Below are 56664 nucleotides of genomic sequence, written 5' to 3' on the forward strand. Positions count from 1 at the left end.
CCTTGGCGTGACGGGCTATCGCCGCCCGAACCTTCGGGAAGGCTACATCCCCAAACGCAAATACGTTTATGACCCTGAACGTGATGCTTATCGCTGCCCCGAAGGTCAGCTTCTGTCTTATGCGACAACCGACCGAAATGGATACCGCCATTATCACAGCGACCCGGAAAAATGCCGCACCTGTCCTGTGCTGGCTTCCTGTACCGCCAATGCCCACCAGCGAAAAACTGTCACGCGCCATGTCTGGCAAGACGCCAGAGACCGGGCTGACGCCTATCGTCTGACAGAGTGGGGCAAGCGGGTTTACAAGCGCCGAAAAGAGACGGTCGAACGCTCTTTTGCAGATGCCAAACAGCTTCACGGTCATCGATATGCAAGGTTCCGGGGACTGATCAATGTCAAATGCCAATGTCTGCTGGCCGCCGCCGCCCAAAACATCAAGAAAATAGCCCTGGCTTTGGGCCCCAAGGGGCCAATCGCCGAGGCATAATCCCCTCGGCACACTCAAGCCAGCTTTCAAACACCTCTAAAAGAAAAACCCCGCCAAAATATGACGGGGTTTGTCAGCGGTCTGAAAGCCCCGGTCAATTTGCCGGGGCTTTTTTCGTTTACGGGTTTTGCTACAATGTCAGTTCCCGTGCCTCGCCCAGCAGCCAGTCACGAAACAGCTTCACCTGACCGCGCAGTTCCCGGTTTTTTGGATGCACCAGATAGTATCCCGAAGGAACGACCAGAACCTGTTCGGGGAACAGATGGACCAGCTTGCCTTCCATCACGTCTTCTTCGGCCAGCAATGGATTGGCCATTACCACACCCTGTCCGTGAATCGCGGCCTCGATTGCCATGGATGTCTGATCGATTTCAATGCGCTTGATTGCGGCAATCTCGCTTGGGTTCATCCTGGCAAACTGGCCAAGCCATTCTTCCCACCAGTCATGCAGAATGTCGTTTAACAAAGTCGCACGCGCCAGATCGGCTGGATGCTCAAACCCCATGCGGTCGCGATAGGCCGGCGAACAGAATGCCGCCGCCTGACCGCGATAGATCAGGACGGATTCAAGTTTGTCGTCATTGCCGTCAAAATACCGCACGGCAATATCGACCGGATCGCGATCAAAATCCGTAAATTGCACCGACGACCCGACATGAAGTGACGTTGACGGATAATCGATCAGGAACCGCGCCATCCGTTTGGAAAACCATTTCGCGGCAAAACTTGGCGGCATGACCACACGCACCGTATGTTCGCGCTGCCCGCGCAAATGCTGACTGGCATCGATGATCTGCAGCAAGGCGGGTGATATGCGCGCGGCATAATCAAGCCCGTCGGCTGTCGGTTTCACCTGCCGGACCGAGCGAACAAACAGTTCCACCCCTAGCCAGTCTTCAAGCTTTCTGATCTGCTGCCCGACGGCACCCGGCGTCACATTCAGCTCTTCCGCTGCACGAGAAAAACTATTCAATCGAATAGATGCCTCGAACGCACGCAAGGAATTGAGCGGCGGATATGAACTCATGATGCAAATTTTCTATTCCATAATCCAGATAACATGATTTGTACGCCGTTTGGACCGGACCTACAATCGCGACATGACCCCCACGAAAGTTCCGGCCATGAAGAACAACGCATACCTCGTCTTTGGCTTTCTTGCCCTGTGCTGGGGCATGACCTTTCTGTTCAACAAAACGGCAAGCAGCCTGATATCGCCAATGCAGGTCGTGACCGTGCGGGTCATCATGGGCTTTCTGCCGGTTCTGGCATTTGCGATGGTGTGCAAGGTACTGCATTGGCAACATCTGCGCCATATGCATCATTTCATCGTCATGTCACTTCTCGCGGCCACCGTCTATTACCTTGCCTTTGCCAAGGGCATCTCGCTTCTGCCATCCAGCGTTGCCGGGATGCTAAGCGGTGTGATCCCGATGTTTTCCTTTATCGCGGCGGCGATTTTCCTGCGCAGCGAACCGGTCAATATCCGATCCATCATCGGATTGCTGTTTGGCTTTGCTGGAGTTCTGATCATCGCAAAACCATGGGAATCCGGCGCGTTCGGTATTGATCTGATGGGGGGTGTTTATGTCGCCATCGGGTCGGGCTGTGTCGGGCTTTCATTTGTTTATGTTCGCAAATTCCTAAGCCCGCTTGGCATTTCGCCAATTGCACTTTGCACTTATCAGCTTGGTATTTCGGCGGTAACGCTTCTGCTGATTTGCGATTTTTCCGGTATGGATGCGATCTTTACCAACTGGAAAATCGCCACCGGCCTTTTCATCGGCCTTGGCATGTTTGGAACCGGCATTGCCTATATGTGTTATTACTTCCTGATCGGTAAACTGGGCGCTGTCAAAACCGCCGGGGTCACCTATATCCCGCCGGTCATCGGCCTTCTGACCGGCAGTCTGATTTTGGACGAACCGGTTTCCGCAACCGATATCGTTGCGACCGCAATGATCCTGTCGGGTGTCTTCATAATCCAGTCGGGCAGAACGCCGCCGTCATCTGCAAACACGACATCACCGAATGTCCGCGCACACAACCTGCCCGAACGTGCCTGAGACTCTTCGTCTCGTGGACGGCACCCCCGCGTTGATCACGGGGGTGCCCTTTTGAGTGGCTATTTTTCCGATGCAGCTTTGACAAAGGCCGTGATCAGCGGATGATTTTCACCGCGCAGGGCGGATCGTTCCGGCTGAAATGCCGTGCCGATAAAGAAACGATGATTGCGCAACTCCACCGCACGTGGATCACCATCTGCATCCCAGGCACTGATCTGCAATGCCTGCCCTGCCAGCAGCCCCGCATAATCACGATTAAACCCATAACTGCACCGATAGGTTTCAATCAGATGATCCGATCCGCAATAATCACGGATCAGGCTACCCACGGCCAGATCAATTCCGCCATCCTGATCAATCAATGCACAGGTTAGCGGCGCGATCAGCGGCAATTCCGCATCCGGATCAATTTCGGCATTCGCGGCATTGGAAAGCCCCAGAACATTACGCGCATATTCCAGAACCGCATGCTGATAGCCACCGCACGTGCCCAGAAAGGCAATATCGTTTTCACGCGCAAAGCGGATGGCGGCAAGGGCACCTTCAAGACTTTCATACGGACTGGCCGGAACACACCACATCCCGTCATAGCCAGACAGTATCTGCCCCGCACCACCATCAAAACACGGCGTTGCGATCCAGTCATATTCAACGGGAATACCGATTTCGGCAGCCGCGATTCCAATGGCCTTGGGGATAGCCTGATGGGCAGTAACGGCGGGATTATAATCCCCGACAAGGGCGATACGGATGGTCATTTTAGTTCCTCGTTTCAGGTGACATTACGAGGGGAGTAGCCCAAACCGCCAAAGAAAAACGGCCCGCGAAATCACGAGCCGGGTTTCGAGCGTCAGATAGCGCTGCCTTTGACAAGCTTACTACAAGTTTCCAGCGCGCGCCATATCTTCAAGTGCGATTTTTACCGCCTGTGCACGGTTGGACACATGCAGTTTGCGGTAAATGTTTTTCAGGTGATATTTCACCGTAATTTCGCGCAGATCAAGATGCCGCGCGATATCCTTGTTCGGCCGCCCTTCGGCCAAAAGCGCAAGAACTTCACGCTCCCGCGGTGTCAACCGGCTGAAATCGCCTTCGTTGCCAAATCCGCCAGCCATGCGCGGTTCGCCGTCGCTACCGCCGCCAAATCCGTCCCCCATGTCATTAAGGATAGAGGATGGCAGATATTTTTCGCCCGCCAGAACCAACTGGATCGCATTGGCAAGTGCCTGCCCGCGCAGTGTTTTGGGGATAAAGCCGTGTGCGCCATTTTCGATGGCATGACGTACATCTTCGCTGCGATAGGCACCGGAAAGCAAAACGACCGAGGTTGTTTTGGATGCCTTTTCAAGTGTGCGTTTAAGTCCCTCAAGCCCGTTCATGCCGGGCATGCGCAAATCCAGAAGCACCAGATCGAAATCATTCTGAGCTTCAATATGCTCCAGTGCCGGGTCAAGCGCCCCGGCTTCGACCACTTCACAACCTTCGAAATATTGCTGGAATAGCAGTGATAATGCTTCACGAACCAGATCGTGATCGTCTGCCAACAGGATACGCAAAGCCTTTACCCTTCTTTACCTGACCCACAACCATGCCCGAACATTAACAAGCAAAAAAACGCGTGGCTGCAACCAGAAATCTTTCTTGATCCGGGAACAGAATACGAAACCGGCTAATGGTTTGCAAATCCGAACTTTTTCTTATTTCGGGGAAACAACTATTCCTCGAGCACTTCGGCACGTGCGATTGGGCGTAACGCTTCGAGTTTACGGTTAAGTTCGCTGACCGTCATATCGATATTGTGCCGTCCGAAATCGGCCAGAATCACCGAAATCACCCCGTTTTCCTGAGGATTTGTAACAACATCGCCGATGACTTTTGCAGCATAGGCCTGACTTTCGGCCTCGGTCATACCCATTTTATCGCCGGCCCAAACGGCAAGCATTTTATAAAGGTGGGCCTCGATGCGGAAATTCTGTTCAAGATCAAAGCTGTATTTTGCCTCAAAACCGCGTTCGCGTTCGGTCAAATTCGTCATGTGCGCACTCCTCCATCTGATTTGTTTTTTGGCGGGACGTTTCCCCGTTGTCCTTTATTTATGGACTGTACCACGTCATGCCACCGTGGTGCTGTGATACTTTTGAATTTGACAAATGCCGGTCCATGTCGCTTTGATCTGGGTCATGTGTACATTTATCATTCTGCGCCGCCCCGACCATGAATGGCCGGTGATTATCGGCGCCAATCGCGACGAAATGAACAACCGCCCATGGAAGGCCCCTGCCCGCCATTGGGAGGATCGCCCCGATGTTATCGCCGGACTGGATGAAACCGGCGGCGGAACATGGCTTGGCATCAACGAAGATGGCGTGGTGGCAGCGGTCCTGAACCGGTTTGGCACACTTGGCCCCGCCGACGACAAGCGGTCCCGCGGGGAATTGCCGCTTGAAGCACTTGATCATGCCGATGCCATTGATGCCGCCCAGGCACTTGCCGAACTTGATGGCACAGCCTATCGACCGTTCAATATGGTGATTGCCGATAACCGCGATGCTTACTGGCTGGCCAATCGGGGGGATGGCAAAATTGAAATCACCGATATTCCCGAAGGATTGTCGATGATCACCGCCCATGACCTGAATGACAAGACCAACAGCGAACGCACCAAACGCAACCTTCCGCGTTTTTTAACGGCACCGCCCCCCAATCCCGAAGCCGATGACTGGTTTGCCTGGCAGGCGCTTCTGGCCGATACCGGCTTGATGGAACCCGATCCAGAACATCATGACATCCGTGCTGATGCCATGCTGGTGCGCAGCAATATCGGGTTCGAGACGATCTGTTCTTCCCTGATCGGCCTTCCGGCCATTCCGACTCAGAAAAACGAACTGCCGCGCCGACCGGTCTGGCTGTTCGCCAATGGCCAACCAGACAGGGTTCCGTTTCACCCGGTTGAGATTTAGGCACCCCACTAATTTCGCCTCGCAACGCCCGGATTTGGCGGGCCATTTGCGCTGCAACAACCTGTCAGACGGACAGTTGCAAAATCCTATTATCAAGTCTGCGTAAATAGACCTACACGGCAATTGAGTTTCTGCGTCAGCACTGCTATACGGGGGGCGCGATTTTCAGGGTGCTCGGGGACACTCCCCGCGAGCAAAGATGTGAAAGATCCCGCCAATGTCCAGAAAGCAGCCCATCTACGAGGGTAAAGCCAAGGTTTTGTACGAAGGTACCGAGCCCGGAACCATCATCCAGTATTTCAAGGACGATGCCACGGCGTTCAACGCACAGAAGCGCGGCACCATTGCCGGCAAAGGCGTCCTGAACAACATGATTACCGAATTCGTCATGACCCGTCTGGCGGAAATCGGTATCCCGACGCATTTCATTCGCCGCATCAACATGCGCGAACAGCTTTGCAAGAAATGCGAAATCGTTCCGATCGAAGTCGTGGTGCGCAATATTGTCGCCGGTTCGATGGCAAAACGTCTTGGCCTTGAAGAAGGCGAACGTCTGCCGCGCCCGATTGTCGAATTTTATTACAAAGACGACGCCCTTGGCGATCCGCTGGTTTCTGACGAGCATATCCTTGCCCTTGGCTGGGCAAGTGCCGAAGAGCTCGAAGAAATCGTTGGCATGACCCTTCGCGTCAATGATTACCTGTGCGGTCTTATGCGCGGCATCGGCATCAAACTGGTCGATTTCAAACTTGAATTTGGCCGGGTGTGGGAAGGCGACTTCATGCATCTGGTTCTCGCCGATGAATTCAGCCCGGACAACTGCCGCCTTTGGGACGCCGTCACCAACGAAAAGATGGACAAGGACCGGTTCCGCCGCGATCTTGGCGGGGTCGAAGAAGCCTATCAGGAAGTGGCGCGCCGTCTCGGCGTCCTGCCTGAGTCCGCAGATATAGAATCGCTGAACAAAGACAAATAATCCAAAGGCCGCGCTTGCGCGGCCTTTTCTTATCGACGCCGGAACCTTCGGAACCGGTACATTATTGTTTGCAAACAAGTATCGCCGTATGGCGAGTGCGCACTCAAAGGAGCTTCTCGTGAAAGCACGTGTCCACGTCACCCTGAAGAACGGTGTTCTTGACCCGCAGGGTAAAGCCGTTCACCACGCCCTTCAGGGTCTTGGTTTTGCCGGTGTCAATGATGTCCGTCAGGGCAAGTTCATCGAACTCGAACTGGATGGCAGCGACGTCGAAAAGGCACGCGCCGAGGTCAGGGAAATGTGCGAGAAGCTTCTCGCCAATACCGTGATCGAAGATTACAGCATCGAGCTGGCCTAACTGCCCGGGCGGGGCTTTGCCGTTGCAGGGCCTTTGTCTGTCGCGATCAAGTAACGGATATTAATCGAGAGACGGTATTTCATGAAATCCGCTGTCATCCTCTTCCCCGGCATTAACCGGGAGAATGACGCCATTGCAGCACTCGAACAGGCCACCGGCACCAAGCCAACCGTGGTTTGGCATGGCGAAACCGAACTGCCAAAGACCGACATCATCATGGTCCCGGGCGGTTTTTCCTATGGCGACTATCTGCGTTGTGGCGCCATGGCGGCCAAATCCCCGATCATGCGTGCGGTTGCCGAACGCGCCAAAGCCGGTGTGACCATCCTTGGCGTTTGTAACGGTTTCCAGATTCTGACAGAAGCAGGCCTGTTGCCCGGTGCGCTGATGCGCAATGCCAGCCTGAAATTCATCTGCAAGAACACGCATCTGAAGATCGAAAATACCAATACGCGCTTCACCAACCATTACAAAACCGGCGACGTTGTCGATTATCCGGTAGCCCATCATGACGGCAACTTCTTTGCCGATAGCGAAACGCTTGACCGCCTTGAAGGCGAAGGTCGCGTTGTTCTGCGCTATTGCGATGCCAATGGTGTTGTTGATCCGGCAACCAACCTGAACGGGTCGCAGCGCAATATTGCCGGCATCATCAACGAGGCGGGCAATGTCCTTGGCATGATGCCGCACCCGGAAAATGCGATTGATCCGCTCCATGGTGGCACCGATGGCCGCAATCTGTTCAAAAGCTTGGTGGAGGCAGCATCGTGAGTGCTAACGATTTCAACACCCCGATCACGCCGGAACTGGTCAAGGAACACGGGCTGAACGAGGAAGAGTACAAACTCGTCCTCGAAATCATGGGCCGCGAGCCCAATATCAACGAGCTTGGCATTTTTTCGGTAATGTGGTCGGAGCATTGCTCCTACAAATCATCGAAAAAATGGCTCAAAACCCTTCCGACCAAGGCAGACTGGGTCATTCAGGGGCCGGGCGAAAATGCCGGTGTTATTGACATTGGTGATGGTCAGGCCGCCGTTTTCAAGATGGAAAGCCATAACCACCCGTCCTTTATCGAACCCTATCAGGGTGCGGCAACCGGCGTTGGCGGCATCATGCGTGACGTATTCACCATGGGTGCCCGTCCGGTTGCAAATCTTAATGCGCTTCGCTTTGGCGAGCCGGATCACCCGAAAACCCGCCACCTGCTAAGCGGTGTGGTCGAAGGCATCGGCGGTTACGGCAATTGCATGGGTGTCCCGACCATCGGTGGGGAAACCAATTTCCATGCTTCCTATAACGGCAATATCCTGGTCAATGCGATGACCGTGGGTCTGGCCGATGCAGACAACATCTTCTATTCGGCAGCAGCCGGTATCGGAAACCCGGTTGTCTATGTCGGTTCGAAAACCGGCCGTGACGGTATCCATGGCGCGACCATGGCCTCGGCCGAGTTCGATGACGACAGCGATGAAAAGCGTCCTACCGTTCAGGTCGGCGATCCGTTCACCGAAAAGCTTCTGCTGGAAGCCTGCCTTGAACTGATGGCGACCGACATGATCGTCGCCATTCAGGATATGGGGGCGGCCGGTCTGACATCCTCCTCGTTCGAAATGGCGTCCAAGGGCGGCGTTGGTGTCGAACTGTGGCTCGATAAAGTCCCGATGCGCGAAGAAGGCATGACGCCCTACGAACTGATGCTTTCAGAATCGCAGGAACGCATGCTGATGGTCCTGAAACCCGGTTGCGAAGACGCCGCCAAGGCGATCTTTGACAAATGGGAACTCGACTTTGCCGTCATCGGTATCCTGACCGATACCAAACGCATGGTTCTGAAATGGCATGGCGAGGTTGCCGGTGATCTTCCGATCGATCCGCTGGCCGAAGCATCGCCGGAATATGACCGTCCGTGGGAACCGACCCCGAAGCAGGATCGTATCGATCCGGCCAGCATTTCGGGCAAGGTCAGCCATGTCGATGCGCTGAAAACCCTGATGGCGTCGCCGGATCTGGCATCGCGTCGCTGGATCTGGGAACAGTATGACCATCTGGTCATGGGCAACACGATTGTCCGTCCGGGGGGTGATGCCGGTGTCGTGCGCGTTTCAGGCACGAACAAGGGCATTGCAGCCACCACCGACTGCACCCCGCGCTATGTCATGGCCGATCCGGTCGAAGGCGGTAAACAGGCCGTTGCCGAAGCCTATCGCAATCTGGTTGCAACCGGTGCCAAACCGCTTGCGATCACGGACAATATGAATTTCGGCAACCCGGAACGCCCGCGCATCATGGGTCAGTTTGTTGGCGCATGTCAGGGAATTGCCGAGGCCTGCATCGCACTCGACTTCCCGGTCGTTTCGGGCAACGTGTCGCTGTATAACGAAACCAATGGCGTCGGTATCATGCCGACCCCGGCAATTGGCGGCGTCGGGGTGATTTCCGATCTGGGCCATCATGCCACCATCGCCATCAAACGCGATGACAGTGCATTGATCATGATCGGTGCCGCGACCGGTGAACTTGGCCAGTCACTGTATCTTAAAACCATTGAGGGCCGCGAAGAAGGCGCCCCGCCGCCGGTCGACCTGAATGCGGAAAAACGTGCCGGTACGCTGGTGCGCGAACTGATCGAGCTTGGTCTGGTACGTACCTGCCATGATATCGCCGATGGCGGTCTTCTGGTCGCGGTTGCCGAAATGTGCCTTGCCGGCAATATTGGTGCTGACCTGCACCTGCCCGAAGCCGGCAGCGAAGTCGCATGGCTGTTTGGCGAGGATCAGGGCCGTTACGTGATCGCTACCCGCGATCCGGACAAGGTCCTGAATGCCGCTAGCAGCGCCAATGTCGCCGCCGTCATCATCGGTCAGGCCGGTGGCGACGCGGTCACCATCGATGGTGGTGCCAAGGTATCCCTTGCCGAGCTGCGCGAACTGAACGAAGGCTGGATGCCGAACTTCATGGCAGAAGCCGTCCAGTAAGCCGTCTACACTACAAGCACAAAACCCCGTCAGAGAAATCTGGCGGGGTTTTGTGCTTTGGCCCGGTTCGGTTCAAATTAACGCAAATCGGCCGCCAGCCCCCGCAAAGTGGCCGCCGTTTGGGTGTCGGCTGGCAACAGGGTTTCGATGGCAAGTTCGGACAATGTGACTTCGACCGGAGTGCCAAAGACCGTGGTTGTGCTGACAAAACGCAATTCACCGGCGTCACTTTGCAAAACCAGCGGCACGACAAGGCCGGACAGATCCCCTGCCCCGTCAGCGGCACCGGGTTCGCCTGCATTTGCGGGCGCACGGTAACGGCTGACCTCGTCATAAAGGCCGCGCAGTTTCACATCGGCCGTCACTGCAATCTGGCGACGCAATCGATCCAGCAAATGGTTGCGCCATTCGACGTAATTCACGACCCGAGGTGCAAGCCCGTTTGGATGGAGGCTCAGCCGCAGGATATTGACCGGCAGCCTAAGAAATTCCGGGTCAACCCCGCCAATCAACAGGGGCACAATCCGGTTCGCCGCCACCATGTTCCAGTGCCGGTCCATTGCCAGCGCCGGATAGGGTTCATGTGCGGTAAGGATTCGATCCACCGCCGCCCGGATTGCAGCCGACTGTTCGGTGCCAAGATCATGTTCGGCATAGATGGGTGCAAATCCCCCGGCAATCAGCATTGCATTGCGTTCGCGCAGCGGCACATCAAGACATTCGGACAGATGCAAAACCATGTCGCGGCTGGGCCGGGCGCGACCGGTTTCAAGAAAGCTCAGATGCCGGGTCGATATGGCGGCCTCGCTTGCAAGGTCAAGCTGGCTCATACGACGCTGCTTGCGCCAGACCTTAAGCACATTGCCAAACAGATCGGGTTTTATCGCGCTCATCAGATCACCGTCATTATTGATGACGTAATCCTAACACCGATCAATTCGAACCAACATTACCTGTCAGGTAATCGTATTCTTTCCCACTTTTCGGCAAGGTTCGCGAACAACAATCAACCGAAAGGTCAAAAAGATGTCTATTGATGTGCCAAACAAAATGCTGAAAACCGTCCTGATGCTTGACGCGGTAGCCTGCCTTCTCTTCGGCCTGCTGCTGTGTATCGGCAATGCTTTCCTTGCGGGCCTGCTGGGCCTGCCTGCCAATTTGCTGTTTTATGCCGAGATCATCCTGTTTCCCTGTGCCATTTTGATGTTTGCCACCGGATGGCAAGCCCGTCCAAATGGCTTTTTTGTCCGGTTGATCGTTATGGGCAATCTGGGCTGGGTCCTTGCCAGTCTTGCGGTGCTGATTGCCCCTGTTGGCGTTCCTACAGCCATCGGATATGGCTTTGTCATCGTACAGGCACTGGGCGTTATGGGCATCGCGGCACTGGAATATCGCTTTGCAGCATCGCATTCCTTGTCGGCAGCATCCTGACGCCCCATGTCTTCTTTACGGTACAGAAGCATCATCAGGGGCCAGAATGACATTTCCGGCAAGATTATTTGCCCTATTGATACTCGTCGTCGGCATGGCCTTCGCGGTCCTGATGCCGGCGACGCAAAGCCATGCCGAAACCATTTATGTCGACGAAGCCAATCCGCCTTTTATGTATCGTGCCGGGAACGAAGCCGCGGGCATTTACCCGGCCCTGATCCGTGCGATTTTCAGACATGCCTGCATAAATGTCGATGTCGTTGCCGTCCCTTGGAAACGCGCCATTGAAAACCTTGATGCCAACAAGGGCGGTGTTGCCGGGATATACAAGAATCTTGAACGCCAGAAGAAATACGTCTTTTCCGAGCCGATCCATGTAGAACAGCTGATGCTGTATCAACGCCAGAGCACATTCAACAATCCAACCGATATTGATGCCCTGCGCGGCCAAACCGTTGGTGTCATTCGCGGATGGAGCTACGGGGATCAGATTGATGACGCGCGCAAACGCGGCGTGTTTAGCGCATCCGAAGCCACCGGGGACGAACAGAATTTTCAGATGCTGGCACTTGGCCGGGTCGATACCGTCATCGCGATTGGCGAGGCCGGGGATGTCTGGGTCAAACGGCTGGGACTAAGCGACAAGGTCGTCCGCAGCAAAACCCCGATCCGAGAAAACCCGACCTATATCGTATTCAACCGTGCATCATCGACAATATCGACGGTGACGATGATCAATCGATCCATCGAAGAACTGCGCGAAAACGGCACCCTGCAACGCATCGCTCAAGAAGTTTTGCAGGGTGCCAGCAATTATTAGGCGAAAGTCGGGCGACCTAACGGAAGCTGATTTTCGGGAACAGGCTTTTCTTCGGTGCGGTTTTCGGTCCGACGCGTTCGTCAATTGCCGCGGCGATCTTGTCGGCAATCGCGGCATAGGCCTTGGAATGTTCGCCGTCCGGATCGGTATGAATAATCGGTTTGCCCTCGTCCGCACCCAGACGGATTTTAAGGTCCAGCGGGATTTCGCCAAGGAATGGAACGCCCAGTTCATCGGCGGCCTTGCGTGCACCACCATGATCAAAGACATGATCGACATGGCCGCATTCCGGGCATTTGTAATAGCTCATATTCTCGATCAGGCCGAGCACCGGCACATTGACCTTACGGAACATATTAAGTCCCTTGCGCGCATCCAAAAGGGCAATGTCCTGCGGGGTGGAAACGATAACCGCCCCCGTGACCGGCACGCGCTGCGCCATCGAAAGCTGGATATCGCCGGTCCCCGGTGGCATGTCGACGACCAGAACATCGAGTTCGCCCCAATCGCTGTCGCGCAGAAGCTGTTCGAGCGCGCCCATCGCCATCGGTCCACGCCAGATCACCGGCTGTTCTTCATCGACCATAAACCCGATAGACATGATCCTGATGCCAAAGGCCGACGGCGGCACCATTTTGCCTTCCTTGTCGGAATGGGTTGGTTTGGCATCACGAAGGCCCATCATCCGTGGCAGGCTGGGGCCATAGATATCGGCATCGAGAAGACCGACCTTAAGCCCCTTGGCCGCCAGTGAAAGCGCCAGATTGACCGAAGTGGTGGATTTCCCCACCCCGCCCTTACCCGACGCAACCGTGACGATCGAGCGGACACCCGTCATTTCGAGCGGCTTTTGCCCTGCACCTTGCGGACGTTGCCCTGCTTGCGGTGCGCCCTGTTGCGCCCCATGTGTATGATCATGAGAATGGGGATGCGAATGACCACCTTGGGCCGGGGCAGAAGCCCCTTTGGGACGCTCTGCGGTAAGGGCCACACGAGCTGTTGTGACCCCGTTCACATTGGCAACGGCACGTTCGGCCGCAAGACGCAGATCTTCAAGAGAAGCCCCGCGTTGCGGGTCAACAGCGATTATGACGTTCACGGTTTCGTCATGAATATCAATGCCTTGTACCATACCCTTTTCAACGATAGTCTTGCCGTCAGCCGGATCGATAACACTTGAAAGGGCTTCAGTAATGCGTTCCCGGTTGGGCGAGGTCATATTGCAGTCTCCGAAAAATGGCTTAAGTCCGTGATCGTACAGAACCTGCAGGCGCGTATCGTTGTTTTGCAGGACAAGCTGTCATATAAGGCCTTAGGGCGTGGCCCCATTAATTACATGCAACTCTGCTTCGATAAAAGGATTGAGACGGTTCTTGATGCGCAAATAGGTCAGATGACCGCGATAAGCAAGTGAACAGGCATGTTATTGATGGGCTCATGTCCCAAGCTCGGTAAGCATAAATAAACACCGAACGGCAAGAAGAGGAAGACACTCGATGCCTTGGAATTCACAAGGGGGCGGCGGCCCCTGGGGTGGTGGCGGAAACAATGGCGGCGGCCGCAATCCTTGGGGACAGCGTCCTCAGGGTGGCGGCGGCGGTGGTAACACGCCCCCCGATTTTGATGAAATGATTCGTAAAGGCCAGGAACGCTTGAAGCGGCTGTTCCCCGGTGGTGGTGGCTATAAAGGCTTTGTCCTGATCGGTATTGCCATAATCGGGTTGTGGCTTTTGACAGGCTTCTATCGCGTCCAGCCGGGCGAACAGGGTGTTACACTTCTGTTTGGCAAATGGGTTGGCACGACCGGTCCGGGTCTGAATTATTTCCTGCCCGCCCCGATTGGCGAAGTCATCAAGCCGAACGTCGAACGCACCAACCAGATTGAAATCGGTTACCGTGGCAATGGCACCGGCACCGGTGGTGCCCGTGATGTCCCGGAAGAAAGCCTGATGCTGACCGGTGATCAGAACATTATCGACATTGATTATGTCGTTCAGTGGCGCATCAGCGATGCGGGTGCCTACTTGTTCAATGTTCGCGATCCGGAAAACACCATCAAGCTTGCAGCTGAAAGTTCGATCCGCGAAGTCATCGGCAAAACCAGTCTGGAAGAAGCCCTGACGGTTGGTCGTGTGCGCGTTGAAGAGCAGACACGCACCCTGCTGCAATCGATCATGGATGGCTATGCTTCGGGTATTTTCATTGCAGAAGTGAAAATGCAGAAGGTTGATCCGCCGCGTGACGTTATTGATGCGTTCAACGACGTGCAGCGTGCCCGTCAGGACCGTGATCGTTCCCAGAACGAAGCACTGGCATACCGTAACGACATCATCCCGCGTGCAAAAGGTGAAGCAGAACGTCTGGTTCTTGAAGCCCGCGCTTACAAGGATCAGGTTGTGAAGAATGCCCAGGGTGAAGCAGAACGCTTTATCTCGGTTTATAATTCCTACCTGACCGCGAAGGATGTCACCACGCGTCGTCTGTATCTTGAAACCATGCAGGATGTTCTGAAGAACTCCAACAAGGTCATTCTCGATCAGAAGGGTGAAGGTGCCAATGGCGTCGTTCCTTACCTGCCATTGCCCGAAATCCAGAAACGCTCGAACGCAGGAGGCAACAACTAATGGCAAGTCCTAAACTTATTGCCACCGGCGTCGTTGTCGTCATCGCGGCCGTGGTTGCATCCATGTGCATGTTTACCGTCCGTCAGGACCAGCAGGCACTGGTGCTTCAGTTCGGTAATCCGGTTCATGCGATTTCCGAACCGGGTCTGCATTTCAAACTGCCGATCCAGAATGTGGAATATTACGAACGCCGCATTCTTGAACTTGATCCGCCGGTGCAGCAGGTTCTTCTGTCGGACCAGAAACGTGTCAATGTCGACAGTTTTGCCCGCTGGAAAATCGTTGATCCGTTGCAGTTCCGTCAGCGCGCAACCAACTCGGCGAACTTTGTTCAGCTGTTTGGCCAGCGTCTGAACTCGGTCATTCGTGGCGAACTTGCACAAGCCCCGCTTGTCGCCCTGCTGTCGGACAACCGGTCACAGATCATGGAGAAAATCCAGGCGACCCTGATCGAACCGGCCAAGGAATTCGGTGTCGAACTGATCGATGTCCGTATCGGTCGTACCGACCTTCCGCAGGAAACGTCGCAGGCGGTGTATAACCGTATGCGTTCTTCGCGTATCGCCGAAGCCGCACAGCTTCGCGCCGAGGGTGAAGAGCTTAAGGCGAAAATTCAGGCCGAAGCAGATCGTGAACGGGTTGGCATTCTTGCCGAAGCCCGCCGTCAGGCCGAAGTCCTGCGCGGTGAAGGCGATGGCGAGCGAAACATCGTTCTGGGTGAAGCCTATGGCAAGGATGCCGGCTTCTTCGAGTTCTATCGTTCGCTTGAAGCCTACCGCGAGGCTCTTTCGGATGGCTCGACCATGGTGATTTCACCAGATTCCGAGTTCTTCCAGTACTTTAATAACTCCACGCCTGGCGCAACGCGCTAGACAAACGGGTGCTGGACAAAGCACTAGGGCGACCGGCATAGTGTGCCGGTCGCCCTTTTTTGTTTGAAAATAATGTCCTGTTGATAGTTATATCGCACACAGGTTCATAGAAACGCCGGAACGTCCACGCCCATGAAGGAACTCGCCACAGCTATTCTCCTGGCCATCGCGCTGGAGGGAATGTTTTATTCGCTGTTCCCGGGCGGGGCGAAACGTGTGATGGAGCTAATGCAGGAAATCCCCGAATCCCAGCTTCGGATCGGTGGCCTTGTTGCCGCGATTGCCGCCATTGCTGCGATCTGGGGTATGCGGGTCTGGCTTTGAGGGCAAAGTTTCAAGGCATTTCGCGCTTATTTGCGCCTTCTTGTGTGAAAACACAGAAAAACCCGAGCTCTTCCTTGATTTTTCTCAAGCCTGCCAAATTTCTGACAAACTCGGCGCTAACTTGGCTAGTTAAGCGGTGCATGAACTATCCAAAAGAACAGCATCGCGTGCTGCAAAAATTCAATACCGTGAACGCGGCAACGAACAGGATCAGACACATGCTAAAAGCATTATACAACCCGGCGCGAAGCAGATTTACGGCTGCGCTGGTGATTGTTCTTCTTGGCGTGACCAGCGTCTCGCAGATTGCGAACGCTCGCCCCGCTCCTGAAAGTTTCGCAGACCTGGCCGAAAAGCTTCTGCCCAGTGTGGTAAATATCTCGACCAGTCAGATGGTGGCCGAACGTCAGGGACCGGACTTCCAGTTCCCTCCCGGCTCGCCGTTTGAGGATCTTTTCAAGGACTTTATGGATCGCAACGGACAAGGCGGGCAAGGTCAGGGCCAGACTCCGCAACAGCGCCGTGCGACCGCACTTGGTTCGGGCTTTATCATTTCGGCTGACGGTTACATCGTGACCAACAACCATGTGATCGATGGTGCCGACGAAATCACGGTGCGCCTGCATGATGGCGATACCCTTCCGGCAAAACTGATTGGCCGCGACCCGAAAACGGATGTCGCACTTCTGAAAGTCGAACCGGAAGAAGACCTGCCCTTCGTCAATTGGGGAGACTCCGATCATTCCCGCATTGGTGACTGGGCCATGGCGATCGGTAACCCGTTTGGCCTTGGTGGCACGGTGACAGCCGGGATCATTTCCGCGCGCAACCGCGACATCAATCAGGGTCCGTATGATGATTTCATTCAGACGGATGCATCGATCAACCGTGGCAACTCGGGCGGGCCTTTGTTTAACCTTGATGGCGATGTTATAGGTATCAACAGTGCAATCTATTCGCCGTCGGGCGGTTCGGTTGGTATCGGCTTTGCCATTCCCTCGGCAATTGCACAGTCGGTTGTTGATCAGCTCAAGGAATATGGCCGGACCCGTCGTGGCTGGCTGGGTGTCCACATCCAGACCGTGACCGACGATATCGCAGACTCGGTCGGACTTGATAAATCGACCGGCGCAATGGTTGCCGGTGTATCCGATGATGGCCCGGCAAAAGCAGCTGGCATCAAACAGGGCGACGTCATCCTGTCGTTTGACGGCAAGGAAGTCGAAAGCATGCGCCGCCTGCCACGTATCGTTGCCGAAACCAAAATCGGCAAGGATGTCGATGTTGTGATATGGCGTGACGGAGAAAAGAAAACCGTTCAGGTTGAACTTGGCGAACTTGAAGAAGACGTTGTCGCAACATCTGCGGAACCGGGCGAAGAACAGGCACCGGTCGCAATTGCCGAAGCCGAAATCAAGCCGCTGGGCATGAAGATTGCCAATGTCGATGATGAACTGCGCCGCCGCTATAACCTGGCCGAAGGCACCGAGGGTGTCATCGTGACCGAAGTCAATGGTGATAGCTATGCCGCCGAAAAGGGTGTTCGCCCGGGCGACATCATTATCGAGGCATCGCACAGCTCGGTTTCCACGGTCGAGGAAGTTTCAGACGCGGTCAAAAAGGCAATGGATGATGACAAACGCACCATCCTGATGCTGATTGAAACCTCGGCGGGACCTCGTTATTTCGGCCTGACGCTGAATAAGGAAGATTAAGACCTTCGGGTTTTACTCTCCCAAAATCAAAGAGGGCGGCCTTTGCGGGTCGCCCTCTTTGCATTCCGGCTTATGATTGCCGCTATCAGCTCGAAAAATCGGATTTTGCATATCCTTGCAGATACAGCAATGCGGTCAGATCACCATGATTGATGCAGATGCGCGCCTGTTCCTGAACCGATGGTTTGGCATGAAACGCCACACCAGTCCCGGCCAGTGAAATCATCTGAAGATCATTGGCACCATCGCCAACCGCAATGGCGTCCTCAACCCCGACACCCTGCTGGGCGGACAGTTTTTCAAGCGCATCGACCTTTGCCTGACGGTCAAGCACCGGTTTCTGAACCTTGCCCGTCAATGTGCCGTCTTTGGTAATCAGCACATTGGCCTGATCAAAATCAAAACCCAGTTCACGACGCACGGCACCGGTAAAGAAATCAAACCCGCCCGACACAAGGGCAGCGTAGGCACCATTGGCCTTCATGGTCGCCACCAGCGTTTTGGCCCCGCCGGTATATTCAACGGTCTTCCATGCCTCAGCCAGCATGTCGGTCGACATGCCATCCAGCAACCCGACCCGTTCATCTAGGGCGGCCTCGAAATCCAGTTCACCATTCATCGCACGCGCGGTTATCGCCGCAACCCGGTCCTTGACCCCGGCAAAGGCCGCCAGCTCATCAAGCGTTTCACCGGTGACCATGGTGCTGTCCATATCGGCAATCAGCAATTTCTTGCGGCGCGTTTTGGCAGTCTGGGTCACCGCATCGACACCAAGAGCGGCATCGCGAAGAGCCGTATCGGCAATATCGAGGCTGAGCCCGCCAAAGCCGATATCGCAGGCCTCACCCGCCGCCAGCCACGAAACATCCCCGACACGCGCCCCAGCCCCGGCCAGAACGGTTTTGGCGCGCGCGACAATATCGTCACCTAGCGCGTTCGAATTGGGGGCAGCGATCAGGGTCAGGACCAGATCCATGGATTGCGGGCTCCTTGACGGGACACAGGTAAATCAGATTTTCGTCTTTATCCGTATTGCGGGACGCGATGACAAGAAAAGTTTGATACATAACCGTTACAGACCGATATTCTGTCAAGCCGGGTTTCAAACAAGGGAGGTTAAGGAATGTCAGAAAACACAACAAGCAACGAGCGTAAGAAGACAAAATCTGCTTCCGAAGCTACCTGCGATATTGTCGATCAGCTTGCCATGGCGGAGATTGCGAATATCTTGTTTGAGCCCCAGCAAATCAAATTTTTCATACGACCGGCAAACCTAGAAGAATGAATAACAAGACCTTCCAACCCGTCCTGATCGTTGCTGGACCGACCGCCAGCGGCAAGTCCGCCTTGGCACTTGATCTGGCGGATGCGTTTGACGGTGTGGTGATCAATGCCGACAGCATGCAGGTTTATAAAGAACTGCGTGTGTTGAGCGCGCGGCCCGATGACCGCGAGATCGCGCGCGCGCCGCATCGGCTTTATGGCGTGCTATCCGGGCGCGAAGCATGTTCGGCCGGAAAATGGCGCGATATGGCGATGGCGGAAATTGCCGAATGTCATGCAAGCGGCAAGCTTTCGATCATTACCGGGGGTACGGGCATGTATCTGAATGCCCTGACCGAGGGGATCGCGCCGATTCCCGATATTCCTGCCGGGATTCGTGCCCAAGTGACAGCCAAGCTTGAAAAAGACGGGCATCAGGCCTTTTTTGAAGCATTTGCCAAACGCGATCCCGACACCGCCGCCACCCTTGATCCGTCAAATACCCAGCGCCTGATTCGTGCGGCCGAAGTTCTGGCGGGCACGGGGCGCGGGGTGGCGGCATGGCACCGCGAACCAATGGTAACCCCGCCCGACAGAATGGTTTTCAAAAAGCTGTGTTACATGCCACCGCGCGACATTCTTTATGATCGCTGCAACCGGCGTTTCGATTTGATGATCGAACAGGGCGCGATTGAGGAAGTCAGGAGGCTTTTGGCTGAAAACCTGCCGGAAACAGCGCCCGTGATGAAGGCCGTCGGCGTGCGCGAGATTGCAGCCTACCTTGCCGGCGAGATCGATCTTGAGACCGCCAAAGAGAAATCACAGCGCGAAACCCGGCGTTATGCCAAGCGTCAATTAACGTGGTTTCGCCATCAGATGAGTGACAAGGAGATCATCGACACGCAATATTCGGAAAGTTTGGCAGACAAATTGCGTAATGATGTTCACCAATTTCTGTTGACCACGCCAAAGTGAGGCGATAGGTTGGCCCTACCGCCGTCGAAATGGCGGAAAACCGCCGTTTCGGCGGATTTTTCAACTCCAGTTCAAGGGTAATTGGATCATGTATCAACCACGCGGTTATCACGCGACACGTTGTTGTCGCTAAGGAAGAGGCTCGAAAAACATGGCAGAACGTATTTTAAGCGGTTCGGAAGTAGTGTTGCAGGCCCTGGTCGATCAGGGTGTGGAAGTCGTGTTCGGCTATCCCGGCGGCGCCGTCCTACCGCTATATGACGAGATATTTAAGCAAAACAGGATTCGTCATATCCTAGTACGCCATGAACAAGCAGCCGTGCATGCCGCCGAAGGTTACGCACGTTCGACCGGAAAGGTCGGCGTTGTTCTGGTAACCAGTGGTCCGGGTGCAACGAATGCCGTTACCGGCCTTACCGACGCGTTGATGGATTCGATTCCCATCGTCTGCCTGACCGGCCAGGTACCGACCCACCTGATCGGCAATGACGCCTTTCAGGAAGCCGACACCACCGGCATCACCCGCCCCTGCACCAAGCATAACTATCTGGTCAAGGATAGTGCGAAGCTTGCACGCACGATGCATGAAGCATTCCACGTTGCGTCAAGCGGCCGCCCGGGTCCGGTCGTGATCGACCTGCCGAAAGATATTCTGGTTGCCAAGGCACCGTATCTCGAACCGTCACAGGTTCAGCACCGCACCTATAACCCGGTTGTCAAAGGCGACCGTGGTCAGATCGAGGAAGCACTCGAACTGCTGGCATCGGCGAAAAAGCCGATCCTGTATTGCGGTGGTGGCGTCATCAATTCCGGCAGCCAGGCCTGCAAGGTCCTGACGGAATTCACCCGTCTGACCGGTATTCCGATCACGCTGACGCTGATGGGGCTTGGTGCCTATCCGGCTTCGGATAAACAGTATCTTGGCATGCTGGGCATGCATGGTACGTACGAAGCGAACATGGCCATGCACGATTGCGATGTGATGATTGCGGTTGGTGCACGATTTGATGACCGCGTGACCGGCAACCTTGATTTCTTCTCGCCGGGTTCGCAGAAAGTCCAGATCGATATTGATCAAAGCTCGATCAACAAAAACGTTCCGGTCGATATCGGGATTGTCGGCGATGTCGGTCATGTCCTTGAAGACATGATGAAAATCTGGAAAGCCAAACAGCACAAGATCGAAGCCAAGGCGCTTGATAGCTGGTGGGACGAGATCGAAGGCTGGCGGGGCAAGCATTGCCTGTCCTACAAGCAGCCCAAGGATATCATCAAGCCGCAGCATGTGATCCGTCGCGTTCATGCACTCACGCGTGATCGCAAGACATACATTACCACCGATGTCGGCCAGCACCAGATGTGGGCGGCCCAGCATTTCGGCTTTGAACATCCGCATGAATGGATGACGTCGGGCGGGCTTGGCACCATGGGTTATGGCATGCCAGCGGCCCTTGGCGTTCAGGTTGCCCACCCGGATGCCACCGTTGTCTGCTTTACCGGTGATGCATCGATCATGATGAATATTCAGGAATGCGCGACGCTGACCCAGTATCGCCTGCCGGTGAAAACCGTCATCCTGAACAACCGTTACATGGGCATGGTCCGCCAATGGCAGCAATTGCTGCACGGGTCGCGCTATTCGGAAAGTTACAGCGAATCCCTTCCGGATTTCGTGAAACTGTCCGAGGCATTCGGCTTTACCGGTCTTACCTGCAACAACCCGGCCGATCTGGACGATACGCTTAAGCAGATGCTTGAGATTGATGGTCCGGTGATCCTTGATGTGGCCGTGGATGACAAGGAAAACTGCTATCCGATGATTCCGTCGGGCAAGCCGCATAATGAAATGCTGCTTGGCGCGGAAACCACCGGTGACGAAGCCATTGATTCCGACGAAGGGATGGTTCTGGTCTGATCCGCGAAACCCGTTCGCGTCAAGACATCATCAAAACCAAAATCAAAGGCCGGGCCGGGCTGCACATTGAATGCGCCCGCCCGCGCCCTAGCGGAGCAAGACCCGTGAGAGAAACCGAAATTTCGAAACACACGATATCCGTTCTGGTGGATAACGAAGCAGGCGTTCTGGCCCGTGTCATCGGCCTGTTTTCGGGCCGTGGCTATAACATCGAAAGCCTGACCGTGGCAGAGGTTGACGCCAGTTCCCACCAGTCGCGCATCACTGTTGTCACCTCGGGTACGCCCATGGTGATCGAACAGATCAAGGCACAGCTTTCACGTCTGGTGCCGGTTCACAAGGTCAGTGATCTGACCCTTTCGGGACCGTGCGTTGAACGTGAACTTGCCCTGATCAAGGTGATTGCATCGGGTGAAAAGCGCGTCGAGTCCCTGCGTATTGCCGATATCTTCAAGGCCCGCGCAGTCGATGCGACCAACAGTTCCTTCGTCTTCGAAATCATCGGAAGCCCGGAAAAAATTGACGCTTTCATCAAATTGATGGAGCCGTTGGGGCTTTCGGAAACTTCGCGCACGGGTGTCGCAGCAATTTCGCGCGGCACGCTGACGATGTGAGTTCGCCTGGGGTGCCTTGGCAGTCCCGCTTTAACAATTTGATCCATCCGCCACGCAAAGAAAAATCGCGTGGTCCAACGTCCAGAGGTATCGAAAGATGCGTGTTTATTACGACCGCGATGCAGATGTTAATCTGATCAAGACCAAAAAAGTTGCCATCATCGGTTACGGTTCGCAGGGCCATGCCCATGCACTGAACCTTCATGATTCCGGTGTCAAAGACGTTGTTGTCGGCCTTCGTGAAGGTTCCAGCTCGCGCAAAAAGGCTGAAAATGCCGGCCTGAAAACCATGACCCCGGCCGAAGCCGCCGCATGGGCAGATGTTGTCATGATCCTGACCCCGGATGAACATCAGGCTGCGATCTATGCCAACGAACTGCGCGACAACCTGAAAGACGGTGCCGCCCTTCTGTTCGCACACGGCCTTAACGTTCATTTCGGCCTGATCGAGCCGCGTGCTGATCTTGACGTCATGATGATCGCACCTAAAGGCCCGGGCCACACGGTTCGTTCCGAATACAAACGTGGCGGTGGTGTGCCTTGCCTCGTTGCCATCGAACAGAACGCGTCGGGCAACGCGCTTGAACTCGCACTTTCCTATGCATCGGCAATCGGTGGCGGCCGTTCGGGCGTGATCGAAACCAGCTTCCGCGAAGAATGCGAAACCGACCTGTTCGGCGAACAGGCTGTTCTTTGTGGCGGCCTGACCCAGCTGATCAAATACGGTTTTGAGACTCTGACCGAAGCCGGTTATGCACCGGAAATGGCCTATTTCGAATGCCTGCACGAAGTGAAGCTGATCGTCGATCTGATGTATGAAGGCGGCATGGCTAACATGCGTTACTCGATCTCGAACACCGCGGAATACGGCGACTATGTCACCGGCCCGCGCGTGATCGACGCATCGGTCAAAGAACGCATGAAAGAAGTTCTTGCCGACATTCAGGAAGGCAAATTCGTTCGTGACTTCGTTCAGGAAATGCATTGCGGCCAGCCGATGTTCAAGGCAACCCGTCGCCTGAACGCCGAACACGAAATCGAAGAAGTCGGCACCAAACTGCGCGCGATGATGCCGTGGATTGCGGCCAACCAGCTCGTCGACAAAGAAAAGAACTAAGCTTTACGCTTTGTTTTGCAAAACGGCCGTCCCGATGGGCGGCCGTTTTTGTTTGTCCACACACAACAGTCATGATGTGTTTGGGGTGGATTTTACAGGCCGATCCGCGTAATCCTGACCTTTAAAACTTTAACTCAACCATGAGCATTCTGAATGTCGGACTTTATCGATATCGCCCCGGAAGTCGCCGAAGCCCTTGCGGTGGGCAAGCCGGTTGTAGCCCTTGAATCCACCATCATCTCGCACGGGATGCCCTATCCGCAGAACCTTGAAACCGCGCAAGCGGTTGAGCAGGATGTGCGTGATAATGGCGCGATCCCGGCCACCATCGCGGTGATTGGCGGGCGTTGCAAAATCGGCCTGTCGCCGTCGGAACTGGAATATTTTGCCAAGAGCACCGACATTCTGAAACTGTCGCGCCGTGATATTCCTTATTGCATCGCCAAAAAACGCGATGGTGCCACCACCGTTTCAGCAACCATGATTCTGGCGGAAAAGGCCGGTATCAAGGTCTTTGCCACCGGCGGCATTGGCGGGGTTCACCGCGAACTGGCGGCAAGTTTCGATATCTCGGCCGATCTGACCGAACTTGGCAAAACCAGCGTTGCCGTCGTCTGCGCCGGTGCCAAGGCGATCCTTGATATTCCGATGACGCTTGAACATCTTGAAACGCTGGGTGTGCCGGTGATTGCATATGGCACCGATGAATTCCCGGCCTTCTATACCGTCAAGAGCGGCCAGAAAGCCCCGATCCGCCTTGATAGCCCGATCGAGATTGCCGAATTCCTGAAATCGAAATGGGACTTTGGTCTTGAAGGGGGTGCTGTGATCGGCAACCCGCCGCCTGCGGACAAGGCACTGGAGCTTGATGCGATCGAACATGCGATTGACAGCGCGCTGATCGAAGCCAAGGGCCTTAACATCCATGGTCGCGAAGTCACGCCCTTCCTTCTGGAACGCGTGACCCAGCATACCAAGGGCAAAAGCCTTGAAGCCAATATTGCGCTGGTGCGCAACAATGCGGTCCTTGGCGCAAAAATCGCGGTTGCGCTGGCGGGTTAAAGCCCGACCTGTTTCGATTTAAAAGGCAGTCATCGGGCTGCCTTTTTGTTTATTCCGGTGCTTTGGCAACCGGTCCGGAATAGGCCGGATCAAGGCGGGTATCTGCCACCGGCTCGCCCCAGATATTCTTGCAGGGTAAAACCCCGGCCCAGACCGGCAGACTGTAATCCTCCTCGTCATCGACAGGATCACCGGTGCGGACCTTGGCCGATACCTCGTTCAGGTCAAAACCAAGGAACATGGTGGCCTTGAGCTCCTGTTCACTGGGGTGACGGATCTGGTCCCAGCGGCCTTTGGACAACTTTTCAACAAACAGCCGGGAATGTTCCATTTTGCCTTCCGGATCGGCCACGATTTCGCCCCTGCCGTAAATTACCACCGAACGGTAATTGGCCGAGTGATGAAAGGCCGAACGTGCCATGACCAGACCATCCAGATGGGTGATGCACAGGCAGGCTTCCTCGCCATTGGCGATGGCGGCCAGAATGCGGTTCTTGGATGCACTATGGATATAAATCCGTTCGCCCACGCGCCAATGCGCGGTCGGGATCATCGACGGGCGACCATTCACAACTGTTCCGACATGGCAGATCAGGGCATCATCGATAATGCCATGCACAAGTTTACGGTCGTAACTCGCACGTTTGGGGCCGCGCACGATTTTGGTTGATGGATAGACTTCGTATTGGTCGGGAAGGTCGATGGTATCCGGCATTTTCTATTTCTCTGTAACTTCTGGTGGCGCGACGGGCTGGCGTCATCATCGGCATAATTGGACTTTATCAAAGGTCCGTTATAATAATTTTGATAGGACCAATTTTACTGACCCTGATTTTCGATAGGGCACAATGCGCAGCGACTTTACCTGGATCTATCCCAGCCATGCAGCCACGGCAGGCGATGAGAACGGCGATACGGCTTATCGCCGGCTTTATCTTGGCATCCGCCAGGCCATTCTGGACGGGCGACTGCATCCGGGTGAAAAGCTGCCTGCCAGCCGTGATCTGGCCAAAAGCCTTGGCATTTCGCGCAATACGGTGGTGACGAGTTTCGATCTACTGGTATCCGAAGGTTATCTTGAAACCCGGATCGGGGCCGGAAGCTTCGTTGCCAGTAGTCTGCCCGACCGGGAAATGACGGCAACCATCCTGCCCGCATCGGCCGATCAGGCCCGTAAATCCGCAAACCTTCCACGGCTTAGCCAAAGTGCGACCCGCATGCTGGCCTATGACCGGCGCTTTCCACGGTTTCGCGTGGCGCGTCCGTTTAACCCGGCAACCCCCGATCTTGATGCCTTTCCATTTGATCTTTGGGCCCGGTTACTGCGCCGAAGCTGGCGGGCCCCCACCCTTGACCTCACCATGCCGGTTGATCCGCTGGGCATGCCTTCATTGCGCGACGAGGTTGCCAAGTGGCTTCGCCAGTCCCGCGGGGTCAAATGCGATGCCGATCAGGTGATGATTGTTTCAGGCGCCCAGCAGGCGCTCGACCTGATTGCGCGTGCGCTTGTTGATCCGGGTGACGTGATCGCGACCGAGGACCCGGGTTATGAAGGTATTCGCGGGGTCCTTGCCGCCAGTGGTGCGACGTTGCTTCCGATCCCGGTCGATGAAGATGGATTGCAGGTCGACAGGCTTGATCAGGGTCCCCCGGCGCGCATTGTGGTCACGACGCCATCGCGCAATTATCCACTGGGCACGACATTGTCGCTTGCCCGTCGTCTTGCCCTTTTGGCATGGGCGGATGCCCATGATGCGTGGATCGTCGAAGACGATTATGACAGCGATTATCGCTATGACGGGCCGCCGTTATCGTCCCTTCAGGGGTTGGACCGGCAAAATCGCGTGCTTTATGTCGGCACGTTTTCGCGCGTCCTATTTCCCGGTATCCGGCTTGGATATCTGGTTTTGCCACCCGCCCTGATCCCGGTATTTCGCGGGATGCGCGGCTTTGCCGATGGCGTGCCCGCCCCAACGGCACAGGCCGCATTGGCCGCATTTTTTGCCGAGGGGCACTTTGGCGGCCATGTCCGCAAGATGCGGCTGAGTTATGGTGAGCGCCGGGCGCATCTGCGTGACCTGATCGAGACACGCGCCAGCGATATTTTGCAGGTCCTGCCATCGGATGGGGGATTGCATCTTTGCACGCGCCTTATCGGTGACCAGGACGATGCGGAATTGCAGGACCAGATGGTCAAGGCGCAGCTCGACTGCCGGGCGCTTTCATCCTACTATCATGATAAATCGACACAAAATCGCAGCAACCTGCCCCACGGACTGGTGCTTGGATTTGCCGGATGGAAAAAGAATGTGATTTCGCAAAGTTTCGATGAACTGATCAATCTGGTCCGCCGTACATGATGATGTACCCCGAGCCAGAGAGAGCGCATCGACATCCCTCTATGCTGTCACAGTCGATGTGCTCTCTCACCCTTTTGCCCCCTCCCTCCCCCAAGGTACGAGTTCCCGGATGCCTTCTGCTTCTGCCGCACCGATTGCCATCATGTGGTTTCGCAATGACCTTCGTCTTGCCGACAACCCGGCATTGAACGCCAGCGTAAAGTGGGCTCAGCAAAATAACGGCATCGTGCTTCCGGTATTTATCCTTGATCGGGTGATTGATGCCCAATTGGGCGGGGCGACGCGCTGGTGGCTGGAAAAAACCCTGACGCGTCTTGATGAAAGCCTTGCAACAGTGGCCGGAAAAAAGGCCCCCTGTCTGCGGGTTTTCAGATCGGATGCGCGGGACGTTTTCAATCAGTTGCAAACTGATCACAAAATCGGCGCGCTTTTCTGGAACCGGCTTTATGACAAGGCGTCCATCGCGCGCGATGCTGATATCAAATCATCCTTGCGCGATCAGAATATCGAATGCGAAAGCTTCAATGGTCAATTGCTGTATGAACCATGGGAAGTCAAAACCGGGGCCGGATCGGACTTCAAGGTTTTCAGTCCGTTCTGGCGGGCGTGTTTGAAACTGCCACCCCCGGCAGAACCCAAAAAAGCCCCTGAAAGCATCCCGCTTGGCGATCTGCAACTGAGCGATGAAGCAGATATTGCCGGGCTTGATCTGTCGCCCAAGCCGTTTGACTGGGCCACCGGCTTTGCCGATCGGTTCACGCCGGGTGAACAGGGCGCGATGGATCAGCTACATGACTTTATTGATGGCAGGCTTTCTGATTACGCCGACCTGCGCGACCGACCCGATCATCGGGTGACGTCGGAACTGTCCCCGCATCTGCGGTTTGGCGAGATCAGCCCGCGGCAGGTGTGGCACGCGGCAAACCATTACGCCGACGCCCATCCCGGCCAAGGCAAAACCGCATCAAAATTCATGGCCGAACTGGGTTGGCGGGAATTTGCCCATCACATCCTGTTTCATGCCAGGGATTTGAAATCCGTGCCGCTTCAGGGGCAATTCACCGATTTCCCGTGGGATGATGATCCAAAGGCGCTTGAACGCTGGCAACGCGGGCAAACCGGTTTTCCGATTGTCGATGCCGGAATGCGGGAACTTTGGCATACCGGTTATATGCATAACCGGGTGCGGATGATTGTCGGATCGGTACTGGTCAAACACCTTCTGATCCATTGGCGCGAAGGTCTGGCATGGTTTGACGATACGCTTGTCGATGCCTGCCCGGCCAATAATCCGTTTTCCTGGCAATGGATTGGGGGATGTGGTGCCGATGCCGCCCCCTATTTCCGGATTTTCAATCCGGTCCTGCAAGGCGAGAAATTTGACCCGGACGGCCGTTACGTCCGGCAATGGGTCCCGGAACTTGCCGATATGCCCGCGCAATATATCCATAAGCCGTGGGAAGCATCCCCGCTGATCCTGAAGGCCGCAGGGGTGGATTTGGGGCAGAGCTATCCCGAGCCCCTGATCGGGGTCAAAGAAGGCCGTGAGCGGGCGCTGGCGGCTTATCAGGATATGAAACGGGCAGCGACCTAGCCGCCGCCCGGTTTCGATTTGCCGGGCGGGCTACTTCCAGAACAGCTTCTGCTTTTCGAATTTCTTCCATGCCTTATCAAGCCCCTGAAGGCGATGATCGGCGCGTGCGCCGAACCAGCCGGAAATCAGGCCAATGGCGATCATGCCGTCTTTGGAAAGCTGCGGCCGCAAGGCCATCAGGCGGGATTCTGCCACGGCAACATCATTCAGCCAGCCAAGAATTTCCTGCAAACCCGTCAGTTCCTTGCGGAATTTATTGACCGGTTTGGCCGCATAAACCTCGCCAAAGAAATCGCTGCCATAGCGCATCTGTTTGACATCCAGACGCAAGGCGTGAAGTTGTGGCACCGTAAGCTTACCAACGTCGTCGCCGCGTTTGGTCACGCGTTTATAGGCCCGGCTCAACAGCGGTTCTGCCAGTTTTGTGACAGGTGCAGACATCGCCTTCATCTGGGTGGCATCCGCCCCCGATGCCCAGCGCGAATAACTCGACCATGCGCCAAGCAACAGCAAAAGCTGCTGATACTCGAAACTTTCAAGCATTTCGCGCGCGGTCACCAAGGCCGCTTCGCGCTGCTTGGCGGCAGCCTTGCGCAGATCGGCGACGCCGGGATGATCGGGAAAGCGTTCCTCGACCATCGGCAGGGTTTCGGTCAGGAAAACATCCCAGTCGCGCAGGCCATCAAGCGCCTTGGTGCAATGTTTCAGCAGGCGGCGGATCAGGACAGCCTCGCCCTGCGGCAGGTTTTTCTTAAACAGGTTGAACGCCACCCGAAGGCGACGCATGCCAACCCGCATCTGATGGCAGCCTTCGATATGAAGGTCATCACGCACGCAAATCTCGTTACCAAGGATCATCCGAAGCCCTTGCGCAAGAACCGCCCGAAACGAAATTTCGGCCGACATATCGGCAGCAAGCCCGACCGGAGGGGCCTTATAGAAGCCAGGTGTCTCGTTAAGATAAAGCGCCCGTCCGCGCGATGCCTTTGAGCGCAGGCTCAGGAACAGGGGTACGGTGCGTTGCAGTTCAAGTGCCAGATCAAACAGGGCGGCGGGATGGCCTTCCTTCAGCTCCAGCTCCACCTCGGACAGGGGTGATTCTTTCTCCGCGGTGCGCACCACGCCCTGATCGATTGCCAGTTCCATGATCGCGTCGCGATAGGTCAGATCAACCGCACTGCGTTTCAGATCGGTTTCAAAAATCCGTTCGATCTTCTTCTTTTTAACGTGCTTATCAAGCAGTCCGACGACGTCTTCATCGGTGAATTTATCCAGATCAAGAACGCCATCGGGCAGTTCGACATTCCATTCATGACGTTCCGGCAGGGCTTCGCGAAGTCCGTTTGATGCCTTGACGGTCTGCTCCCACCCGTTCGTTCCCTTCTTGCGCACACGCAGGGCCAGCCCCTTGCGGGCCAGCGAAAGCTTGGGCGTGTCGTGATAGATGGACACAAGATGGGTGGTCAGAAGACGACGGCCTTCCTTGACCTCGCGCAGGACGGGTGCCTGCTTCAAACGCGATACATGTTTCGGATCGATACGGAGCTTCAGTTCGATCTCGATCTGCTTTTCGGCCATCAGGGTCCCCTGGATGTTTGTTATTGCAGCGCAGAACACGCTGTCTGCCATAACGTCATAGCCCGATTTGTGTTTCAGCAGTTTGAAACCAGCCGCCAGACATCATGGTAACGGGATGTAAAATTTCCGCAACATTCCTGACATAACTGTCTCTTTTCAAGCGTTAATGTTGCGGCTGACATCTTGCGCGCACGGTTGTTTTCATTTGAAAAGCGAACCGACGCGATACGTTCGTTTGAGCAGCAAAGGTATGAGGAATCATCAAAACACCCGGACGAATCCCAAATTTGTCGAGGATGAAAAGCTGCCGTTGCCCGCGATTCCCTCCCCTTTTCTGACGGCATATAAAGTTTTTCAAAAAAGTTCTTGATTTGTTCTTTTATTTATGGCATAAGATAAAAGTCAACGGGATAAATGCCCCCGGACCGAACCCCGCAAAGCCTTGTGCTTTGCGGGGTTTTGCGTTTGGGGCCGGATCAAAGAGGTGATCAGGATGCAGCGGCAAAGACACAGACAGGGCGGCGGGGTAATCCGCAGGATATGGGTCGGTGGATGGCGGAGCCATTACGGCGGCATTTCGCGCCGGGTCTAACAGGTTTCGAATACGCTTGTTTGTCATGACGGGAGAGGTGCGTCTTATCGGGAAAGGTATCCCGATTTGCCGGAGGCGGCAGCAATGGCAGCAGTGGGCTTTGGCCCGCCGATGGTGGACAGGTGGGGCCGTGCGCCCTAAGTCCGTCTTTGGCGAAAATGACCGACGCCCGAAGTGTGTCCGGGCCGAACCGGTTGCCGGAAATGCCATCAGGGCCGAGAGTGATCAGAGCGGGCCAGAAGCCCGAGAGCCGTCGGTTGGCAGGAATGGCGAAGGCCCGAAGTTTGTCTGGATGTCGGGGTGGCAGGTTGGCACCGTGACCGGAAGATGATCGAAGTGGGCAACGAGCCCGTGGACCGTCTGTAGGTGGTCCGTCGGCGAGGTTGCTGGAGGCCCGAGGTTTGTTCGGGGTTCATCAGTGACGCGCATGAAGCGATGGTCCTGCGAAACACTGGGGAAGTGCCGAAGGTGGTGTCTGACATGCCGGAGATCGGATCGACACACGAGATTCAGGACATTGCGAAACTGGTTTCGCAACGCAGCGCCAGACCGCTCCTTTTTGGATTAGGCACTATGCAAAATAGAGCGCCAAACTATGCAAAAAGCCACGCGCTGCTTTAGAATGTTTGGACTTCTTCAAGATGGGGGATATCAAAAAAATGAAACGCGACTTTCGTTCGCGCACAAAAAAACCCGGCCAATGGCCGGGTCATTTTGGGCTACCTAAAGATGGTGCCCGGGGGCGGATTCGAACCACCGACACGCGGATTTTCAGTCCACTGCTCTACCAACTGAGCTACCCGGGCATTCTTTAAGCGTCTCCGTTTCCGGAGCGTTCCCTGCGGAACGAGCGGGGTTATACAAACTCCTTCGGGGCTTGTCCAGCCTCAAATCGCATTTTTTTTATGCGCGAAAATCTTCTTCATCTTCAAGGTCTTCAAGATACTCTGGCGGTTCGGTCGCGGGGACGGCATAGCTTTCATTGAGCCATTTGCCGAGGTCGAGATCAGCGCAGCGTTTCGAGCAGAACGGCCTGTATTTTTCCACCACCGGCTTGCCGCACATGGCACAGCCCGAGCCTGCTGTTTTAACTGTGTTTTTTTCAACCATATCAGAGTTTCTCCAGCCTGTAGTCAGCGCGCGAAAGGCTTTCGTCGGCGGCCAGTTCCGGCGCCATCCCCATCGCACGTTCAAGAATTTGTTGCCCGTGGCTTCCCGGCACAAGGTCCGCGACAAGGTCCTTTGACAGATAAAGCCTGTATCGCCCGCCCTGCCCGCTGCGCATATCGCGAATCACGGAACGCAGCACAAAGTTCAATGCTGCCGTTCGCGTCGGCATCGGATCAGGCAGCCTGCCTTGCATCAGTTCACCAAGGGCAATGCCGCCGCGCTGCCGGGTCAATTCAAACAGGCCCAGCCGGGTAAAACCGCCAAACTGGACCGCACCGCTCATTTCCGGGCCAAAGGCATCACGAAGGGCGGCTTCGAACCGGTCGCGCGATGCCTTGCCCGCCATGCGAAGCGGATCAATCACCACCAGACCGCCAATATTGCGCAACTGCAATTGGCGGACAATTTCGGGTGCTGCGCGCAAGTTGACCTGCTCTGCCCGCCTTGCCTGATCATTGTCGGAATCCGATCCGCCTGCATTGACATCAATCGCACAAAGTGCGGTCGTCTGTTCGATGGCGATCCAGCCACCGCCCGGAAGCGGCACACGCGGTTGCAGGGCGGTTGCGATATCGTCTTCGATATCCTGATCATCAAACAGCAGGCGCGTGCCGTCATGACGGATCAGGTGCGCATCATCCAAACCACGTGCGCGCAACAATCCACGCAAACGCACAAATTCGTCCGAACCATCAACAATGCATTCGCCGCCCGCCATCACGTGGCGTTCGATCAGCTGATCGGCATCCGACAATGCCTTGAAAACCACAACCGGCTTTGCCGGTGATGCAAGGGCCGCCTGGGCGCGTTTCCACACAGCCCGAAGCTGTCCAAGTTCGCCTGCCAATGCGCCGTCATCCCAATCGATTGCCAGACTGCGCAGCGTGATGCCCTCTTCGCGGGCGATCAGCCCCTTGAACAGGGTCATGAGCACCGCACGCCGGTTTTCGTCCTTGAGCTTGCGGGGGAGTTCCACCAGACCGCCGCGCTTTGCGTCGGTGGGATGCTCGTTCGGGCGCAGGATCATGCCCAGCCCCTCTATCGCGATGCGGCCGGTCAGTTTCGGGCCTTTATCCTCGAACCCGAGGCGGGAAATCTGCACGATGACCCATTGGCCTTCATGAAGCGGGCCGTCAATGCGATCAAACGGCAGCAGACCATCGGCAACGCCATCAAGAACCACCATGGCCGCAGCCATTTCAGGAAGAATTTTCGAAACACGGCCCAGATGAATGTCAAAGCGCGCCGGGCCACCACGATCAATCCATAAACGCGCCAGCCGGTCATTGCGGATCAGGGCAATGCGCCGTTCGCATGCGACGGCATCAATCAGCAGGCGGTCTGTTTCTGTTCCGCCAGCCACCATGATCACATCCCCTGTTTGAAACCAAGACCGCGCAGCATACCGTCAGCCTCGCACAGCGACAGGCCAACGACATTGGAATAGGACCCGGTGATGCTTTTAACAAACGTTGCGGCATATCCCTGAATGGCATAAGCGCCTGCCTTGCCCTGCCACTCGTCATGGGCCAGATAGCGCGCAAGATCGTCATCGCCAAGGCGGCGGAAAATCACCTGTGTTTCGATCACGCGCGCGCGGGTCGTACCATCGGGTGCAACCACGCAAAGACCACCATAAACACGGTGACGTCGACCGGAAAGCAGCGAGAGGAATTTGCGGGCCTCGTTCGTATCGGTCGCCTTGCCCAAGGCGCGACGGCCACAGGCCACAACCGTGTCGGCGGCAAGAACAAAACATCCCGCATGGTCGGCGGCAATCGCACGTGCCTTTTCCTCGGCCAGGCGCAAGGCAAGCCGACGCGGACTTTCATCATCATGCGGAGTTTCGTCGATATCAGCAGGGATAACCTGATCTGGCACAATTCCGATCTGTGCCAGCAGCTCAAGACGCCGCGGCGATGCAGAGGCCAAAATCAGTTTCGACAAGTCGCGGCTCCCCACAGACATCCAAAGCCAAACCAGAAGGGTTGTAGACACAGCAAAACGCAACCTTGCGCGCAAACCTAAACTGCGCGCCCGGCAACGTCAATTTTTGCGGTATTACAGGTTCCGGATTACTTGAAACGGAAGGTAATACGACCCTTGGTCAGGTCATAAGGCGTCATTTCGACGCTGACGCGGTCACCAGCAAGAACACGAATGCGGTTCTTGCGCATCTTGCCCGAGGTATGAGCAAGAATTTCGTGATCATTGTCCAGCTTCACGCGAAACATCGCATTGGGCAGAAGTTCGACAACAGTGCCCTGAAACTCGATAACGTCTTCTTTAGCCATGAGACTCCTAGCTTTCGTATTGCAATACCAATTACCGGTGGCCCGCAAACTGCTCCGAACGCGCAAAAAGGTCAAGCCCTTTCACGCAAGGCACAAAGCGGCCCAGCACTGCATTTCAATCATGCCCTGCGTGATGGCATAAACCTGCACCGGGAAATCATGTTGTTTCCCACGACCAATCCCCTTTATGGTTCCAAGGCCCCCATCAAGGACCCTGACCATGACCGCCAATCATCCCCATCCCGTCAACCCGCCCCAAATCCGGCCCGCCACCGCACAGGATGTTGACGATATCCATGCCATGCTGTTTGAAATTGCCCGTGCCACCGGGTGCGAGGATAAATTCAAAAGCACAGCGGAAGATCTGGCGCGTGATGGGTTTGGCCCCAACCCGGCGTTCGAGGCCCTGATTGCGCATGACGGGGATACACCGGTCGCACTTTGCCTTTATTTTCCGAGCTATTCGACATTTCGTGGCAAGGCCGGGATTTACATTCAGGACCTGTTTGTCGCCCCGGAATATCGCGGGGGCGGTTTTGCCCGTCATCTGATTGCAAAGGTTGCCGAACGGGCCCGAACACGTGGCCAGCATTATATCCGCCTGTCGGTCGATGCCGAAAACGTCATCGGGCAGCGGTTTTATGCCCGTATCGGCATGCGGCATGCCCATGATGAAAGAATATACGTGCTGGACGGGGATGCGTTTGACGCGCTGATTGACGGCCCGTACGGGCCGTGTGTTTAAACCTTGGGGGCGGGACCGACCGGGAAGCGTTCAAGGATGCGTTTTTTGATCTGGTCGCGGACCTGTCGATAGGCTTCAAGGCGGATTTCGCGTGAACCTTCGACAATCGTGGCGTCGAAGGTATTCCAGAATTCGACATCACAGGCCATGGTGCGGGTCATTTCGACCGCCCTGTGCTGGGCTTCTGGTGACAGGGTGATGATCAGGTCAAAGAACCCGTCTTCAAGTTCGTCAAATGTCTTGGATTTATAGGTCGAGATATCCAGCCCGATTTCTTCCATGACCGCGACGGCAAAACCATCAAGATCACCGGCACGCAAGCCGCAGCATTCAACATACACCTTCGTTCCGTGATAGTGACGCATAAGCGCAGCCGCCATCACGGATCTTACAGCATTGAAGCTACAGGCAAAAAGAACCGAACCGGGGAGTTCTTCTGCCACCGTGCCCTAACCCCGGATATGAAGGACGCAGATCAGGGTAAACAGGCGACGCGCGGTGTTTTCATCAATCGTCACCTTTTCCGACAGCAGTTCACGAAGCTGTTCGGATCCTTCGTTATGCAGGCCGCGGCGCGCCATATCGATGGTTTCGATCTGTGCGGCACTCGCCTTTTTGATCGCGTCGTAATAGCTTTCGCAGATCATGAAGTAATCCTTCACGATCCGGCGGAACGGGGTTAACGGCACGACAATGGTGGTCAGGTTTTCGGTATCGTCATCGCCGCGCACATCCATATAGATGCGGTTATCCTCGATGCGCATGTGAACCGAATACGGACCTTCGAAGCCGCCCTTGGGCACGAAATGGTTATCTTCGAGAAGGTCATAGATGGCCACCGCCTGCTCGTGCTCGACCTCGGGGCGGCGACGCACCTTGTATTTCTCGTCGAGATAGATACCGGCAATGCATTGGTTGTCTGCAATTTCTGCCATCTTAGTCTCCCTGCGATCCCTCGGCGCTGCACTGCAACAGCTTACATGCGGTTGGACCGGATCGCCACAGAAAGTCCGTGTGCCTGCAAACCTTCGCTTTCGGCCAGTGCAATCGCCGCCGGGCCGATTTTGGCCAGACTTTCGGGCGTGCATTTGATCAATGACGACCGCTTGATGAAATCAAGCACACCCAGACCCGACGAGAAACGCGCCGAACGGGCGGTTGGCAGAACATGGTTTGGCCCGGCAACATAATCGCCAATCGCCTCGGGCGTGTAACGGCCCAGGAAAATGGCACCGGCATGATGAATGTCTTCGGCAAGCGCGTCCGGGTCATCCACAGCCAGTTCAAGATGTTCCGGTGCGATCCGATCAACCAAGGCCGGAGCCTGCGTCAGATTTTCGACCAAGACAATTGCACCAAAGTCGCGCCAGCTTGCCCCGGCGATTTCCGCACGCGGCAGTTTTTCAAGATGCGCATCAATGGCGTCCTGAACACGATCGGCAAAAGCCGCATCATCGGTAATCAGGATCGACTGTGCGACCGGATCATGTTCGGCCTGCGACAGCAGATCAGCCGCGACCCAGCTTGGATCATTGCTGCCATCGGCAACCACAAGGATTTCCGACGGACCGGCGATCATGTCAATCCCGACCTGCCCGAAAACACGACGCTTTGCGGCCGCGACAAAGGCATTGCCCGGACCAACGATCTTGTCGACCGGCTTGATGGTTTGCGTCCCATAGGCCAATGCTGCAATCGCCTGTGCCCCGCCAATCCGGTAAATTTCGTCAACACCGGCAATCCATGCGGCGGCCAGAACCAGCGGGTTCATTTTATTGTCAGGGGTGGGTACGACCATCACCAGACGTTCCACACCGGCAACCTTGGCCGGAATGGCGTTCATCAGCACCGAAGACGGATAGGATGCCAGCCCACCGGGCACATAAAGCCCGGCAGCCGATACCGGACGCCAGCGCCAACCGAGTTCGACCCCGGTTGCATCGGTATAACGTTCGTCAGAAGGCATTTGCCGATCATGGTAGGAACGAATGCGTTCAGCGGCCAGTTTCAGCGATTTCAGGAGATCAGCATCGATTGCGCCAACGGCGGCATCGACTTCGTCCTTTGTCACAACCATGCCAGCCGCATCAATATTCAGGCGGTCGAACTTGTTGGTGTAATCACACACCGCTTCGTCTCCGCGTGCGCGGACATCGGCAATGATATCGGCAACCGCAGCATCAACATCGGCATCCGATTCCCGCTTCATGCCAAGCAGTTTGACAAAGCCTTCTTCGAAATCGGCATCGGTGATCGAAAGTTTAATCGGCATTGCGCACCTCGGAGAAACGGTCAATCCAGGGCTGAACATCGGTCGGGCGGGTTTTAAGTGCGGCCCGGTTGACGATCAGGCGCGAGGTGACATCGGCAATATGTTCAATTTCGCGAAGGCCGTTGGCCTTAAGCGTGTTGCCGGTCGACACAAGGTCAACGATACGACGGCACAGGCCAAGGGTTGGTGCCAGTTCCATCGCCCCGTTCAGCTTGATGCATTCGGCCTGTACCCCGCGCGCGGCAAAATGATTGCGGGTGACGTTGGGATATTTGGTGGCAACACGGACATGCGACCAGCGCGACGGATCATCGCCATCAATCATTTCTTCGGGTTCGGCCACGGCAAGGCGGCAATGCCCGATATCGAGATCAAGCGGGGCATAAATTTCGGAATAATCGAATTCCATCAGGACGTCATTGCCGCAGACACCGATATGGGCCGCCCCAAAGGCAACAAATGTTGCAACGTCAAAGCTGCGCACACGGATGATATCGATATGCGGATGATTGGTGGCGAAACGCAGGGCCCGGGATTTCGGATCGTCAAATGCGGCTTCCGGTTCGATCCCGGCTGCGCGCACCAGCGGCATTACCTCGTCTAGAATGCGCCCCTTTGGCAGGGCCAGCACCAGCTTTTCGTCACTCATCAATCAGTCGCCTTACGCGTTTATCTGTCTGTCCCGGCCTGCTGGCCGATAGCCCATGTCATTATGCAGGGTAATTATGCAGGAACACGGACACGTTCGATCTGCGCCCCGCAGGCGCCAAGTTTTTCTTCCAGCCGCTCATAACCGCGGTCCAGATGATAGACACGGTTAATAATCGTCTCGCCCTCGGCTGCCAAGCCTGCAAGTACCATCGATACCGATGCGCGCAGATCGGTCGCCATGACTTCGGCCCCCGACAGTTTGGCACTGCCGCGCACGATGGCGGACCGGCCATGCACGTTGACATCAGCGCCCATGCGGCTCAGTTCCGGGACATGCATGAAACGGTTTTCAAAAATCGTTTCGGTGATCATGGATGCGCCATTGGCGACTGCCATCAGGGCCATGAATTGCGCCTGCATGTCGGTCGGGAAGCCGGGATAGGGTTCGGTCATGACATCAACCCCCTTAAGGGCGGCGCGATTGCCGCGCACGATCATGCCGTCTTTGGTTTCCTCGATCTCGACACCGGCCTTGCGCATCGACACGATCAGGCTTTCGATCAGTTCGGCCTTTGTTCCGACCAGCTCGATCTCGCCGCCGGTAATGGCGGCGGCAATGGCATAGGTACCGGTTTCAATGCGGTCCGGCACGACGGAATGTTCCGCACCATGCAGGCGCGGCTTGCCGGTGACCTTGAGCGTATCGGTCCCGATGCCTTCAATTTCGGCCCCCATCGCGACAAGGCAATGGGCCAGATCGGTGACTTCGGGTTCGCGGGCCGCATTGGCGATTGTGACCACACCATCGGCAAGGGACGCCGCCATCAGGGCGTTTTCGGTCGCACCAACCGATACCTGCGGGAACAGGATATGCCCGCCCTTGAGCCCTTCTGGGGCGCGGGCTTCGATATAGCCCTCGGTCAGGTGGATTTCAGCACCCATCGCCTCAAGCGCCTTCAGATGCAGGTCAACCGGACGGTTACCAATCGCACAGCCACCGGGCAGCGACACACGTGCCACACCACACCGCGCCACCAGCGGCCCCAGCACCAGAACCGATGCCCGCATTTTGCGGACCAGATCATAGGGTGCGGTTGTCGATGCGATTTCCTTGGCCGTCATTTCCAGAACCCGACCGGTATGGCCGCCATTGGGCGCATGGCCGTTCAGATGCAACGCGACACCATGCTGCCCCAACAGGTTGGCCATCGATGTGATATCGGCCAGATGCGGCAGGTTGGAAAGGGTCAGCGTCTCATCGGTCAGAAGGGCTGCTGCCATCAGCGGAAGGGCCGCATTCTTGGCACCGCCAATTGCAATTTTGCCCTGCAAGCGGCGACCGCCGGAAATCTTGATCTTGTCCATTCAATCCTCGTATGCCCATGCCGATTGCGACATGGCGGTTACTCGTGTCTTTGGCGATGCCGCCTTTATGGCATTGCCTTTATCACAGGCGTGGCAGCGTGACACCTTTTTGGCCCATATATTTTCCTGCGCGATCCGCATAGGAGGTATCGCATTCGCTTTCGGCTTTCAGGAAAATGAACTGGCAGGCCCCTTCGTTGGCGTAAATGCGGGCCGGAAGTGGCGTGGTATTGGAAAATTCAAGGGTGACGTGCCCTTCCCATTCCGGTTCCAGCGGGGTGACATTGACGATGATGCCGCACCGCGCATAGGTCGACTTGCCAAGGCAGATCACCAGCGTATCGCGCGGGATACGGAAATATTCGACCGTACGCGCCAGGGCGAAACTGTTGGGCGGGATCACACAGACATCGGTCTGACGATTGACAAACCCTGCGTCGGAAAATTCCTTGGGATCGACAATGGCCGAGTCGACATTGGTGAAAATCTTGAATTCGTCGGCAACCCGGGCGTCATAGCCATAGGAACTGACCCCATAGGAAATGACACCATCGCGCTTGAAACCGTCGACAAACGGTTCGATCATGCCTTTTTCCTGCGCCATCTGGCGTATCCAGTGATCCGGTCTTACCGACATATCGCCACCCCTGTTGTGCAAATTGGCATTGTGCCATTGGTTTTACCCGTGCGGGGCATGCAAGATCAACCGGGTGATGCGGGCGACGGGGCCAATTTGGTATTTTTCTTGAAATGGAGCTCCGAAACCGGTGGGAAGCGGACTAATCCTTGCCCGAACCGTCCGAACCGCTGCCCTGATCGTTGGCATCGGTATCCTGTTCCACGGCTTTGCGCGAACGTTGCTGCTGTTTTCGGCGCGCCAGATTGGCACGCAGGGCTTCGGCTTCACGTTTTTTGCGCTCTTCGTTGGTCGCGGGATATTGCTTGCTTTGCTGTTCTGTCATCTTGCCAATACGTTTCTGGTTCCAAAGGTCCGGCTTTTATAGAATATTCCGAGGCAGAATGCAGCCTTGACCAACAAAATTGCACCATCCGCGCAAGATCAAAAATCTTCGCATAATTCGGGCTTGACCAATTGCCAGCCAGTGGCCTATAACCCGCCCGCACCGCAAGGGCTCGATGCTGCTGTAGCTCAGGGGTAGAGCACTCCCTTGGTAAGGGAGAGGCCGGGAGTTCAAATCTCCCCAGCAGCACCATTGCCCGACGATCAGCCTTTTAAGGGCTGCTGTAGCTCAGGGGTAGAGCACTCCCTTGGTAAGGGAGAGGCCGGGAGTTCAAATCTCCCCAGCAGCACCATTTTCCAGACATTTACGACCTGCCCTGACAGACGCACAACCCGACTGTGCAATGGTGTTTTTTTTCCGCCCAAGATGCAATTTCTGCCTATCCCTTTGATGTGGGCGGCACTCTTTTGCATAGCCACTGGTCAAATCCTCCGCTCCAAACGGCAACTTTTGCGTGTAAATCCCGGCATATTAATTGCTTGGATTGTTTCCTCAATTGCATGGGGAACGCATCATGACCATCCTGACAAACACATATAGTGCCAGCTCCGCAAATGCTGCCTATGCGTCTTCGACGCAATCTTCAAACGGGTCGCATCCGACCTTTAGCGAGGAAATGTATTCCGATCCGGAAATGCGCCCTTATCTCGAACAATATTACGAGAAAGCCTATGCCCCGATGCGCGAACGCATCGCCGCCATGCGCGAGGATGGATATACGCCCAAAACCATCCAGACCGAAGACGGTGGCATTGCGCAGGAAATTTCGGCGGATCAATATGAAGCCATGATACCGGATTTCGACAAATGGCTTGAAGGTCAGAAAACCATCATTCCGGGGATTCGTGACTCTGTCGACATATTCCGCGAAGGTGCGCAAAGGCATGTTGATTATCTGGAAAAAAATCATCCGGACAGTCAATCGGACGTCCGGGCCGTATTTTCCAATGGCGATCAGATTCTGGGATATCTGTATGAAAACGGGGGAATGGTGACGCACGATAGAGGCAGCCATCTGCGGACATATAGCGATCAGGCAGACAAGCTGGGTTTGAGAGGTCAGGCGCGTGTTGATTATATCGCCGATGCCATATCGCGCGATTATTCCAGCATCGATGTTTCGCGCTATGACGACCAGAATGCGCCAACACGACGTGAATTTTCAGAACGCTGGTATCCTGATCACGATGTGGACCAGTCATATCAGGCCAGCCTGCAAGAGGCACGGTCACAGCTTGCGGCAGCAGAAGAACGCTATCGCCAACAGCAGAGCAACATCACCGAGATGCATAGCTATCTTCTTGGCCTGATGGAACAGGAACATTTCAGCTGATTACTTCGGAAACTTTTACTCATAAAGTATCAGGTCCGACCCGATAATCGGCCAACGCCAGCTTCAAACTATATCACTTATAAAGCACGTTCGAGTGATATAAAGACACGTTATCTCTGAAGCAAAAAGCGTAAAGAAAAAATCGTCGTATCAATACCCAGAGCTTTATAGCAAATAACGGCAAGCAGAAGAGGGTAACCTGCTGTAGAAATGGCAGCGACCAAAACGCCCCCAGAGATTCCATACACAGTCATAGAAATCAATAATCCACATAAGACAAGGCAAGTCCAAAGCATCATAATTCGTGAAGTTACCTTATGGAGACCGGATATATTCAGAAGAGAAATACTAGGACCAGCAGCAACATGAACAACATATGCACAGAGCATTATTCGCAAAAAGGGAACCGCTTTAAGATAATCCGCTCCGAATGCAGAAAGAAGAAAAGGTGAGAATAAATAGAAAACAATACAAACTGGAACCGCAATAAATATAGAAAAAGCCATCGCCCTTGTAACAATTGACTGAACTTCCATTTTATCGCCAACAATTATCGCGCGAGATAAAAAAGGTGTAATTATTGAATTTACAGCGGTTAGAGCAAATGACACGAGCATTGCCAACCTACTAACTGCACCAATCTCTCCCGCATCAAATGCAGATAAAATAATCCCAGCTACAATTACGGGTGATTGATTAATTAAAGATATCGAAATATTTGAGAAGACAACGCTCGCACCAACATTCAACCACAGTCGAATATCTTTAAATCCAATTCTGGATTCAAAATTCCAATCAACATACCTCTTCTTAATGATGACAATGAAAGCAAAAAAATTAGAAAAAATTAGAGCAATCGCATAAGAAAAAACAATAGAAATGAGGCTTAACGTCTCCATGCGGGCAAAGAGAAAAACTGATATACAAATAGAAAAAATCAAAGGCCGAACAATTGCCTCTGGCATCACAGCGATAGAAACATTTTCATTCGCTCGAATGATTCCTTGGGAGACGACTAAAACAACTGAAAGCGGCAGGCATACTCCTGTAGAAATCCCGATTCCCCAATCGTATCCTCTAAAGTTGACGAGTAAAACTGCCAGCCCGAGCCCACCCAAAAGTGAAATTGAACCAGAGAAAAACAAAACAAAGCGCTGTATTCTACTTACAAGGCTTCCCCTCCCCTCACTCCGATATACTGGCAAAAACCTTACAATGGCAGCATCCATACCAAATGTCGCAACAGGTGTTGCGGCAACAATCAATCCAAGTATGACACTGAAAAAGCCAAATATCTCCTTTCCACCATAGCGAGAAATAAGCAAGCTGATGAGAAACATCATGCCCGCAGAAAAGGCATTGGCAAAAAGAACAAAAATTGCAGCAAATTTCAATTCAGGTTACTCGTAAAAGAATCGGAACCATTCGACAAAGCGGCCAATCCCGGTTTCAATCGAGGTTTCCGGCTTGAAACCGACGGCATCGGTCAGGGCATCGACATCGGCATAGGTCGCCGGAACATCGCCGGCCTGCATCGGCAGCATGTTTTTATCAGCCGTCTTGCCCAGTGCCTTTTCGAGCGTTTCGATCATGTGCATCAGTTCGACCGGGCTGTTGTTGCCGATATTGAACACGCGATAGGGTGCCGAACTGGTTGCCGGGTCCGGTTTGGCCGGGTTCCAGTCGGGATTAGGGGCAGCAACGGTTGAAATGCAGCGATGAACACCTTCGACGATATCGTCGATATAGGTGAAGTCACGGCGCATTTTTCCTTCGTTAAAGACGTCAATCGGTCGTCCTTCCAGAATGGCCTTGGTAAACAGGAACAACGCCATATCAGGCCGACCCCAAGGACCATACACCGTAAAGAAACGAAGGCCCGTGGTCGGCAAGCGGTAAAGATGGCTGTAGGTATGCGCCATCAGTTCGTTGGCTTTTTTCGATGCGGCATAAAGACTGATCGGGTGATCGACATTGTGATGCACCGAAAATGGCATTTCGGTATTCATGCCATAAACCGAACTGCTTGAGGCATAGACCAGATGCTTCACACCGTTATGGCGGCAGCCTTCAAGGATATTGGTAAAACCGACAAGGTTGGCATCAATATAGGCATGCGGGTTTTCAAGCGAATAGCGAACGCCAGCCTGGGCCGCAAGGTTGACGACATAGGTCGGCTTTTCGGTTGCGAACAGATCAGCAATACCATCGCGATCTTCCAGATTCATGCGGACAAATTTAAAGCCGTCCCGCCCTTCAAGCCGTGCAAGCCGGGCTTCTTTCAGCGTGACGTCATAATAATCGTTGACGTTATCAAGCCCGATTACGGTGCTGCCCTGATCCAGCAGCTTCTGGCAAAGATGCGATCCGATAAAACCGGCAGCCCCGGTAACCAGAACCGTTTCATTTGCGGGAATGACAAAGTCGGACATCACGATCAGTTTTCCTGTCTTGAAAGGCTATTGCCCAAGAATTGGGGGCATCCAAAATCCAGACTTTCCTGTAACAGCCTATACTTTGGCACGCAAGACAGCATGCTTTATGCAAGGCACCAAAGGTATAGACACCGGGCGAGACTCCTGCGAATTTTCCTGCTATCCTTACGTATCGATTTTGTATCGCCACGGAAAACCATTTCGATCCGATGATTACGACCGGTCAAACCATAACGAACCCCGCTGGTGGTGGATTGGGCATCGTCCTGAATGTCAGGCAGATTGCGCAAACCGCTGATGGCAGTGTTTTGGCCGAATACGAAGCGATAGAAGTTAAGTCTGGCGAGAAGTCAGGGCTGTCGCAAGGACCTTATGGTATTGGAGGCGAAGCAGGCAACGGACTTCGCACCCGTATTGTAGACCCCAGAACGCTGACCGAAGCACAGGCCGTTGCCAATGGCCCCAGCCGAAGCGAGTATCGCGAAGCCCTTGAAGCAAGCGACAACAAGGCGGACAGTAATAATTCCGGCGCAAAAACTTCTGGTGAGCTGAGTGCGACGGAAAAAGCTGACATATCGCGATTGCAAGCCCGCGATTCTGCCGTAAAGCAGGAAGAAAAAGCGCATGCTGCCGCGGCAGGGCCTTATGGCTCTGCCCCGCAATATGAATACCAGATCGGACCAGACGGAAAGGCATATGCCATTGGTGGACATGTTGATGTCGGCGTCAGCCTTTCGGGTAGCGCAGAAGATAAGGAACGCGCGCTTGCGACCCTTCAGAATGCAGCGCTTGCTCCCAACGCACCATCAGGCGCGGATATGGCGGCATTCCGACAGGCAAGCCTGCAACGTGCAACGATTGGTGGCGATCAGCCAAAATCGATCCCGGGTTACGGACAACCGCAGAACGACGCGAACGACATTTTTTCGATTTATGCCTGATTAAAGAATCCAGACACCTTAGAATCCGGTCAGTTTCACTATGCAATATGCGACAATATTTTTATCATCCTTAAACAAATACTATCCTCACGGATAATTCCGCCCCCTGAAATCCATCCTGCAGTTTGACAGGACATCAGAATTATTTAATGCTGCGCTCGCGTCCGGGGGGACGCGAAATTTGGAAGATGACAACTTTGCGTGTTTCCGTATGTTTGGGTGCGGGACGCGATACCGGTACCGCCTTTTGCGGGAGACGGCTAAAAACGGGTACGGCACAATAACATGAACATCCTGCTAGCGGACGACCATGACCTCGTTAGAGACGGGATCACATCCTTTCTGAAAACGGCGGCGCCAGAAGTCGAAATTGCCCAGGCAAAAGACTTTGCCGAAGCACTTTCCATCGTCGATGGCGATACGCCGGTCGAACTGACGATCCTAGATCTCAACATGCCGGGCATGAACGGGCTTTCGGGCCTGACCGTAATGCGGCAGAAACATCCGGAAATTCCGGTCGTCATTTTGTCGGGATCGGTCAAACGCAGCGATGTGCTCAATGCACTTGAACATGGTGCGTCGGGCTATTTGCCCAAAACCCTGTCTGGCAAGTCGCTGATCAATGCGCTCCGCCTGATCATGTCAGGGGAAAAATACATTCCGTCGGCACTTCTGGAAGATGATGGCAGCAACACGCGTCCGGGTGAAATTGATCTGGATGGGCTTGCTCCTGACAATCCCCTGCGTCAACTGACCAATCGGGAACGTGAAGTTCTGGCCCTGCTGACCAAAGGTCTGTCCAACAAGGAAATCGCCAAACAGCTTACGGTCCGCGAAATCACGGTGAAGGTTCACCTGACCGGTATTTTCAAAAAGCTTGGTGCCGCGAACCGTACACAGGCGGTTAAAATAGCCATGCAGCTTGGCTGGGAAGCCTGATTTTCCCGCATCAAGCCGAAGCTTTCAAAACCCGGCCCCTTGGCCGGGTTTTTTGTATTTCAGCCCGCAACGACTTCGGAAATTTCATCAAGGGTTGCCAGAAGCTCTTTTAAATCAAGCGGCTTTGCCATCACCATGACCGGCGCATCATCCCCATCCTCTGTCGGCCTGTCGGCATCCCCCGGATGACCGGTCATAACGATCACCGGCAAGGCGGGATTGCGTGAACGCAGTTCCCGAACCAGACTATTGCCATCCATCTGTGGCATCCGGATATCGGTGATCAGAATGTCGGGCTGCACAACACCGGCCAGAGCAAGCGCATCTTCGCCGTCGCTTGCCGCCGAAACCGAGAATCCCTGCGCTTCGAGATAGGCTGCGATGATCTCCATCGCATCGATTTCATCATCGACAACCATGATCCGCAAATCGCGCGACCTTGCCTCCGGAACTTTTTCCTGCTGAGGCAATAACGGGGCATCATCAGACGGATCATTTTCATCCCCCTGCGTTTCGCCGATATGCGTCGCAGGCAGAACAATCTCGAAACAGGCACCGTCTCCTTCATTGCGAACATCAATATGCCCGCCCATTCCCTCGACGATGCCATAGCTTACCGAAAGGCCAAGCCCCGTTCCCTTTCCGACATCCTTGGTCGTAAAGAACGGATGGAAAATAAGACCAATGGCGTCCTCGGGAATGCCGCCGCCATTGTCATTAATCGCAATTCGAAGCACTTCCTGATCGGGATCAAGCATGGCTGTTAATCGAATGAGCCCGCCAATCCCGCCGGTATCATCGCCGTTTTCCGTAATCGCATCGCGTGCATTGGTCAACATATTGACCAGAACCTGTTCAAGCTGGACCTGTCGCCCAAGCACCTGGCAACTTTGTGCCGATGGAACGACATCCACCACGATCCCCGCCAAACGGCAATCATGCTCGATCATGTCCACCGCACGGGTGACCGCCCGCATCGGGTCGAAAAGCTCGAAATCGTCCTCGTCCGGCCGACTGTATATCTGCAAATGTCGAATAATTTCGGCCATGCGCTGGGTTTGCCCGCTGATCAGGGACAGTCGCTCTCTCTGAAACGAGGGTTGAACCTTTTCAAGTTCATATTGAAGCGCGCAGGTATCAGCCGCCATCCGAATGACATTAAGCGGCTGGTTCATTTCATGGGCGACGGATGCGGCCATCTCGCCAAGGGTCGCCAGCTTGGAAGTCTGAACCAGTTGCCGTTCGATTTTGCGCTTTTCCGTCACATCCTCGGCCAGCATCAGCATGGCTGGCGCGCCTTCGTGGGTGAAGGCGATGGCGGACACTTCAAGTTCGAGATTTTCGCCGTCGCCCCGTCGGCAGATGATGACAAAATCCGCCCGGCCCGTATAACCGCCAGCGTAACGGGCAATATATTCGCTCATGATTTCGCGGCTGTCGGGATGGACCATCTCCATAAAGCTGCGCCCGACCAGTTCGGAACTGTCGTTACCATGCAGAATGGCAACGCCCTGCTGGTTGATATAGGTAATTTCCTCACCGCTCAGCACCGAAATCAGTTCCGGTGCCAGTTCCACCAGCTTGCGATACCGTTCTTCGCTTTCCTTCAAAGCCTGCTCGGCACGCGACCGTTCAATCGCATAACGGATGGATCGGCGAATGGTCCTGCCGTCGGGGAATTCTTTGGTCAGGTAATCTTCTGCGCCGTGCTGAAGGGCTTCAAAGGCAAGTTCTTCGTCCTTGTGCCCGGTCAGGACAACAACCGGTGCACTATGCGCGCAACCGCGAATTCGGCGGATGGTCTCAACCCCCGATGAATCGGGCAGCGTCAAATCCAGCAGGACAACATCAAACTGCCCATCAGGTGATGGATCATTCAGCAGGGCCATGGCCGAAGCAAGATCGGACCGATGTTCGATTTCGAACCGCTCACCGGTTTCCTCCAGCAATGTTTTTACAAGAAACGCATCGCCGGGATTATCTTCGACCAGAAGGATGCGAAACCGGTTTTCGGTCATATGGCACGGCCCATTCATTTCAGAATTTCAGGATTGGCAGCTCGGATCAGACTGATTCTGCATATATTTGCCTCTGCTAGCAATCCTGCACATCAATCAGCAAACGCCCCCGAACCTGCCCTTTGAGGATTTTTTCGCCCCACGGCAGGATATCACGAAGTCCAACCTTTGTTGTCACAGCATCCAGTTGATCCATGGGTAATTCCTGTGTCAGACGTTTCCAGGCTGTAACGCGCTTTTCATAGGGGCACATCACGGAATCAATTCCGATCAACCGGACCCCGCGCAGCAAAAACGGGAGAACCGTTGCAGGCAAATCCGGCCCGCCAGCCAACCCACAAGCAGCAACCACGCCATGATACTTCATTTCCGATAAGACATGCGCCAATGTCGTGCTGCCGACACTGTCAACAGCCCCCAGCCAACGCTCGCTCAGCAAGGGCTTGCTTGCCTCGCTTAACTCTGATCGATCCAGAATTGAATGCGCACCAAGGCTTCGAAGATAGTCATGCGTGTCAGCACGCCCGGTCGAGGCGGCAACACGATAACCAAGATTGGAAAGAAGACCTACCGCGACCGAACCAACACCGCCCGCCGCCCCGGTAACGAGGATTTCGCCATCCTGATCGGGTGATACGCCCTGCTCTTCAAGGGCCATCACGGCAAGCATGGATGTAAAGCCCGCGGTACCGATGGCCATGGCGTGCGCACCATCAAGCCCATCTGGCATTGGCACCAGCCAATCGGCTTTGACGCGGGCATACTCGGCATATCCGCCCCAATGGGCTTCGCCAACCCGCCATCCGGTCAGGATGACCTGATCGCCGGGCGCATAACGCGGATCATCCGATGAAATCACTTCGCCCGCAAAATCGACACCGGGCACATGCGGGTATTGCCGGACAAGGCGCCCAAGCCCGTTCAGGATCATGCCGTCCTTGTAATTCAGGGTCGACCATCGTACCCGAACCAGCACATCGCCGTCAGGCAGATCATCAAGTGTCAGATTTTGAAAATCGGCCTGAACTGATTTTTCCTGCTGGCGCAGAACCAAACCACGAAATGTATCTGCCATGGTCGTATCCCCGTTTCATGATGGAATTGCATCCAAGCTTAAAAGGGCGGGGCAAAGACTGTCAAAGGCGCAAAAGTCGTGTCTTAACCAGCAGACGGTGTTTTCAGGAAGCTATCATCGGGCCCTGTGAGCATAACAATGCCAATCAGAGCCAGGATCAAAATCAGAAGATACAACCATTTACGAGACTTTGTCGGCGTCTCAAGATTGTCGGATGCCATATCCGATTTTATGGATGGCGGCAGGCTTTTATATGAAAGCCATCCCAACAGGGGCACGATAACAAGATCATCAATCCAGCCAATACCGGCAATGACATCGGGCAACAGGTCAATTGGACTGACGAGGTAAATGATTCCGGCCAGCAACAGGAACTTGCTTCGCAGTGGCACATCCGGTCGAAACAGGCTGCGCAACAAATTGGGAATAATCGCCCAGACAGTCGGTTTGGCCATTGGATACTCCAGACATTAACCCTGCATTACCAACGCGTCAGGTCGGCTTGGCGATATCAGCGACGCGCCGTATCCAGAGGAAGGCTTACCTGCATATATGCGCCACCTATTGAACTGGCCTTTTCCAGATCAAATGCATCGCACAGACTGCCACAAGATGCGTTATCGGCATTCCCATAACGGATGGCATACATTTCAAACCCGGATTTGTAGGCAGGAACCGGCACAAGATTGAGCTGGGTTCTCTGTTCCCCCACAGCCACCTGAAGCCACGCCATGGAAACGGCAAACAGCAACACCACGATCATTGTCAGATGCTCGGTACGGATCATCTTTCTGGTCCGGAACAGTTGAAACAAAATTCACATGATAAGCAAATGCATTAGCATGCGAATTGTTCCCCGTTCATTCCAAACAAGATTGTCCCGACCGTGAGACTCCTAACATAAAGCCGCGAGCCTATTCGTCATCGTAACGCGCTTTAAGGTAGGACAGTAACGGGAACAATGCGGCAAACAAAGCAATCAGAAACCCCATTCCCTTTTCCTTGTAACCCTTGCGGGAAACAAAGCAGCGGAAGAACCGGGAAAAGATGCGGCGAAAATTGTTTGCAAAACTGCCTATGTTGCCGCTTGCCCGCAAATCGGCGGCACGGGCGGTGGTATAGCTATCGAGCCTTTTGATCATGTCGGAAATATTCCTGTCGACATAATGCAAAAGAGCACCATCAAGCCTCGGCCCGGTACGCCCGATCAATTCAAAAGAAGGGTGGACGCGCTGAAGTCCCCAGGTCTTTCGCCCCGCGCGAAACAGACGTCTTACAGCGGAGGTTCCATAGGATGCCCCCCATCCATACCGGACCAGTCGTTCGCCAATATAATTGTGGACAGAAATTACAAAGCAATCGAACTCGGTATCGACGATGGCGTTGCGGATCGATTTGCCGAGTTCTTCGTTCACATGCTCGTCAGCATCGACTTCGAAAATCCAGTCGCCGGTTGCTTCCTGAAGCACCCGGTTGCGTCGTTCACCTTCAATATCCCAACTGCCAACAATCGTCTTTGCGCCAAACTCGCGCGCGATTTCTTCCGTGCGATCCGTGCATTTATCGCACAGAACAATGATCTCATCGGCAAAGCCAAGATGCGCAAGACACGATGGAAGACGCTCTTCCTCGTTATGAGCACACATAACAACTGAAAGACGCGGCACTTTGTCAGCCATTCTGCTTTTCCTCTTTCCGATAATCTTCCAGAAGCACTCTGGTCGCAGAGACAACCTTTTCGACCGGTAAGGTATCCATCAAAACTTCTTTGGATAACGGGCTTGAACGATTTTCAATGATTTTATCATAGGACCAATCGGTACGAACGGCCCGGCCCCACTTTGAGTACGGACGATAATGTTCATCACGCGATGGGCCAAACAATCCTATGGTCGGGTTACCTGTCGCGGCCGCCATATGCATAAGCCCCGAATCATTTCCCAGATACAGGCTGGCGCGACGCAGACAGGCCATGACCGTCAGAAGATGTTCGGTGCCAAAAATCTCGGTCCGTCTATTTTCTGGAATGGACGCAATCACCGGCTCGGATGCCGCCCGTTCGTTCGGGGCCCCGACAAGCAACACATTGGCATCTTCAAGGGGCCCGCCAACGGCTCTTAGTTCGGCAATCGCCTCGGCAAAACGTTCGGGACGCCAGGTTTTGCCAATCCAGTTGGCACTTGGCCCAACGACCAGAAGCAGCCGCCCGTCATCGGGAAGAATTTCCGAAGCACGATTTTCATGCTCAGGCGCGGTCCAGACGAATGGCTCGGGTGCGGGATCAACACCAATTAATTGGCCCAGCTGTTCAACCCGGTGCATTTCATCGTCATTTCCCGGCAGGACCACCCGCTTCCAGCCCGGCAACACATAAGCCGTCGCACTGCCGCGCAGATCGACGATGATGTCCCACCAGCGAAACGCGACCGATTTCCAAAGCTTCCACCAATGACCACCGCGTTTCTGCTTTGGCATTTCGATGAGACGTTCAAGCCCCGGCACCGCTTCAAAAATCGGGGCGGCGACAGGGCCGCAGGCAACCGTTACCTTGATGCCAGGATAGGTTTCGACATAGTGGCGCAGCACCGATGTCGAAAGAACGGCATCGCCCAGCCGGTTCGAGGTGATGAACAGTAACCGCACGGTTTAAAGTTTCTCCAGCTCGCCAGCGACATTAAGCCATTCACGGCGGCTGTTGCGGGCCGCTTCGGACTGGCTGGCAAAAATCTGCCGGTCGGCCAGCAACTGCATCACCAGATTGCCATAGGCGGTTTCATCGGGAACGATATAGCCGGTCTTGCCATTTTCAACCCGCGCCTTGGCAATGCCGCCATAGGACACAACCGGTGTTGCCGCGGCCAGCGCATCGTAAATCCATTGGCCGACCTGATCATTGCCGTATTTGCCGTGATGCAGGAAGGCACGCGCGGTTGCAATACGTTCGGCCATGTCGGCCTCGGGCATCGGGTGACAAACGCGGACACCCTTGTCGATGTTATCACGCACCATATCGACGAGTTCTTCGGAAACATCGTCATTTTCGCCCGCCATCGCCGAGAACAGGTCGGAAGCATAGATTTCCAGAATGGCACCGGGCACCTTGGGCGCGACATAAGCCGACCAGATGCGGATGATCTGGGCAATGCCGGTTTTGCTGTTGGCGACCGTCACGGCAAGGTTTTCGCGGCTCTCGAACGCCCAGTGCATGTTTGATGCCATGGCAAAGGCCGGACACGCCCCCGGCGCAATCACAATCGGGCATTTGGCGATATCGCCATCAAATGCCTTGCCATGATCTTCATGGGTGAAAATCACCTGCGCACCGGTTTCAAGCAATGCCAGACGTGCCTTATCCGCGTTCAGATCGGACACCATGCCATCAAACCAAAGCCAGCAATCGCTACCTTCGGGAATGGACGGATGACGCAGCAGCTCCGCATCGCGCCATACCAGAACCCGATCCACCGGATCCCCGCCAAAGGGCGGCATGGCACTGTCAAGCTGACGCCAGGCAACGCCATGATGATCAAGGTCAATGCCACCGTTCCGGCGGGCTTCAACCTTGTGGCCACGGGCAACAAGGGCCTCGGCCAGCGCGATAAATCCGCGTTGGCGCGCGCCCAGCGGGCGGGCTTCACGATCCTTGGGATCAAAGCCGATGGAACGATCAAGCATCAATATTTTCATACATTGCGTTCTATCGGTTCCCGCGCAATTTATGAAGGCTTTTCTTGTGGCAGGTTGCTTTTGCCTTTGCCAAACCACCCCTTGCCAAATGCCCCCCATTGCCCCACATTTCGGCCAACAATTCCGATAAACCGGAGTCATAAGAATTATGAGTGAGACTTTATACGCCCCCCTGCCTGACCGGGCCGTTATCCGGATCAGCGGGCCTGATCGCGTCAGCTTCCTTCAGGGGCTGGTGTCGAACAATATCGAAAAAATCACCGCCGATCATTCCGGCTATGGCGCCCTTCTGACGCCGCAGGGCAAATTCCTGTTTGATTTCTTTGTCTATCAGCAGGACGAGGACAGCCTTCTGATTGAGTGCGAACGCGGCGAAGATGGTGCGCGTGCGGCCGAGCTGTTCAAAAAACTGCGCATGTATAAATTGCGCGCCAAGGCGGAACTGAGCGACGTCACCGAAAGCTATGACGTCGTTGCCGTCTTCGGCGATGGTGCGCTTGCCGCACTTGACCTGCCCGATACGACCGGTGCGACCGCACCGTTTGCCGACGGGATCAAGGCGGTTGATCCGCGGCTGAGTGCGATGGGTGCGCGCGTGTTGCTGCCCAAAAACGAACTGGTACAGATGGCCGCCATCGGTGCCACCGAAAGCGATGAAAGCACCTATCATCAGCACCGCGTGCTGCTGGGCCTGCCCAATGGCAGCGAGGAAATGGAAATTGACCGCGCCATCCTGCTTGAAAACGGGTTCGAGGAACTGGGCGGCGTTGATTTCAAAAAGGGCTGCTATATGGGGCAGGAACTGACCGCGCGTACCAAATATCGCGGGCTGGTGCGCAAACGCTTGCTGCCGATCACGATCACCGGCCCAGCCCCGGAAATCGGCAGCCTGATCATGAATGGCGACAAAGAAGCCGGCACCATCCGCAGCATCCATGGCAACGCAGGCCTTGCCCTGATCCGGCTGGAGCGGATCGGCGATGATACCGATCTGACGGCGGGGGATGCCAAAATTTCGGTCAAGGTTCCCGACTGGGTCAAGTTGCCCGAAACGGCGGCCTGATCCGCCAATCATCGCTTCATCAAACACAAACGGCGGCAGAAATTCTGCCGCCGTTTGCTTTATCAGTGCTGCCCGTCAGCAGCCTTATTTCTTGAGCGCAGCCTGTGCGGCCGCCAAACGCGCAATCGGCACGCGATAGGGCGAGCACGAGACGTAATCCAGCCCCTGTGCCTCGCAAAACGCGATGGATGCCGGATCGCCGCCATGTTCGCCGCAAATGCCAAGCTTGATGTCAGAACGCGTTTTACGGCCACGTTCAGCCGCAATGCTGACCAGCTCGCCCACCCCTTCCTGATCCAGCGATACGAACGGATCACCGGCAAAGATATCCTTGGAAATATAGGTATCCAGGAACCGGGATGCGTCATCACGCGAAAGACCAAAGGTCGTCTGGGTCAGATCGTTGGTTCCGAAGCTGAAAAATTCGGCTTCTTCGGCGATTTCACCGGCCCGAAGGGCGGCCCGCGGCAATTCGATCATCGTGCCGACAAGGAATTCCAGCTTGGCCGATTTTTCGGTTTCGACTTCGCCTGCGACCTTGATGATCACGGCCTTGAGGATTTCAAGTTCCTTCTTGCCAACAATCAGCGGGATCATGATTTCCGGTATCACCGGATCGCCGCCATCCTTTGAAACCTCGATCGCGGCTTCGAATATCGCACGTGCCTGCATTTCATAGATTTCGGGATAGCTGATGCCAAGACGGCAGCCGCGATGCCCCAGCATCGGGTTGGCTTCCGACAGTTCCAGCAACCGGCGACGCACGACGACCTCTGCCACACCTGCGGCATTGGCGACCTCGGCGATTTCGTTGTCACCGTGCGGCAGGAATTCATGCAATGGCGGGTCCAGCAGACGGATCGTCACCGGAAGGCCCTTCATGATCCGGAACAGGTCAATAAAGTCCTGCCGTTGATAGGGCAGAAGTTTATCAAGTGCCGCACGACGGCCCTTTTCCGTGTCCGCCAGGATCATTTCGCGCATGGAAATGATGCGTGCCGGGTCAAAGAACATGTGTTCGGTCCGGCAAAGGCCGATCCCCTCCGCCCCGAAACCGCGTGCGGTTGCCGCGTCATCAGGTGTTTCGGCGTTGGTGCGGACCTTAAGACGGCGCACACCATCCGCCCATTCCATCAATTGGGAAAAATCACCCGACAGGTCGGGTTTCAGTGTCGCGACCTCGCCCAGCATCACCTCGCCCTTCGCACCGTCAAGGGTGATGACATCGCCTTCGTTGAGCGTCACGCCGCCCGACGTCATGGTCTTGCTGGTATAGTCAATCTTGATCTGACCGGCCCCGCACACGCACGGCGTCCCCATGCCGCGCGCCACCACCGCCGCGTGGCTGGTCATGCCGCCGCGTGATGTCAGAATGCCTTCGGCAGCATGCATGCCGGCAATGTCCTCGGGGCTGGTTTCTATGCGCACCAGAATGACCTTGCGGCCCCGGTTATGCACCCAGTCCTCGGCGACCTCGGCCGAGAAAACAATCTGCCCGGATGCCGCACCGGGCGATGCCGGAAGCCCCATGCCAATCACCTTGCGTTCCGCATCGGGATCAAGGGTCGGGTGCAGCAACTGGTCAAGCTGTGCGGGATCAACACGGCGAAGGGCATCTTCGCGCGTGATCACATTGGCCTGACACATTTCGACCGCGATGCGAAGGGCGGCCTTGGCTGTGCGTTTGCCCGCACGGGTCTGCAGCATGTAAAGCTTGCCGGACTCGACGGTGAATTCCATGTCCTGCATGTCGCGATAATGGGATTCAAGCCTGTCACGAATATCACAAAGCTCGCCAAAGACGCCGGGCATGGCTTCTTCCATCGACAGAAGGTCGGAACCGGACTCTTCGCGTTCGATTTTGGTCAGCGGTGCCGGGGTACGAATACCCGCCACGACGTCCTCGCCCTGCGCATTGATCAGATATTCGCCATAGAAACGGTCTTCGCCGGTCGACGGATTGCGCGAGAAGCAGACACCGGTGGCACAATCATCGCCCATATTGCCAAAGACCATGGCCTGAACATTGACAGCCGTGCCCCAGCTTGCCGGGATGTTGTGCAGGCGACGGTATGTATTGGCGCGTGCATTCATCCAGCTTCCGAAAACCGCACCGATGGCACCCCAAAGCTGTTCGCGCGGGTCCTGCGGGAAGGGACGCCCGAGTTCGGCATCGACCTTTTTCTTGAAGCCCTGGACAATCGCCTGCCAGTCATCGGCATCCATATCGGTATCAAGGACATAGCCCTTGTCTTCCTTGTGGATTTCAAGGATTTCCTCGAAATGGTAATGATCGACGCCAAGGACCACATCGCCATACATCTGAATGAAACGACGGTAGCTGTCATACGCAAAACGGCGGTCACCAGAGACCGCCACCAAACCTTCAACCGTTTCGTCATTCAGGCCGAGATTAAGAACCGTGTCCATCATGCCCGGCATCGAAGCACGTGCGCCGGAACGGACCGAAACCAGCAACGGGTCTTTGGGGTCGCCAAATTTGCGCCCGACCAGGGCTTCGACAGCAGCAAGCGACTTTTCGACTTCGGCTTCAAGACCATCCGGGTACGCACGGTCATTGTCATAAAATGCCGTGCAGACTTCGGTCGTGATGGTAAAGCCGGGCGGGACCGGAAGGCCGAGATTGCTCATCTCGGCAAGGTTGGCACCTTTGCCGCCCAAAAGCTCGCGCATATCGGAACGTCCTTCGGCGCTACCGCCACCGAAGCCGTAAACCCATTTGGTCATCTTGCCTTTTCCTCATCTGGTCAAGGCGTTCCGGAATTCCGGGCGACCCCGACCTTATTTATGACTCGATCTTCGAGAAATCGGCAATGTCATGCAAGGCAGTGCGAATTTGCGCCAGCAGCTTAAGCCGGTTGGCACGTTCTTCTGCCTTGTCACTATTTACCGTGACCCCTTCGAAGAATGCATCGACCGGTCCGCGCAGATGTGCGAATTCGGCCATAG

The 56664-nt window shown here is 55.1% G+C and carries 58 protein-coding genes and 3 tRNA genes (2 of these 61 cut by a window edge); 29 read left to right on the forward strand and 32 right to left on the reverse strand.

The window, feature by feature from the left end; translation table 11 throughout:
• A protein-coding gene (locus IT971_RS15950) for an IS1182 family transposase (protein ID WP_065701882.1) crosses the window boundary here: on the forward strand, positions 1–490 show its 3' portion. 878 nt of this gene lie to the left of the window's left edge; the window shows 490 of its 1368 coding nt (coding positions 879–1368); its start codon lies beyond the left edge, outside the window; its stop codon occupies positions 488–490.
• Between the two features lie 130 nt (positions 491–620).
• Here the strand turns inward: IT971_RS15950 and IT971_RS15955 are convergent, their stop codons facing one another.
• Positions 621–1517 carry a LysR substrate-binding domain-containing protein gene (locus IT971_RS15955; RefSeq protein WP_037989877.1) on the reverse strand — a complete coding sequence of 299 codons (897 nt, stop codon included), beginning with the start codon at positions 1515–1517 and terminating at the stop codon, positions 621–623.
• 97 nt (positions 1518–1614) lie between these two features.
• Here IT971_RS15955 and IT971_RS15960 point away from each other — a divergent pair, with 97 nt between their 5' ends.
• Positions 1615–2556 (forward strand): DMT family transporter, encoded by a 942-nt coding sequence (locus IT971_RS15960; protein ID WP_063092662.1) that lies wholly within the window; start codon positions 1615–1617, stop codon positions 2554–2556.
• 59 nt (positions 2557–2615) lie between these two features.
• Here the strand turns inward: IT971_RS15960 and IT971_RS15965 are convergent, their stop codons facing one another.
• From IT971_RS15965 to IT971_RS15975, 3 genes are all read right to left on the reverse strand, one after another.
• Positions 2616–3314 (reverse strand): hypothetical protein, encoded by a 699-nt coding sequence (locus tag IT971_RS15965; protein ID WP_037989875.1) that lies wholly within the window; start codon positions 3312–3314, stop codon positions 2616–2618.
• Between the two features lie 120 nt (positions 3315–3434).
• Positions 3435–4112 carry a response regulator transcription factor gene (locus IT971_RS15970; RefSeq protein ID WP_007092026.1) on the reverse strand — a complete coding sequence of 226 codons (678 nt, stop codon included), beginning with the start codon at positions 4110–4112 and terminating at the stop codon, positions 3435–3437.
• 158 nt (positions 4113–4270) lie between these two features.
• Positions 4271–4591 carry a DUF1476 domain-containing protein gene (locus IT971_RS15975; RefSeq protein WP_063092658.1) on the reverse strand — a complete coding sequence of 107 codons (321 nt, stop codon included), beginning with the start codon at positions 4589–4591 and terminating at the stop codon, positions 4271–4273.
• 145 nt (positions 4592–4736) lie between these two features.
• Here IT971_RS15975 and IT971_RS15980 point away from each other — a divergent pair, with 145 nt between their 5' ends.
• The 5 genes from IT971_RS15980 to purL all read left to right on the forward strand — a co-directional run bounded on the left by IT971_RS15980 (position 4737) and on the right by purL (position 9828).
• The gene (locus tag IT971_RS15980; protein WP_063092661.1) at positions 4737–5516 is read left to right on the forward strand and encodes an NRDE family protein; all 780 of its coding nucleotides are present in this window, start codon (positions 4737–4739) and stop codon (positions 5514–5516) included.
• A 217-nt stretch (positions 5517–5733) separates the two neighbouring features.
• A complete protein-coding gene (purC, locus tag IT971_RS15985) occupies positions 5734–6492 on the forward strand; it encodes a phosphoribosylaminoimidazolesuccinocarboxamide synthase (protein ID WP_007092029.1) in 759 nt (252 codons plus the stop codon).
• A 118-nt stretch (positions 6493–6610) separates the two neighbouring features.
• A complete protein-coding gene (gene purS / locus IT971_RS15990; protein ID WP_063092657.1) occupies positions 6611–6850 on the forward strand; it encodes a phosphoribosylformylglycinamidine synthase subunit PurS in 240 nt (79 codons plus the stop codon).
• A gap of 81 nt (positions 6851–6931) precedes the next feature.
• Complete coding sequence (gene purQ / locus IT971_RS15995; protein WP_063092656.1) at positions 6932–7621, forward strand: phosphoribosylformylglycinamidine synthase subunit PurQ; 690 nt, start codon at positions 6932–6934, stop codon at positions 7619–7621.
• A complete protein-coding gene (gene purL / locus IT971_RS16000) occupies positions 7618–9828 on the forward strand; it encodes a phosphoribosylformylglycinamidine synthase subunit PurL (RefSeq protein ID WP_007092032.1) in 2211 nt (736 codons plus the stop codon). The genes purQ and purL overlap by 4 nt, the downstream gene beginning before the upstream one ends.
• Positions 9829–9905: 77 nt before the next feature.
• On the opposite strand, the gene IT971_RS16005 is transcribed toward purL, so the two are convergent.
• Positions 9906–10721, reverse strand: coding sequence for a helix-turn-helix domain-containing protein (locus IT971_RS16005; protein WP_063092655.1), 816 nt, complete (start codon positions 10719–10721; stop codon positions 9906–9908).
• 133 nt (positions 10722–10854) lie between these two features.
• Here IT971_RS16005 and IT971_RS16010 point away from each other — a divergent pair, with 133 nt between their 5' ends.
• Together IT971_RS16010 and IT971_RS16015 are read left to right on the forward strand one after the other, a co-directional pair.
• Positions 10855–11259: a hypothetical protein gene (locus tag IT971_RS16010; RefSeq protein WP_063092654.1), complete on the forward strand. Its 405-nt coding sequence runs from the start codon at positions 10855–10857 to the stop codon at positions 11257–11259.
• A 46-nt stretch (positions 11260–11305) separates the two neighbouring features.
• Positions 11306–12079 carry an ABC transporter substrate-binding protein gene (locus tag IT971_RS16015; RefSeq protein WP_063092653.1) on the forward strand — a complete coding sequence of 258 codons (774 nt, stop codon included), beginning with the start codon at positions 11306–11308 and terminating at the stop codon, positions 12077–12079.
• Between the two features lie 16 nt (positions 12080–12095).
• Here IT971_RS16015 and IT971_RS16020 read toward each other — a convergent pair whose 3' ends face one another.
• Positions 12096–13298 (reverse strand): Mrp/NBP35 family ATP-binding protein, encoded by a 1203-nt coding sequence (locus tag IT971_RS16020; protein ID WP_063092652.1) that lies wholly within the window; start codon positions 13296–13298, stop codon positions 12096–12098.
• A 277-nt stretch (positions 13299–13575) separates the two neighbouring features.
• Between IT971_RS16020 and hflK the strand changes: the two genes are divergently transcribed.
• From hflK to IT971_RS16040, 4 genes are all read left to right on the forward strand, one after another.
• Entirely contained in the window at positions 13576–14703 is a 1128-nt protein-coding gene (hflK, locus tag IT971_RS16025) for an FtsH protease activity modulator HflK (RefSeq protein ID WP_063092651.1), read from the forward strand.
• The gene (gene hflC, locus IT971_RS16030; protein ID WP_063092650.1) at positions 14703–15575 is read left to right on the forward strand and encodes a protease modulator HflC; all 873 of its coding nucleotides are present in this window, start codon (positions 14703–14705) and stop codon (positions 15573–15575) included. Before hflK ends, hflC begins: the two co-directional genes overlap by 1 nt.
• Positions 15576–15707: 132 nt before the next feature.
• A complete protein-coding gene (locus IT971_RS16035) occupies positions 15708–15899 on the forward strand; it encodes a DUF2065 domain-containing protein (RefSeq protein ID WP_007092039.1) in 192 nt (63 codons plus the stop codon).
• A 218-nt stretch (positions 15900–16117) separates the two neighbouring features.
• Positions 16118–17614, forward strand: coding sequence for a DegQ family serine endoprotease (locus IT971_RS16040; protein ID WP_063092649.1), 1497 nt, complete (start codon positions 16118–16120; stop codon positions 17612–17614).
• Positions 17615–17699: 85 nt separating this feature from the next.
• On the opposite strand, the gene serB is transcribed toward IT971_RS16040, so the two are convergent.
• Complete coding sequence (gene serB / locus IT971_RS16045; RefSeq protein ID WP_063092648.1) at positions 17700–18590, reverse strand: phosphoserine phosphatase SerB; 891 nt, start codon at positions 18588–18590, stop codon at positions 17700–17702.
• 147 nt (positions 18591–18737) lie between these two features.
• On the opposite strand from serB, the gene IT971_RS16050 reads away from it, so the two are divergent.
• The 6 genes from IT971_RS16050 (at position 18738) to IT971_RS16075 (ending at position 24560) form a co-directional block, all read left to right on the forward strand.
• Complete coding sequence (locus IT971_RS16050; RefSeq protein WP_156487983.1) at positions 18738–18899, forward strand: hypothetical protein; 162 nt, start codon at positions 18738–18740, stop codon at positions 18897–18899.
• Positions 18896–19852, forward strand: a complete 957-nt coding sequence (miaA, locus tag IT971_RS16055; RefSeq protein ID WP_063092647.1) for a tRNA (adenosine(37)-N6)-dimethylallyltransferase MiaA — start codon at positions 18896–18898, stop codon at positions 19850–19852. Before IT971_RS16050 ends, miaA begins: the two co-directional genes overlap by 4 nt.
• Before the next feature lie 151 nt (positions 19853–20003).
• A complete protein-coding gene (locus IT971_RS16060; protein WP_007092046.1) occupies positions 20004–21767 on the forward strand; it encodes an acetolactate synthase 3 large subunit in 1764 nt (587 codons plus the stop codon).
• A 104-nt stretch (positions 21768–21871) separates the two neighbouring features.
• On the forward strand, positions 21872–22381 hold the full coding sequence (gene ilvN / locus IT971_RS16065; RefSeq protein WP_063092646.1) for an acetolactate synthase small subunit: 510 nt from the start codon (positions 21872–21874) through the stop codon (positions 22379–22381).
• Positions 22382–22478: 97 nt separating this feature from the next.
• Complete coding sequence (ilvC, locus tag IT971_RS16070) at positions 22479–23498, forward strand: ketol-acid reductoisomerase (RefSeq protein ID WP_063092645.1); 1020 nt, start codon at positions 22479–22481, stop codon at positions 23496–23498.
• A 153-nt stretch (positions 23499–23651) separates the two neighbouring features.
• Complete coding sequence (locus IT971_RS16075; RefSeq protein ID WP_063092644.1) at positions 23652–24560, forward strand: pseudouridine-5'-phosphate glycosidase; 909 nt, start codon at positions 23652–23654, stop codon at positions 24558–24560.
• A gap of 49 nt (positions 24561–24609) precedes the next feature.
• Here IT971_RS16075 and IT971_RS16080 read toward each other — a convergent pair whose 3' ends face one another.
• Entirely contained in the window at positions 24610–25275 is a 666-nt protein-coding gene (locus IT971_RS16080; protein WP_063092643.1) for a pyridoxamine 5'-phosphate oxidase family protein, read from the reverse strand.
• Between the two features lie 133 nt (positions 25276–25408).
• On the opposite strand from IT971_RS16080, the gene IT971_RS16085 reads away from it, so the two are divergent.
• Both IT971_RS16085 and IT971_RS16090 read left to right on the forward strand, forming a co-directional pair.
• Complete coding sequence (locus tag IT971_RS16085) at positions 25409–26920, forward strand: PLP-dependent aminotransferase family protein (protein WP_063092642.1); 1512 nt, start codon at positions 25409–25411, stop codon at positions 26918–26920.
• 109 nt (positions 26921–27029) lie between these two features.
• On the forward strand, positions 27030–28514 hold the full coding sequence (locus tag IT971_RS16090; protein WP_063092641.1) for a deoxyribodipyrimidine photo-lyase: 1485 nt from the start codon (positions 27030–27032) through the stop codon (positions 28512–28514).
• A gap of 30 nt (positions 28515–28544) precedes the next feature.
• Here IT971_RS16090 and IT971_RS16095 read toward each other — a convergent pair whose 3' ends face one another.
• Positions 28545–30092, reverse strand: a complete 1548-nt coding sequence (locus IT971_RS16095) for a CYTH and CHAD domain-containing protein (RefSeq protein ID WP_223305201.1) — start codon at positions 30090–30092, stop codon at positions 28545–28547.
• Positions 30093–30814: 722 nt separating this feature from the next.
• On the opposite strand from IT971_RS16095, the gene IT971_RS16100 reads away from it, so the two are divergent.
• A complete protein-coding gene (locus IT971_RS16100; protein ID WP_139190042.1) occupies positions 30815–31015 on the forward strand; it encodes a hypothetical protein in 201 nt (66 codons plus the stop codon).
• A 399-nt stretch (positions 31016–31414) separates the two neighbouring features.
• On the opposite strand, the gene IT971_RS16105 is transcribed toward IT971_RS16100, so the two are convergent.
• The 5 genes from IT971_RS16105 to infA form a co-directional block, all read right to left on the reverse strand.
• Positions 31415–31490: transfer RNA gene (locus IT971_RS16105), tRNA-Phe, on the reverse strand.
• A 97-nt stretch (positions 31491–31587) separates the two neighbouring features.
• On the reverse strand, positions 31588–31794 hold the full coding sequence (locus IT971_RS16110) for a DNA gyrase inhibitor YacG (protein ID WP_007092056.1): 207 nt from the start codon (positions 31792–31794) through the stop codon (positions 31588–31590).
• 1 nt (position 31795) lies between these two features.
• Positions 31796–33220, reverse strand: coding sequence for a ribonuclease E/G (locus tag IT971_RS16115; RefSeq protein WP_063092638.1), 1425 nt, complete (start codon positions 33218–33220; stop codon positions 31796–31798).
• A gap of 2 nt (positions 33221–33222) precedes the next feature.
• Entirely contained in the window at positions 33223–33801 is a 579-nt protein-coding gene (locus IT971_RS16120; protein WP_037989898.1) for a nucleoside triphosphate pyrophosphatase, read from the reverse strand.
• 128 nt (positions 33802–33929) lie between these two features.
• Entirely contained in the window at positions 33930–34148 is a 219-nt protein-coding gene (gene infA, locus IT971_RS16125; RefSeq protein WP_007092059.1) for a translation initiation factor IF-1, read from the reverse strand.
• 220 nt (positions 34149–34368) lie between these two features.
• On the opposite strand from infA, the gene IT971_RS16130 reads away from it, so the two are divergent.
• Complete coding sequence (locus IT971_RS16130; protein ID WP_063092637.1) at positions 34369–34893, forward strand: GNAT family N-acetyltransferase; 525 nt, start codon at positions 34369–34371, stop codon at positions 34891–34893.
• Here the strand turns inward: IT971_RS16130 and IT971_RS16135 are convergent.
• From IT971_RS16135 to IT971_RS16165, 7 genes are all read right to left on the reverse strand, one after another.
• Positions 34890–35336, reverse strand: coding sequence for an arsenate reductase ArsC (locus IT971_RS16135; protein WP_007092061.1), 447 nt, complete (start codon positions 35334–35336; stop codon positions 34890–34892). The two genes, IT971_RS16130 and IT971_RS16135, sit on opposite strands and share 4 nt — an antisense overlap.
• 6 nt (positions 35337–35342) lie before the next feature.
• Positions 35343–35819 carry a UPF0262 family protein gene (locus IT971_RS16140; RefSeq protein WP_110252823.1) on the reverse strand — a complete coding sequence of 159 codons (477 nt, stop codon included), beginning with the start codon at positions 35817–35819 and terminating at the stop codon, positions 35343–35345.
• A 50-nt stretch (positions 35820–35869) separates the two neighbouring features.
• Positions 35870–37165 carry a histidinol dehydrogenase gene (hisD, locus tag IT971_RS16145; RefSeq protein WP_063092636.1) on the reverse strand — a complete coding sequence of 432 codons (1296 nt, stop codon included), beginning with the start codon at positions 37163–37165 and terminating at the stop codon, positions 35870–35872.
• Entirely contained in the window at positions 37155–37814 is a 660-nt protein-coding gene (gene hisG, locus IT971_RS16150) for an ATP phosphoribosyltransferase (RefSeq protein ID WP_007092064.1), read from the reverse strand. Before hisG ends, hisD begins: the two co-directional genes overlap by 11 nt.
• Positions 37815–37888: 74 nt before the next feature.
• Entirely contained in the window at positions 37889–39181 is a 1293-nt protein-coding gene (murA, locus tag IT971_RS16155; RefSeq protein WP_063092635.1) for a UDP-N-acetylglucosamine 1-carboxyvinyltransferase, read from the reverse strand.
• Between the two features lie 82 nt (positions 39182–39263).
• Positions 39264–39818 carry a dCTP deaminase gene (dcd, locus tag IT971_RS16160; RefSeq protein WP_037989813.1) on the reverse strand — a complete coding sequence of 185 codons (555 nt, stop codon included), beginning with the start codon at positions 39816–39818 and terminating at the stop codon, positions 39264–39266.
• Between the two features lie 142 nt (positions 39819–39960).
• The gene (locus IT971_RS16165) at positions 39961–40143 is read right to left on the reverse strand and encodes a hypothetical protein (protein ID WP_063092634.1); all 183 of its coding nucleotides are present in this window, start codon (positions 40141–40143) and stop codon (positions 39961–39963) included.
• 177 nt (positions 40144–40320) lie between these two features.
• Between IT971_RS16165 and IT971_RS16170 the strand changes: the two genes are divergently transcribed.
• The 3 genes from IT971_RS16170 to IT971_RS16180 all read left to right on the forward strand — a co-directional run bounded on the left by IT971_RS16170 (position 40321) and on the right by IT971_RS16180 (position 41536).
• A tRNA-Thr gene (locus tag IT971_RS16170) sits at positions 40321–40395 on the forward strand.
• 25 nt (positions 40396–40420) lie between these two features.
• A tRNA-Thr gene (locus IT971_RS16175) sits at positions 40421–40495 on the forward strand.
• A 222-nt stretch (positions 40496–40717) separates the two neighbouring features.
• Positions 40718–41536, forward strand: a complete 819-nt coding sequence (locus IT971_RS16180; protein WP_063092633.1) for a hypothetical protein — start codon at positions 40718–40720, stop codon at positions 41534–41536.
• Positions 41537–41646: 110 nt separating this feature from the next.
• Here IT971_RS16180 and IT971_RS16185 read toward each other — a convergent pair whose 3' ends face one another.
• Both IT971_RS16185 and IT971_RS16190 read right to left on the reverse strand, forming a co-directional pair.
• On the reverse strand, positions 41647–42930 hold the full coding sequence (locus tag IT971_RS16185; protein ID WP_063092632.1) for an oligosaccharide flippase family protein: 1284 nt from the start codon (positions 42928–42930) through the stop codon (positions 41647–41649).
• A 6-nt stretch (positions 42931–42936) separates the two neighbouring features.
• Positions 42937–43968: an NAD-dependent epimerase gene (locus tag IT971_RS16190; protein WP_063092631.1), complete on the reverse strand. Its 1032-nt coding sequence runs from the start codon at positions 43966–43968 to the stop codon at positions 42937–42939.
• Positions 43969–44180: 212 nt separating this feature from the next.
• On the opposite strand from IT971_RS16190, the gene IT971_RS16195 reads away from it, so the two are divergent.
• Both IT971_RS16195 and IT971_RS16200 read left to right on the forward strand, forming a co-directional pair.
• Positions 44181–44912, forward strand: a complete 732-nt coding sequence (locus IT971_RS16195; protein WP_063092630.1) for a putative metalloprotease CJM1_0395 family protein — start codon at positions 44181–44183, stop codon at positions 44910–44912.
• Between the two features lie 285 nt (positions 44913–45197).
• Positions 45198–45851 (forward strand): response regulator transcription factor, encoded by a 654-nt coding sequence (locus IT971_RS16200; RefSeq protein WP_007092070.1) that lies wholly within the window; start codon positions 45198–45200, stop codon positions 45849–45851.
• A gap of 59 nt (positions 45852–45910) precedes the next feature.
• Here IT971_RS16200 and IT971_RS16205 read toward each other — a convergent pair whose 3' ends face one another.
• The 7 genes from IT971_RS16205 to IT971_RS16235 form a co-directional block, all read right to left on the reverse strand.
• Positions 45911–47869 (reverse strand): response regulator, encoded by a 1959-nt coding sequence (locus IT971_RS16205; protein ID WP_223305203.1) that lies wholly within the window; start codon positions 47867–47869, stop codon positions 45911–45913.
• Between the two features lie 76 nt (positions 47870–47945).
• Positions 47946–48944 carry an MDR family oxidoreductase gene (locus IT971_RS16210; RefSeq protein WP_063092628.1) on the reverse strand — a complete coding sequence of 333 codons (999 nt, stop codon included), beginning with the start codon at positions 48942–48944 and terminating at the stop codon, positions 47946–47948.
• A gap of 83 nt (positions 48945–49027) precedes the next feature.
• Positions 49028–49399 (reverse strand): YkvA family protein, encoded by a 372-nt coding sequence (locus IT971_RS16215; RefSeq protein ID WP_063092627.1) that lies wholly within the window; start codon positions 49397–49399, stop codon positions 49028–49030.
• Between the two features lie 56 nt (positions 49400–49455).
• On the reverse strand, positions 49456–49731 hold the full coding sequence (locus tag IT971_RS16220; protein WP_063092626.1) for a hypothetical protein: 276 nt from the start codon (positions 49729–49731) through the stop codon (positions 49456–49458).
• Between the two features lie 127 nt (positions 49732–49858).
• Complete coding sequence (locus IT971_RS16225; RefSeq protein ID WP_063092625.1) at positions 49859–50623, reverse strand: glycosyltransferase family 2 protein; 765 nt, start codon at positions 50621–50623, stop codon at positions 49859–49861.
• A complete protein-coding gene (locus IT971_RS16230; RefSeq protein ID WP_063092624.1) occupies positions 50616–51587 on the reverse strand; it encodes a glycosyltransferase family 9 protein in 972 nt (323 codons plus the stop codon). The genes IT971_RS16225 and IT971_RS16230 overlap by 8 nt, the downstream gene beginning before the upstream one ends.
• Positions 51588–51590: 3 nt before the next feature.
• Positions 51591–52631 carry a glycosyltransferase gene (locus tag IT971_RS16235; protein WP_063092623.1) on the reverse strand — a complete coding sequence of 347 codons (1041 nt, stop codon included), beginning with the start codon at positions 52629–52631 and terminating at the stop codon, positions 51591–51593.
• A 148-nt stretch (positions 52632–52779) separates the two neighbouring features.
• On the opposite strand from IT971_RS16235, the gene IT971_RS16240 reads away from it, so the two are divergent.
• Positions 52780–53694 (forward strand): folate-binding protein YgfZ, encoded by a 915-nt coding sequence (locus IT971_RS16240; RefSeq protein ID WP_063092622.1) that lies wholly within the window; start codon positions 52780–52782, stop codon positions 53692–53694.
• 84 nt (positions 53695–53778) lie between these two features.
• On the opposite strand, the gene ppdK is transcribed toward IT971_RS16240, so the two are convergent.
• Positions 53779–56442 carry a pyruvate, phosphate dikinase gene (gene ppdK, locus IT971_RS16245; protein WP_063092621.1) on the reverse strand — a complete coding sequence of 888 codons (2664 nt, stop codon included), beginning with the start codon at positions 56440–56442 and terminating at the stop codon, positions 53779–53781.
• Between the two features lie 58 nt (positions 56443–56500).
• Positions 56501–56664, reverse strand: the 3' end of a protein-coding gene (gene glyS / locus IT971_RS16250) for a glycine--tRNA ligase subunit beta (RefSeq protein WP_063092620.1). 1900 nt of this gene lie beyond the right edge of the window; only the last 164 of its 2064 coding nucleotides appear in the window; the start codon falls outside the window, past its right edge — the gene reads right to left on this strand; the stop codon is at positions 56501–56503.

It is taken from the genome of Thalassospira sp. B30-1 (genome assembly GCF_015767575.1).
Classification (GTDB): domain Bacteria; phylum Pseudomonadota; class Alphaproteobacteria; order Rhodospirillales; family Thalassospiraceae; genus Thalassospira; species Thalassospira xiamenensis.

Bases quoted from the DNA above. Each gene is read 5' to 3' on its own strand.
- IT971_RS16110 (WP_007092056.1), bottom strand. From the start codon at position 31,794: ATGGTTGAAAAAAACACAGTTAAAACAGCAGGCTCGGGCTGTGCCATG.
- IT971_RS16190 (WP_063092631.1), bottom strand. From the start codon at position 43,968: ATGTCCGACTTTGTCATTCCCGCAAATGAAACGGTTCTGGTTACCGGG.
- IT971_RS15980 (WP_063092661.1), top strand. From the start codon at position 4,737: ATGTGTACATTTATCATTCTGCGCCGCCCCGACCATGAATGGCCGGTG.
- IT971_RS16080 (WP_063092643.1), bottom strand. From the start codon at position 25,275: ATGCCGGATACCATCGACCTTCCCGACCAATACGAAGTCTATCCATCA.
- IT971_RS16200 (WP_007092070.1), top strand. From the start codon at position 45,198: ATGAACATCCTGCTAGCGGACGACCATGACCTCGTTAGAGACGGGATC.
- IT971_RS16180 (WP_063092633.1), top strand. From the start codon at position 40,718: ATGACCATCCTGACAAACACATATAGTGCCAGCTCCGCAAATGCTGCC.
- IT971_RS16220 (WP_063092626.1), bottom strand. From the start codon at position 49,731: ATGATCCGTACCGAGCATCTGACAATGATCGTGGTGTTGCTGTTTGCC.
- ilvC (WP_063092645.1), top strand. From the start codon at position 22,479: ATGCGTGTTTATTACGACCGCGATGCAGATGTTAATCTGATCAAGACC.
- IT971_RS16015 (WP_063092653.1), top strand. From the start codon at position 11,306: ATGACATTTCCGGCAAGATTATTTGCCCTATTGATACTCGTCGTCGGC.
- purQ (WP_063092656.1), top strand. From the start codon at position 6,932: ATGAAATCCGCTGTCATCCTCTTCCCCGGCATTAACCGGGAGAATGAC.
- IT971_RS16005 (WP_063092655.1), bottom strand. From the start codon at position 10,721: ATGAGCGCGATAAAACCCGATCTGTTTGGCAATGTGCTTAAGGTCTGG.
- IT971_RS16210 (WP_063092628.1), bottom strand. From the start codon at position 48,944: ATGGCAGATACATTTCGTGGTTTGGTTCTGCGCCAGCAGGAAAAATCA.
- murA (WP_063092635.1), bottom strand. From the start codon at position 39,181: ATGGACAAGATCAAGATTTCCGGCGGTCGCCGCTTGCAGGGCAAAATT.
- ppdK (WP_063092621.1), bottom strand. From the start codon at position 56,442: ATGACCAAATGGGTTTACGGCTTCGGTGGCGGTAGCGCCGAAGGACGT.
- IT971_RS16225 (WP_063092625.1), bottom strand. From the start codon at position 50,623: ATGGCTGACAAAGTGCCGCGTCTTTCAGTTGTTATGTGTGCTCATAAC.
- IT971_RS16035 (WP_007092039.1), top strand. From the start codon at position 15,708: ATGAAGGAACTCGCCACAGCTATTCTCCTGGCCATCGCGCTGGAGGGA.
- IT971_RS15975 (WP_063092658.1), bottom strand. From the start codon at position 4,591: ATGACGAATTTGACCGAACGCGAACGCGGTTTTGAGGCAAAATACAGC.
- IT971_RS16235 (WP_063092623.1), bottom strand. From the start codon at position 52,631: ATGAAAATATTGATGCTTGATCGTTCCATCGGCTTTGATCCCAAGGAT.
- dcd (WP_037989813.1), bottom strand. From the start codon at position 39,818: ATGTCGGTAAGACCGGATCACTGGATACGCCAGATGGCGCAGGAAAAA.
- IT971_RS16040 (WP_063092649.1), top strand. From the start codon at position 16,118: ATGCTAAAAGCATTATACAACCCGGCGCGAAGCAGATTTACGGCTGCG.
- IT971_RS15965 (WP_037989875.1), bottom strand. From the start codon at position 3,314: ATGACCATCCGTATCGCCCTTGTCGGGGATTATAATCCCGCCGTTACT.
- miaA (WP_063092647.1), top strand. From the start codon at position 18,896: ATGAATAACAAGACCTTCCAACCCGTCCTGATCGTTGCTGGACCGACC.
- IT971_RS16205 (WP_223305203.1), bottom strand. From the start codon at position 47,869: ATGACCGAAAACCGGTTTCGCATCCTTCTGGTCGAAGATAATCCCGGC.
- IT971_RS16050 (WP_156487983.1), top strand. From the start codon at position 18,738: ATGTCAGAAAACACAACAAGCAACGAGCGTAAGAAGACAAAATCTGCT.
- hisG (WP_007092064.1), bottom strand. From the start codon at position 37,814: ATGAGTGACGAAAAGCTGGTGCTGGCCCTGCCAAAGGGGCGCATTCTA.
- serB (WP_063092648.1), bottom strand. From the start codon at position 18,590: ATGGATCTGGTCCTGACCCTGATCGCTGCCCCCAATTCGAACGCGCTA.
- infA (WP_007092059.1), bottom strand. From the start codon at position 34,148: ATGGCTAAAGAAGACGTTATCGAGTTTCAGGGCACTGTTGTCGAACTT.
- IT971_RS16095 (WP_223305201.1), bottom strand. From the start codon at position 30,092: ATGGCCGAAAAGCAGATCGAGATCGAACTGAAGCTCCGTATCGATCCG.
- IT971_RS16075 (WP_063092644.1), top strand. From the start codon at position 23,652: ATGTCGGACTTTATCGATATCGCCCCGGAAGTCGCCGAAGCCCTTGCG.
- hisD (WP_063092636.1), bottom strand. From the start codon at position 37,165: ATGCCGATTAAACTTTCGATCACCGATGCCGATTTCGAAGAAGGCTTT.
- IT971_RS16085 (WP_063092642.1), top strand. From the start codon at position 25,409: ATGCGCAGCGACTTTACCTGGATCTATCCCAGCCATGCAGCCACGGCA.
- IT971_RS16090 (WP_063092641.1), top strand. From the start codon at position 27,030: ATGCCTTCTGCTTCTGCCGCACCGATTGCCATCATGTGGTTTCGCAAT.
- IT971_RS16060 (WP_007092046.1), top strand. From the start codon at position 20,004: ATGGCAGAACGTATTTTAAGCGGTTCGGAAGTAGTGTTGCAGGCCCTG.
- IT971_RS16165 (WP_063092634.1), bottom strand. From the start codon at position 40,143: ATGACAGAACAGCAAAGCAAGCAATATCCCGCGACCAACGAAGAGCGC.
- IT971_RS16195 (WP_063092630.1), top strand. From the start codon at position 44,181: ATGATTACGACCGGTCAAACCATAACGAACCCCGCTGGTGGTGGATTG.
- IT971_RS15960 (WP_063092662.1), top strand. From the start codon at position 1,615: ATGAAGAACAACGCATACCTCGTCTTTGGCTTTCTTGCCCTGTGCTGG.
- IT971_RS16115 (WP_063092638.1), bottom strand. From the start codon at position 33,220: ATGGTGGCTGGCGGAACAGAAACAGACCGCCTGCTGATTGATGCCGTC.
- hflC (WP_063092650.1), top strand. From the start codon at position 14,703: ATGGCAAGTCCTAAACTTATTGCCACCGGCGTCGTTGTCGTCATCGCG.
- IT971_RS16130 (WP_063092637.1), top strand. From the start codon at position 34,369: ATGACCGCCAATCATCCCCATCCCGTCAACCCGCCCCAAATCCGGCCC.
- IT971_RS16020 (WP_063092652.1), bottom strand. From the start codon at position 13,298: ATGACCTCGCCCAACCGGGAACGCATTACTGAAGCCCTTTCAAGTGTT.
- IT971_RS16215 (WP_063092627.1), bottom strand. From the start codon at position 49,399: ATGGCCAAACCGACTGTCTGGGCGATTATTCCCAATTTGTTGCGCAGC.
- IT971_RS16240 (WP_063092622.1), top strand. From the start codon at position 52,780: ATGAGTGAGACTTTATACGCCCCCCTGCCTGACCGGGCCGTTATCCGG.
- IT971_RS15955 (WP_037989877.1), bottom strand. From the start codon at position 1,517: ATGAGTTCATATCCGCCGCTCAATTCCTTGCGTGCGTTCGAGGCATCT.
- hflK (WP_063092651.1), top strand. From the start codon at position 13,576: ATGCCTTGGAATTCACAAGGGGGCGGCGGCCCCTGGGGTGGTGGCGGA.
- purC (WP_007092029.1), top strand. From the start codon at position 5,734: ATGTCCAGAAAGCAGCCCATCTACGAGGGTAAAGCCAAGGTTTTGTAC.
- IT971_RS16010 (WP_063092654.1), top strand. From the start codon at position 10,855: ATGTCTATTGATGTGCCAAACAAAATGCTGAAAACCGTCCTGATGCTT.